The 49,386-nt window shown below is 72.5% G+C and carries 45 protein-coding genes and 2 pseudogenes; 24 read left to right on the top strand and 23 right to left on the bottom strand.

Annotated elements, in window-relative coordinates; genetic code table 11:
• Positions 1 to 156 precede the first annotated feature (156 nt).
• From uvrC to whiA, 4 genes are all read left to right on the top strand, one after another.
• Positions 157 to 2,268 (top strand): excinuclease ABC subunit UvrC, encoded by a 2,112-nt coding sequence (uvrC, locus tag Plo01_RS17705; RefSeq protein ID WP_203891720.1) that lies wholly within the window; start codon positions 157 to 159, stop codon positions 2,266 to 2,268.
• 64 nt (positions 2,269 to 2,332) lie between these two features.
• A complete protein-coding gene (gene rapZ / locus Plo01_RS17700; RefSeq protein WP_203891719.1) occupies positions 2,333 to 3,205 on the top strand; it encodes an RNase adapter RapZ in 873 nt (290 codons plus the stop codon).
• 101 nt (positions 3,206 to 3,306) lie between these two features.
• Complete coding sequence (locus Plo01_RS17695; RefSeq protein WP_203891718.1) at positions 3,307 to 4,332, top strand: gluconeogenesis factor YvcK family protein; 1,026 nt, start codon at positions 3,307 to 3,309, stop codon at positions 4,330 to 4,332.
• A 92-nt stretch (positions 4,333 to 4,424) separates the two neighbouring features.
• Positions 4,425 to 5,405: a DNA-binding protein WhiA gene (whiA, locus tag Plo01_RS17690; RefSeq protein WP_203891717.1), complete on the top strand. Its 981-nt coding sequence runs from the start codon at positions 4,425 to 4,427 to the stop codon at positions 5,403 to 5,405.
• Between the two features lie 210 nt (positions 5,406 to 5,615).
• Here whiA and Plo01_RS17685 read toward each other — a convergent pair whose 3' ends face one another.
• The gene (locus tag Plo01_RS17685) at positions 5,616 to 6,128 is read right to left on the bottom strand and encodes a hypothetical protein (protein ID WP_203891716.1); all 513 of its coding nucleotides are present in this window, start codon (positions 6,126 to 6,128) and stop codon (positions 5,616 to 5,618) included.
• 224 nt (positions 6,129 to 6,352) lie between these two features.
• Here Plo01_RS17685 and gap point away from each other — a divergent pair, with 224 nt between their 5' ends.
• From gap to Plo01_RS17665, 5 genes are all read left to right on the top strand, one after another.
• Positions 6,353 to 7,357: a type I glyceraldehyde-3-phosphate dehydrogenase gene (gap, locus tag Plo01_RS17680; RefSeq protein ID WP_203891715.1), complete on the top strand. Its 1,005-nt coding sequence runs from the start codon at positions 6,353 to 6,355 to the stop codon at positions 7,355 to 7,357.
• Entirely contained in the window at positions 7,357 to 8,544 is a 1,188-nt protein-coding gene (locus tag Plo01_RS40325; protein ID WP_239316551.1) for a phosphoglycerate kinase, read from the top strand. The genes gap and Plo01_RS40325 overlap by 1 nt, the downstream gene beginning before the upstream one ends.
• A 3-nt stretch (positions 8,545 to 8,547) precedes the next feature.
• Positions 8,548 to 9,333, top strand: a complete 786-nt coding sequence (gene tpiA / locus Plo01_RS40320; RefSeq protein WP_239316549.1) for a triose-phosphate isomerase — start codon at positions 8,548 to 8,550, stop codon at positions 9,331 to 9,333.
• A gap of 144 nt (positions 9,334 to 9,477) precedes the next feature.
• A complete protein-coding gene (secG, locus tag Plo01_RS17670) occupies positions 9,478 to 9,708 on the top strand; it encodes a preprotein translocase subunit SecG (RefSeq protein ID WP_068899030.1) in 231 nt (76 codons plus the stop codon).
• Positions 9,709 to 9,794: 86 nt separating this feature from the next.
• The gene (locus tag Plo01_RS17665; protein WP_084780255.1) at positions 9,795 to 10,142 is read left to right on the top strand and encodes an RNA polymerase-binding protein RbpA; all 348 of its coding nucleotides are present in this window, start codon (positions 9,795 to 9,797) and stop codon (positions 10,140 to 10,142) included.
• 256 nt (positions 10,143 to 10,398) lie between these two features.
• Here Plo01_RS17665 and Plo01_RS17660 read toward each other — a convergent pair whose 3' ends face one another.
• The 3 genes and pseudogenes from Plo01_RS17660 to Plo01_RS17650 all read right to left on the bottom strand — a co-directional run bounded on the left by Plo01_RS17660 (position 10,399) and on the right by Plo01_RS17650 (position 14,064).
• A complete protein-coding gene (locus Plo01_RS17660) occupies positions 10,399 to 11,433 on the bottom strand; it encodes a sugar kinase (protein ID WP_203891714.1) in 1,035 nt (344 codons plus the stop codon).
• Positions 11,434 to 11,599: 166 nt separating this feature from the next.
• A pseudogene (locus tag Plo01_RS17655) lies at positions 11,600 to 12,364 on the bottom strand (IclR family transcriptional regulator); the annotation flags it as partial.
• A 173-nt stretch (positions 12,365 to 12,537) separates the two neighbouring features.
• Positions 12,538 to 14,064 (bottom strand): N-acyl-D-amino-acid deacylase family protein, encoded by a 1,527-nt coding sequence (locus tag Plo01_RS17650; protein ID WP_203891712.1) that lies wholly within the window; start codon positions 14,062 to 14,064, stop codon positions 12,538 to 12,540.
• A gap of 160 nt (positions 14,065 to 14,224) precedes the next feature.
• On the opposite strand from Plo01_RS17650, the gene Plo01_RS17645 reads away from it, so the two are divergent.
• Positions 14,225 to 14,431, top strand: a complete 207-nt coding sequence (locus Plo01_RS17645; RefSeq protein ID WP_203891711.1) for an EF-hand domain-containing protein — start codon at positions 14,225 to 14,227, stop codon at positions 14,429 to 14,431.
• A gap of 160 nt (positions 14,432 to 14,591) precedes the next feature.
• On the opposite strand, the gene Plo01_RS17640 is transcribed toward Plo01_RS17645, so the two are convergent.
• Positions 14,592 to 14,843: a hypothetical protein gene (locus tag Plo01_RS17640; RefSeq protein WP_203891710.1), complete on the bottom strand. Its 252-nt coding sequence runs from the start codon at positions 14,841 to 14,843 to the stop codon at positions 14,592 to 14,594.
• Positions 14,844 to 15,089: 246 nt separating this feature from the next.
• Between Plo01_RS17640 and Plo01_RS17635 the strand changes: the two genes are divergently transcribed.
• The 5 genes from Plo01_RS17635 (at position 15,090) to Plo01_RS17615 (ending at position 19,427) form a co-directional block, all read left to right on the top strand.
• Positions 15,090 to 15,503, top strand: coding sequence for a TOBE domain-containing protein (locus Plo01_RS17635; protein WP_203891709.1), 414 nt, complete (start codon positions 15,090 to 15,092; stop codon positions 15,501 to 15,503).
• Between the two features lie 16 nt (positions 15,504 to 15,519).
• Positions 15,520 to 16,314, top strand: coding sequence for a molybdate ABC transporter substrate-binding protein (gene modA, locus Plo01_RS17630; RefSeq protein WP_203891708.1), 795 nt, complete (start codon positions 15,520 to 15,522; stop codon positions 16,312 to 16,314).
• 60 nt (positions 16,315 to 16,374) lie between these two features.
• Complete coding sequence (locus Plo01_RS17625; protein ID WP_239316553.1) at positions 16,375 to 17,157, top strand: ABC transporter permease; 783 nt, start codon at positions 16,375 to 16,377, stop codon at positions 17,155 to 17,157.
• Complete coding sequence (locus tag Plo01_RS17620; RefSeq protein WP_239316545.1) at positions 17,154 to 18,197, top strand: ABC transporter ATP-binding protein; 1,044 nt, start codon at positions 17,154 to 17,156, stop codon at positions 18,195 to 18,197. The genes Plo01_RS17625 and Plo01_RS17620 overlap by 4 nt, the downstream gene beginning before the upstream one ends.
• Positions 18,198 to 18,374: 177 nt before the next feature.
• A complete protein-coding gene (locus Plo01_RS17615) occupies positions 18,375 to 19,427 on the top strand; it encodes a zinc-binding dehydrogenase (RefSeq protein WP_203891706.1) in 1,053 nt (350 codons plus the stop codon).
• Between the two features lie 268 nt (positions 19,428 to 19,695).
• Here Plo01_RS17615 and Plo01_RS17610 read toward each other — a convergent pair whose 3' ends face one another.
• A complete protein-coding gene (locus Plo01_RS17610; RefSeq protein WP_203891705.1) occupies positions 19,696 to 20,394 on the bottom strand; it encodes a hypothetical protein in 699 nt (232 codons plus the stop codon).
• Between the two features lie 33 nt (positions 20,395 to 20,427).
• Positions 20,428 to 20,991: a hypothetical protein gene (locus Plo01_RS17605; RefSeq protein WP_203891704.1), complete on the bottom strand. Its 564-nt coding sequence runs from the start codon at positions 20,989 to 20,991 to the stop codon at positions 20,428 to 20,430.
• 208 nt (positions 20,992 to 21,199) lie between these two features.
• Between Plo01_RS17605 and Plo01_RS17600 the strand changes: the two genes are divergently transcribed.
• Positions 21,200 to 21,622 (top strand): helix-turn-helix domain-containing protein, encoded by a 423-nt coding sequence (locus Plo01_RS17600; protein WP_203891703.1) that lies wholly within the window; start codon positions 21,200 to 21,202, stop codon positions 21,620 to 21,622.
• Between the two features lie 172 nt (positions 21,623 to 21,794).
• Here Plo01_RS17600 and Plo01_RS17595 read toward each other — a convergent pair whose 3' ends face one another.
• Positions 21,795 to 22,583, bottom strand: a complete 789-nt coding sequence (locus Plo01_RS17595) for a transposase family protein (RefSeq protein WP_444980763.1) — start codon at positions 22,581 to 22,583, stop codon at positions 21,795 to 21,797.
• 323 nt (positions 22,584 to 22,906) lie between these two features.
• Here Plo01_RS17595 and Plo01_RS17590 point away from each other — a divergent pair, with 323 nt between their 5' ends.
• Positions 22,907 to 23,284 carry a hypothetical protein gene (locus tag Plo01_RS17590; RefSeq protein WP_239316543.1) on the top strand — a complete coding sequence of 126 codons (378 nt, stop codon included), beginning with the start codon at positions 22,907 to 22,909 and terminating at the stop codon, positions 23,282 to 23,284.
• Between the two features lie 186 nt (positions 23,285 to 23,470).
• Here Plo01_RS17590 and Plo01_RS17585 read toward each other — a convergent pair whose 3' ends face one another.
• Entirely contained in the window at positions 23,471 to 24,604 is a 1,134-nt protein-coding gene (locus Plo01_RS17585; RefSeq protein WP_203891702.1) for an ADP-ribosylglycohydrolase family protein, read from the bottom strand.
• Positions 24,605 to 24,792: 188 nt separating this feature from the next.
• Here Plo01_RS17585 and Plo01_RS17580 point away from each other — a divergent pair, with 188 nt between their 5' ends.
• Positions 24,793 to 25,581: a crotonase/enoyl-CoA hydratase family protein gene (locus Plo01_RS17580; RefSeq protein WP_203891701.1), complete on the top strand. Its 789-nt coding sequence runs from the start codon at positions 24,793 to 24,795 to the stop codon at positions 25,579 to 25,581.
• A gap of 114 nt (positions 25,582 to 25,695) precedes the next feature.
• Here Plo01_RS17580 and nadE read toward each other — a convergent pair whose 3' ends face one another.
• The 4 genes from nadE to Plo01_RS17560 form a co-directional block, all read right to left on the bottom strand.
• Positions 25,696 to 26,529 (bottom strand): NAD(+) synthase, encoded by an 834-nt coding sequence (gene nadE, locus Plo01_RS17575; RefSeq protein ID WP_373871694.1) that lies wholly within the window; start codon positions 26,527 to 26,529, stop codon positions 25,696 to 25,698.
• A gap of 202 nt (positions 26,530 to 26,731) precedes the next feature.
• On the bottom strand, positions 26,732 to 27,256 hold the full coding sequence (locus Plo01_RS17570) for a hypothetical protein (protein WP_203891700.1): 525 nt from the start codon (positions 27,254 to 27,256) through the stop codon (positions 26,732 to 26,734).
• Between the two features lie 201 nt (positions 27,257 to 27,457).
• Entirely contained in the window at positions 27,458 to 29,407 is a 1,950-nt protein-coding gene (locus tag Plo01_RS17565; protein WP_203891699.1) for an ATP-binding protein, read from the bottom strand.
• 101 nt (positions 29,408 to 29,508) lie between these two features.
• Entirely contained in the window at positions 29,509 to 29,874 is a 366-nt protein-coding gene (locus Plo01_RS17560) for a DsrE family protein (protein WP_203891698.1), read from the bottom strand.
• 221 nt (positions 29,875 to 30,095) lie between these two features.
• Here Plo01_RS17560 and Plo01_RS17555 point away from each other — a divergent pair, with 221 nt between their 5' ends.
• Positions 30,096 to 32,678, top strand: coding sequence for an ATP-binding protein (locus Plo01_RS17555; RefSeq protein WP_203891697.1), 2,583 nt, complete (start codon positions 30,096 to 30,098; stop codon positions 32,676 to 32,678).
• 161 nt (positions 32,679 to 32,839) lie between these two features.
• Here Plo01_RS17555 and Plo01_RS17550 read toward each other — a convergent pair whose 3' ends face one another.
• The 5 genes from Plo01_RS17550 to Plo01_RS17530 all read right to left on the bottom strand — a co-directional run bounded on the left by Plo01_RS17550 (position 32,840) and on the right by Plo01_RS17530 (position 35,589).
• Positions 32,840 to 33,451 carry a TIGR03086 family metal-binding protein gene (locus Plo01_RS17550; RefSeq protein ID WP_203891696.1) on the bottom strand — a complete coding sequence of 204 codons (612 nt, stop codon included), beginning with the start codon at positions 33,449 to 33,451 and terminating at the stop codon, positions 32,840 to 32,842.
• Positions 33,452 to 33,453: 2 nt separating this feature from the next.
• The gene (locus Plo01_RS17545; protein WP_203891695.1) at positions 33,454 to 33,924 is read right to left on the bottom strand and encodes an SRPBCC family protein; all 471 of its coding nucleotides are present in this window, start codon (positions 33,922 to 33,924) and stop codon (positions 33,454 to 33,456) included.
• Positions 33,921 to 34,271: an ArsR/SmtB family transcription factor gene (locus tag Plo01_RS17540; protein ID WP_203891694.1), complete on the bottom strand. Its 351-nt coding sequence runs from the start codon at positions 34,269 to 34,271 to the stop codon at positions 33,921 to 33,923. The genes Plo01_RS17545 and Plo01_RS17540 overlap by 4 nt, the downstream gene beginning before the upstream one ends.
• A 65-nt stretch (positions 34,272 to 34,336) precedes the next feature.
• Positions 34,337 to 35,065 carry a diiron oxygenase gene (locus tag Plo01_RS17535; RefSeq protein ID WP_203891693.1) on the bottom strand — a complete coding sequence of 243 codons (729 nt, stop codon included), beginning with the start codon at positions 35,063 to 35,065 and terminating at the stop codon, positions 34,337 to 34,339.
• Between the two features lie 89 nt (positions 35,066 to 35,154).
• On the bottom strand, positions 35,155 to 35,589 hold the full coding sequence (locus Plo01_RS17530) for a protein-tyrosine phosphatase family protein (RefSeq protein ID WP_203891692.1): 435 nt from the start codon (positions 35,587 to 35,589) through the stop codon (positions 35,155 to 35,157).
• 184 nt (positions 35,590 to 35,773) lie between these two features.
• Here Plo01_RS17530 and Plo01_RS17525 point away from each other — a divergent pair, with 184 nt between their 5' ends.
• Positions 35,774 to 36,877, top strand: a complete 1,104-nt coding sequence (locus tag Plo01_RS17525; protein WP_203891691.1) for a winged helix DNA-binding domain-containing protein — start codon at positions 35,774 to 35,776, stop codon at positions 36,875 to 36,877.
• Between the two features lie 82 nt (positions 36,878 to 36,959).
• Here the strand turns inward: Plo01_RS17525 and Plo01_RS17520 are convergent, their stop codons facing one another.
• The gene (locus Plo01_RS17520; protein ID WP_203891690.1) at positions 36,960 to 38,096 is read right to left on the bottom strand and encodes a hypothetical protein; all 1,137 of its coding nucleotides are present in this window, start codon (positions 38,094 to 38,096) and stop codon (positions 36,960 to 36,962) included.
• A gap of 334 nt (positions 38,097 to 38,430) precedes the next feature.
• Here Plo01_RS17520 and Plo01_RS17515 point away from each other — a divergent pair, with 334 nt between their 5' ends.
• The 3 genes from Plo01_RS17515 (at position 38,431) to Plo01_RS17505 (ending at position 42,057) form a co-directional block, all read left to right on the top strand.
• The gene (locus Plo01_RS17515) at positions 38,431 to 41,079 is read left to right on the top strand and encodes a molybdopterin oxidoreductase family protein (RefSeq protein WP_203891689.1); all 2,649 of its coding nucleotides are present in this window, start codon (positions 38,431 to 38,433) and stop codon (positions 41,077 to 41,079) included.
• A 2-nt stretch (positions 41,080 to 41,081) separates the two neighbouring features.
• Complete coding sequence (locus Plo01_RS17510; protein WP_203891688.1) at positions 41,082 to 41,540, top strand: hypothetical protein; 459 nt, start codon at positions 41,082 to 41,084, stop codon at positions 41,538 to 41,540.
• A 154-nt stretch (positions 41,541 to 41,694) separates the two neighbouring features.
• Positions 41,695 to 42,057 carry a spore germination protein GerW family protein gene (locus tag Plo01_RS17505; RefSeq protein ID WP_203891687.1) on the top strand — a complete coding sequence of 121 codons (363 nt, stop codon included), beginning with the start codon at positions 41,695 to 41,697 and terminating at the stop codon, positions 42,055 to 42,057.
• A gap of 107 nt (positions 42,058 to 42,164) precedes the next feature.
• Here Plo01_RS17505 and Plo01_RS17500 read toward each other — a convergent pair whose 3' ends face one another.
• From Plo01_RS17500 to Plo01_RS17490, 3 genes are all read right to left on the bottom strand, one after another.
• A complete protein-coding gene (locus Plo01_RS17500) occupies positions 42,165 to 44,126 on the bottom strand; it encodes a methyl-accepting chemotaxis protein (RefSeq protein ID WP_203891686.1) in 1,962 nt (653 codons plus the stop codon).
• 85 nt (positions 44,127 to 44,211) lie between these two features.
• A complete protein-coding gene (locus tag Plo01_RS17495) occupies positions 44,212 to 45,837 on the bottom strand; it encodes an amidohydrolase (protein WP_239316541.1) in 1,626 nt (541 codons plus the stop codon).
• 23 nt (positions 45,838 to 45,860) lie between these two features.
• On the bottom strand, positions 45,861 to 47,261 hold the full coding sequence (locus tag Plo01_RS17490) for an NAD(P)/FAD-dependent oxidoreductase (protein WP_203891685.1): 1,401 nt from the start codon (positions 47,259 to 47,261) through the stop codon (positions 45,861 to 45,863).
• Between the two features lie 194 nt (positions 47,262 to 47,455).
• On the opposite strand from Plo01_RS17490, the gene Plo01_RS17485 reads away from it, so the two are divergent.
• A complete protein-coding gene (locus Plo01_RS17485) occupies positions 47,456 to 48,463 on the top strand; it encodes a GNAT family N-acetyltransferase (RefSeq protein ID WP_239316539.1) in 1,008 nt (335 codons plus the stop codon).
• 335 nt (positions 48,464 to 48,798) lie between these two features.
• On the opposite strand, the pseudogene Plo01_RS17480 reads toward Plo01_RS17485, so the two are convergent.
• Positions 48,799 to 49,248, bottom strand: a pseudogene (locus Plo01_RS17480) (Clp protease N-terminal domain-containing protein); the annotation flags it as partial.
• Positions 49,249 to 49,386: the final 138 nt, after the last annotated feature.

The raw sequence follows: 49,386 nt of genomic DNA, 5'->3' as shown, positions 1-49,386 counted from the left end.
GGCCCGCCGGCGCGCGGGCGGAGACACGGGCCGGGGCGTATGCCGGGGACGCGGATCGGGGACGCAGGCGCGGCCCCGGGATGTGCGGCGCCGTCCGGGTCACGGGGCGCGGACGCGAGGCCGGGATCTGTCGGCGAGGGCCGATAGGCTTTCACCGTGGCGAGATCTGCAGGCGGTCCGGCGAGCTTCCGGCCGAGTCCGGGGTCGATCCCCGAATCTCCCGGCGTCTATCGGTTCAAAGACCCCGAGGGCCGGGTCATCTATGTCGGCAAGGCCAAGAGCCTGCGCCAGCGGCTCAACTCCTACTTCGCCGACTTCGCGGGGCTGCACCCGCGCACCCAGACCATGCTCACGACCGCCGCGGCCGTCGACTGGACGGTCGTCGGCACCGAGGTCGAGGCGCTCCAGCTCGAATACTCCTGGATCAAGGAGTACGACCCGCGGTTCAACGTCAAATACCGCGACGACAAGTCCTACCCCTACCTCGCGGTGACCATGGGGGAGGAGTTCCCCCGTGTGCAGGTGCTGCGCGGCGCCAAGCGCGAGGGCACCCGCTACTTCGGACCCTACTCGCACGCCTGGGCGATCAGGGAGACCGTCGACCTGCTGCTGCGGGTGTTCCCGATCAGGAGCTGCTCGTCCGGGGTGTTCCGGCGGGCCGCGCAGATCGGGCGGCCCTGCCTGCTGGGCTACATCGACAAGTGCTCGGCGCCGTGCGTCTCCCGTGTCACCGCGGCCGGGCATCGCGCGCTCGCCGAGGACTTCTGCGACTTCATGGCGGGCAACACCGGCCGGTTCATCAAGCGGCTGGAGGGCGAGATGCGCCAGGCCGCCGCCGAGCAGGAATACGAACGGGCGGCCCGGCTCCGCGACGACATCGAGGCGTTGCGGCGGGCGCTGGAGAAGCAGGCCGTGGTGCTGGGCGACAACACCGACTGCGACGTCATCGCGCTGGCGGAGGACCCCCTGGAGGCGGCCGTCCAGGTCTTCTACGTGCGCGGCGGGCGGATCCGGGGGCAGCAGGGCTGGGTGGTCGACAAGATCGAGGAGACCGGTCCCGCCGCGCTGGTCGAGCACTTCCTGCTGCAGATGTACGGCGAGGCCACCCCCGAGACGTTGCCCAGGGAGGTTCTGGTGCCGGTGCTCCCGCCCGACGCGGACGCCGTCGCCGAGCTCCTCGGCGAGCAGCGCGGATCCCGGGTGGAGATCCGCGTGCCGCAGCGGGGCGACAAGCGGTCGCTGATGGAGACCGTCGAGCGCAACGCCAAGGAGTCCCTGGCCCAGCACAAGCTCAAGCGGTCCAGCGACCTGACCGCGCGGAGCAAGGCGCTGCAGGAGCTCGCCGACGCGCTGGACCTGGACCAGGCGCCGCTCCGCATCGAGTGCTACGACGTCTCCCACCTGCAGGGCACCAACGTGGTGGCGTCGATGGTGGTGTTCGAGGACGGCCTGGCCCGCAAGAGCGAATACCGCAGGTTCTCCGTCCGCTCCGTCGAGGGCGACGTCGCGTCCATCCACGAGGTGATCTCCCGCCGGTTCAAGCGCTACCTGGAGGAGCGCGTGGCCACCGGGGAGCTCGCGGAGCTCGGGGAGGCCGCGGAGCTCGCGGAGGCGGGCGCCGGGCCCGCGGAGTCCTCCGGGCCCGAGGGGGGCGATGGAGAGGTCCTGGGTTCCGCGGGCTCCGTGGGCTCTGCCGGTCCCGGAGGCGGCGCGGGGCCCGTGGCGTTCGAGGAGGACGCCGGAGAGGGAGCCGGGGGCGACGTCGCCGCCGAGCCCTCGTCGCCGGGCATCGACCCGGAGACGGGCCGGCCGCGCAAGTTCGCCTACCCGCCCCACCTGGTCGTCGTGGACGGCGGCCCGGCCCAGGCGGCGGCCGCCCAGCGGGCCCTGGACGAGCTGGGCGTGGACGACGTCGCGGTCTGCGGACTGGCCAAGCGGCTGGAGGAGGTGTGGCTGCCCGGCGAGGACCTCCCGGTCATCCTTCCCCGCTCCAGCGAGGCCCTTTACCTCCTGCAGCGGGTCCGTGACGAAGCGCATCGCTTCGCGATCGCCTACCATCGTTCCAAACGCTCCAAGAGCGTGCGGGAGAGTGCCCTGGACGACGTGCCCGGGCTCGGTCCGGCTCGGAGGCAGGCTCTGATCAAGCATTTCGGATCGGTGAAGCGGCTGCGTGAGGCGACCGCGGCCGAGATCTGCCAGGTTCCCGGGATCGGCCCCGCGACGGCCGAGACGATCGTGTCGGCGTTGAAGGGGGAGAACCCAGCGTGAGCGAGCGGAGCGAGCGGGCCATGGGCACGGTAGCGTCGCGGACGCGGCCGACGGAGGAGGCGGCGTGAGCGGGAGAGAGCCGGCGTTCGTTGTCGTCACCGGCATGTCCGGTGCGGGGCGGAGCACGGCGGCCAAGGCTCTGGAGGATCTGGGCTGGTTCGTCATCGACAACCTGCCGCCGGGGCTGCTGTTCGCCATGGCGGAGGAGGCCGGGCGGGTCAAGCTCGCCGCGGACAAGGTCGCCGCGGTGGTCGACGTGCGCAGTCTGGCCTTCACCACCGATCTCAACGCCGCGATCGAGGAGCTGGACGGGCGGGGCGTCGCCGTACGGGTCGTGTTCCTGGAGGCCAGCGACGAGGAGCTGGTCCGCAGGTTCGAGAACGTCCGCCGTCCCCACCCGTTGCAGGGTGACGGCCGCCTGGTCGACGGCATCGCTCGCGAGCGCGGCATCCTGCGCGAGGTCCGGGCCAACGCCGACCTGGTCATCGACACCTCCAACCTGAACGTCCACGAGCTCCGCGGCAAGATCGTCGCCTTCTTCGGCGGGGAGAACCGCCCGGGTCTGCGGGTCAACGTGGTCTCCTTCGGCTTCAAGTACGGCCTGCCCGTCGACGCCGACCTGGTCGTCGACTGCCGGTTCCTGCCCAACCCGCACTGGGTCCCGGAGCTGCGCCCGATGAACGGCCTCGACGCCCCCGTGCGGGACTACGTCCTCAACCAGACGGGCGCCAAGGAGCTTCTCGACGCCTACGAGGAGGTGCTCGGCATCATCGCCGCCGGATACACCCGTGAGGGCAAGGGGTACGCCACGCTCGCCGTCGGATGCACGGGCGGCAAGCACCGCAGCGTGGCCATGACCGAGCAGATCGCCGCCCGCCTGCGTGACAGGGGCGGCATGGACGTGCAGGTCAGCCACCGTGATGTGGGCCGGGAGTGAGCGGGGCGAAGAGAGCGGGGTGAGCGGGGGTGAGCGGGGCGAAGCGCGGAGAGAGAGGCGCCGGCGGAGGTCCGGGGCAGCCGGGTGGGAGACCCGGGGGCATGGGCCCGGGGCGGGAGCCGGCGGCCGGCGGCCGGGCCGGCGTCGGCGCACAGACGGGTGACGGGTCCGGAGCCGTCCTGCCCGAGCAGCCGGGCGAGGGGCCCAGAGTCGTCGCGCTCGGCGGCGGGCACGGGCTGTACGCCTCGCTGACCGCGTTGCGGCGGGTCACCTGCGAGCTGACGGCGGTGGTCACCGTGGCCGACGACGGAGGGTCGAGCGGGCGGCTCCGCCGCGAGCTGGGCGTGGTGCCCCCCGGTGACCTGCGCATGGCGCTGGCCGCGCTGTGCGGTGACGACGAGTGGGGCCGGACCTGGAGCGAGGTCGTCCAGCACCGTTTCCGCAGCGAGGGCGAGCTGCACGGTCACGCGGTCGGCAACCTGCTCATCGTGGCGCTGTGGGAGAAGCTCGGCGGCACCGTCGCGGGGCTCGACTGGCTGGGGCGGCTGCTCGGCGCGCACGGCCGGGTGCTGCCGATGTCCTCGGTCCCGCTCGACATCGCCGCCGAGGTGGAGCTGGACGGCGAGGTGAGCACCGTGCGCGGTCAGGTGGCCTGCGCCCTCACCCCGGGCCGGGTCCAGGCCATCTCGCTCGTCCCGGAGAATCCCCCGGCCTGCCCCGAGGCGGTCCAGGCGGTCCTGGACGCCGAGTGGGTCGTCTTCGGCCCCGGGTCGTGGTTCACGAGCGTGCTGCCGCACCTGAAGGTGCCCGAGCTCGCCGAGGCCCTGCACACCACCCGCGCCCGGCGGCTGGTCACGCTGAACCTGGCGCCCCAGGCGGGGGAGACCGACGACTTCTCCCCCCAGCAGCACCTGGAGGTGCTCTGGCAGCACGCGCCCGATCTGGCGATCGACGTGGTGCTGGCCGACACCGGGGTGGTCGACGACCCCGACGGGCTGGAGAAGACCGCGGTCGGACTGGGCGGCCGGCTCGTCCTGGCCGACGTCGCGGTCCCGGACGGCTCTCCGAGGCACGACCCACGTCGTCTTGCCTCGGTCCTGAACGAGATTTTCCATGAGAAGCGGTGATCCTGGCCGGTGCGGCTCGCGAGTGCGAGAAACTTCTGTGAGCCTGGTGTATTCCGGGCCGCACGGGTTCACATGGGGGAGGACGAACGCGCATGGCGATGACAGGTGTGGTGAAGGACGAGCTGAGCAGGCTCCCGGTTCTGAAGCCTTGCTGCCGCAAGGCCGAGGTCTCGACGCTGCTGCGGTTCGCGAGCGGGCTGCACCTGGTGGGCGGGCGGATCGTCATCGAGGCGGAGCTGGACACCAACGTCACGGCGCGCCGGCTCATCAAGGACATCGGTGAGGTGTTCGGGCACAGGGCCGAGGTGCTCGTCCTCGCCCCGGCGGGGCTGCGCAAAGGCTCCCGCTACCTGGTGCGGGTCTACCGCGACGGGGAGGCCCTGGCGCGCCAGACCGGCCTGATCGACAACCACGGCCGCCCGGTCCGGGGCCTGCCGCGCCAGGTCGTCGCGGGCGCCACCTGCGACGCCGAGGCCGCCTGGCGGGGCGCGTTCCTCGCGCACGGGTCCCTGACCGAGCCCGGCCGGTCCATGTCGCTGGAGATCACCTGTCCGGGGCCGGAGGCGGCGCTCGCGCTCGTCGGGTCCGCCCGGCGCCTGAAGATCCACGCCAAGGCCCGCGAGGTGCGCGGCGTCGACCGGGTCGTGGTCCGCGACGGCGACGCGATCAGCGCGCTGCTGACCCGGCTGGGCGCCCACGACAGCGTGCTGGCCTGGGAGGAGCGCCGCATGCGCCGCGAGGTGCGCGCCACCGCCAACCGCCTGGCCAACTTCGACGACGCCAACCTCCGCCGCTCGGCCCGCGCCGCGGTCGCCGCCGGCGCCCGGGTCCAGCGCGCCCTGGAGATCCTCGGCGACGAGGCCCCCGATCACCTGGTGGTCGCCGGACGGCTCCGCGTGGAGCACAAGCAGGCCTCACTGGAGGAGCTCGGCCAGCTCGCCGACCCGCCGCTGACCAAGGACGCCATCGCCGGGCGGATCCGCCGCCTGCTGGCCATGGCCGACAAGCGGGCCCAGGACATCGGCATCCCCAACACCGAGGCGAACCTCACGGTGGACATGCTCGCCCCGTGAGGAACGGCCCGGCTTGGTCTCCGTGAGGGACGGCCCGGCCCCGTAGCGGCACGGCGAACGCGATGGCGGCACGGCGAACGCGACAAGAGCCGCGGGGTCCGGGACTTCAGAAGTCCCGCGCCCCGCGGCTCTCGTGTGTCATGGGCCGCGGCCCGCGCCCGGCCTCCCGCTCTGTGCGGTCCGGGCGGAGGCGGGCGGCTGCCGTACCGCCTATCCCTGGTTGTGGGGCTTGAAGTTGTCCACGGGCGTCACGCCCTTCTGCTGCGGGTAGGAGGGCGCGGCGAAGGCCTGGCGGGCGGCCTTGACTCGCTTGTTCACGAAGGCGAAGCCGGCCGCGCCGGCGAGGGCCCAGAACAGCAGGGTCTTGGGGTCTTCCTCGATGGCGGTGGGGAAGATGTCGGCGACCAGGCTCACGGCCTGGCCGTAGGACAGCGTGCCGCCGGTGGCCTTCACCACCGAGCCGACGCCGCCGAGGAAGGTGCCCAGGGCCGCGCCGGCGAGGGAGAAAACGGCGGCCAGTGCGGGCAGTACCGGGCTGGTCGGTTTGACGGCCATCATGGCCAGGCCGACGAGGATGCCGACGCCGATGGCGATGAGGCCCAGTTCGAGCTCGGTGACGGTGATGAAGGCGCCGTAGGCGGCGGCGCCCAGGACGGCGGCGAGGAGTCCGACGACGATGCCGGGCACCAGGCCGCTACGGGGTTGGGGGGTCATGTCTGTCATCGCGGGTTCCTGTGCGGTCGAGGTGCTTACTGTGACGAGTGCGGGACTTTACTCGAAAAGTCCGGCGATAACTCGGAATTTGTGTGAAATGCGGGGTCAGGCAAAGGGGGGACCGCCAATGGTCTAAACCAATCGGGTTCCGCTAGTGTTCGTGATGAGGTATCAGCCCGCCCAAGACGCCGGTCCATCCGGCCGGCGCACCGACGTACGAGGAGATCGGCACCGTGAGCATCCGCGTAGGCGTCAACGGATTCGGCCGCATCGGCCGCAACTTCTGGCGCGCGGTCGCTGCCAGCGGCAAGGACATCGAGATCGTTGCGGTCAACGACCTGACCGACAACGCCACGCTCGCCCACCTGCTCAAGTACGACAGCATCCTCGGCCGCCTGCCGTACGAGGTGAAGAGCACCGCCGACGAGATCATCGTGGACGGCAAGGCGATCAAGGCCTTCGCCGAGCGCGACCCCGCCAAGCTGCCCTGGGGCGACCTGGGCGTGGACGTCGTCGTGGAGTCCACCGGTTTCTTCACCGACGCCAACAAGGCCCGCGTCCACGCCGAGAACGGCGCCAAGAAGGTCATCATCTCGGCCCCGGCCAAGAACGAGGACGTCACGATCGTCATGGGCGTCAACCATGACCAGTACGACCCGGCCAACCACACGGTGATCTCCAACGCCTCCTGCACCACCAACTGCCTGGCCCCGATGGCCAAGGTCATCAACGACACCTTCGGCATCACCAAGGGTCTGATGACCACCATCCACGCCTACACGCAGGACCAGAACCTGCAGGACGCCCCGCACAACGACCTGCGCCGCGCCCGCGCCGCCGCGCTGAACATCGTCCCGACCTCCACCGGCGCCGCCAAGGCGATCGGCCTGGTCCTGCCGGAGCTCAAGGGCAAGCTGGACGGCTACGCGCTGCGCGTGCCGATCCCCACCGGCTCGGCCACCGACCTGACCGTCGAGGTCGGCCGCGAGACCACCGTCGAGGAGGTCAACGCCGCGCTCAAGGCCGCCGCCGAGGGCCCGCTCAAGGGCTTCCTCAGCTACAACGAGGACCCGATCGTCTCGGCCGACATCGTCACCGACCCGGCCTCCTGCATCTTCGACGCCCCCCTGACCAAGGTGATCGGCAACCAGGTCAAGGTCGTCGGCTGGTACGACAACGAGTGGGGCTACTCCAACCGCCTGGGCGACCTCATCGAGCTCGTGGGTGCCAACCTCTGATGAAGGACCTGTCCCAGCTCGACGTGAAGGGCCGGCGCGTGCTCGTGCGCGCCGACCTGAACGTCCCCCTGGAGGGGGACGTCATCACCGACGACGGCCGCATCCGCGCCTCGCTGCCCACCATCAGGGACCTGGCCGGGCGCGGCGCGAAAGTGATCGTCTGCGCTCACCTCGGCCGCCCGAAGGGCTCGGTGAACCCGAAGTACTCCCTGGCCCCGGTGGCGCGCCGCCTGAGCGAGCTCCTGGAGACCGACGTCGCCTTCGCCGGTGACGTGGTCGGCGACTCGGCCCAGTCCGTCGTGGCGGGCCTGGGAGACGGCCAGGTGGCCCTGCTGGAGAACCTGCGCTTCGAGGCCGGCGAGGAGTCCAAGGACGACGTCCTGCGCGGGGAGTTCGCGCGCAGGCTGGCCTCGCTCGCCGAGCTCTACGCCGGCGACGGCTTCGGCGCGGTGCACCGCAAGCACGCCAGCGTCTACGACGTGCCGCAGATCCTGCCGCACGCGGCCGGCGGGCTGATCGTCACCGAGGTCGAGGTGCTCAAGCGCCTGACCGAGGACCCCGCCCGGCCGTACGTCGTGGTGCTCGGCGGCGCGAAGGTCTCCGACAAGCTCGGCGTCATCGCCAACCTGCTCACCAAGGTCGACCGGCTGCTCATCGGCGGCGGCATGGCCTACACCTTCCTGGCGGCCCAGGGCTTCGAGGTGGGGCAGTCGCTGCTCCAGGAGGACCAGCTCGACCAGGTGCGCGGCTTCCTGCGCGAGGCCGACGAGCGTGGCGTGGAGCTCGTCCTCCCGGTCGACGTGCTGGCGGCCGTCGAGTTCGCCGAGGACGCCGAGTACGAGGTGGTCGACGCCACCGCGATCCCGGCCGACCGGCAGGGCCTGGACATCGGCCCGCGCAGCCGCGAGCTGTTCGCGGGCAAGCTGGCCGACGCCAAGACCGTGTTCTGGAACGGCCCGATGGGCGTCTTCGAGTTCGAGGCGTTCTCCGGGGGAACCCGCGCGGTCGCCGAGGCGTTGATCCGGGCTGAGGCGTTCACCGTCGTCGGCGGTGGCGACTCGGCCGCGGCCGTGCGCCGGCTCGGCCTCCCCGAGGACGGGTTCTCGCACATCTCCACCGGTGGCGGGGCCAGCCTCGAATACCTGGAGGGCAAGACGCTGCCCGGACTCGCCGCGCTGGAGGCATAGCAGATGACCGCAGGGCGCAAACCCCTCATCGCCGGCAACTGGAAGATGAACCTCAACCACCTCGAGGCCATCGCCACCGTCCAGAAGCTGGCGTTCGGGCTGAACGACAAGGACTTCGACAAGGTCGAGGTCGCCGTGCTGCCGCCGTACACCGACCTGCGCAGCGTGCAGACGCTGGTGGACGGCGACAAGCTGCGGATCGTGTACGGCGCGCAGGACCTGTCGCCCTTCGACGGCGGCGCGTACACCGGGGAGATCTCCGGCGCCATGCTCGCCAAGCTCGGGTGCGCCTTCGTCACGATCGGCCACTCCGAGCGGCGGCAGTACCACCGCGAGGACGACGCGCTGGTCAACGCGAAGGTGAAGGCCGCCTACCGGCACTCGCTCACGCCGATCCTGTGCGTGGGGGAGGGCCTGGAGGTCCGCCAGTCCGGCGGTCACGTGGCGCACAGCGTCGCGCAGCTCGACGGGGCGCTCCGCGACGTCCCGGCCGAGCAGGCCGCCTCGATCGTCCTGGCCTACGAGCCGGTCTGGGCGATCGGCACCGGCGAGGTGGCGACCCCGGCCGACGCCCAGGAGGTCTGCGGGGCGCTTCGGGCCCGGCTCGCCGAGCTGTACGACGGCGAGGTGGCCGCCAAGGTCCGTATCCTTTACGGTGGCTCGGTCAAGTCGGACAACATCGCCGGCATCATGGCCCAGGAAGACGTCGACGGGGCCCTGGTCGGTGGCGCGAGCCTCGACCCGGGAGAGTTCGTCAAGATCTGCCGGTTCGGCGAGATGACCGGCTGACCGAGCCGTTCGGAGGGTACGACTTGACAACAGGTCGTACCCTCTTAGAGCAAGTTTGAATCGTCACGTCATACGGCGTCGTAGAGTCGTACATAAGGGGTCGCGCCCGGACGCGGGTCGCGCAACAAGGAAACAGGTCCAACGGTGACAATCGGAATCTCCATCGCCCTCATTCTGTCGAGCATGCTGATGATCCTGCTCGTCCTGCTCCACAAGGGCAAAGGCGGCGGTCTGTCGGATCTGTTCGGTGGTGGTTTCTCGTCGTCGTTCGGTGGTTCCTCCGTGGTGGAGCGCAACCTTGACCGGCTCACCATCATCACCGGGGTGGTCTGGTTCGTGTGCATCATCGCCCTGGGCCTGCTCCTTAAGCCCTAGGCCCCGATCCGGGTCCGCCGGAAGCGTGACAGTGGTTAAGCCCCCCGTATCCCGAGCGGCGGGGCCATCGAGCGAGGAGTTCATCCGTGGGTAGTGGCAACGCGATCCGTGGCAGCCGCGTCGGCGCCGGCCCGATGGGAGAGGCTGAGCGTGGCGAGGCGGCTCCCCGTGTGAGGGTCCCGTTCTGGTGCGCGAACATGCATGAGACGCGCCCCAGCTTCGCCAGCGACGCGGCCGTCCCCGAGTTCTGGGACTGCCCGCGCTGCGGTCTCCCGGCCGGTCAGGACCAGGCCAACCCGCCCGCGCCTCCGCGCAACGAGCCCTACAAGACGCACCTGGCCTACGTGAAGGAGCGCCGCAGCGACAAGGACGGCGCGCAGATCCTGGCCGAGGCCCTGGAGCGGCTGCGCTCTTCTTCGCGCCCGATCTACTGAGGCCCGTACGGCCCCGCCGGGGCCGGTACGGCCGCAACGCGGAAAAGGACCCCCGTGATCGTCACGGGGGTCCTTTCCGTATCGGGGGCGCTGCCGCATCGGTGCTCCGGCGGTCGGGCCGGCGATGTCCGCGTGGTTCGGCCGCCGGGCACCGGAGGCGACACGGCCGGAGGCGGGTACGGGTAGCGGTGGGTGCGGTACGGCTAGAGGCAGGTGCGGTACGGCCGGCGGCGGGTACGGGTAGCGGCGGGTACGGCTAGCGGCGCACCGCGTCGCCCGTGCCGCCGAGGGCCAGGGACTCCAGGTCCGCCCGCAGGGGGAGGCTCTCCCAGTCCCCGCCGGCGGTCACCGCGAACGCCCCGGCGGCGCAGGCCGTGTCCAGCCGCCGTTCCGGGTCCGCCCCGGTCAGCCAGCCGGCCAGCCAGCCGGCGGCGAAGGCGTCCCCGGCGCCGACCGGGTCCAGCTCGGTGACCCGGTAGGGCGCGCCGTGCCGTACCTCGCCCGCCGAGAGTTCCACCGCGCCCCGCGCCCCCAGCTTGACGAGCACGTGGCGGGGGCCCAGAGCGGCCAGGGCCGAAGCCAGCCCCGCGGGGTCACCCGCCGCGGCCACGTCGGCGAGGCTGCCGCCCGCGGCCGGGACGCCGGGGCCGTCGCCCGCGGCCGGCGCGGCGGGGGCGACGCCCTCGACGAGCATGCGCCCCTCCGCCTCGGTGACGAACAGCACGTCACAGCTTCTGACGATCTCATTCAGCACGGCGGCCGCCCGGTCGGGCGGCCACAGGGCGCGACGGTAGTTGACGTCCATCGAGACGGGGACCCCGGCGGCCCGCGCCTCGGCCACCGCCGCGCGGACCGCCTCCAGCGCGGTGGCCGAGAGCGCGGGGGTGATCCCGGTGACGTGCAGGACCCGGGCCGAGCGGATCAGCTCGGGGTCCAGGTCCGCGGGGCGGAGCCGGGAGCCGGCGCTCGCCGACCGGTAGTAGCGCACGTCCACCAGGTCGGCGGTGCGCCGGCCCTTGACCATCAGGCCGGTGGGCGCGTCCGGGTCGACGACGGCCCGGGAGACGTCCACGTGCTCCCCGGCCAGGGTGGAGCGGACCAGCTCGCCGAACTCGTCGGCCCCCACCCTGCCGATCCAGGCGGCCCGCAGACCCAGGCGGGTGACGCCGATCGCCACGTTCGACTCCGCGCCGCCCACGCCGAGGTCGAAGTCGCGGGCGTGCCGGAGCGCGCCGACGCGCCGCGCGGTGAACAGGGCCATGGTCTCGCCGAGCGTCACCAGGTCGGTCATCGGGCGGGCTCCGGTTCTGTCGGGAGGGACGGGAAAGACGCCGGGGGCGGAGAAGACGGGAAAAGGCCGGGAGGCAAGGGGGCGCCGGGAGGTGAGGGTGAGGAGAGGCGAGGGGGTCGAAGGGGACGCTGGGAGGCGAGGGGATGCTGGGAGGCCGGGAGAGCCGTCATCGTGACGACCCCAGCTTCCTGGATATGCGCAGGGCGGCCCGCGCCACCAGCGGTCCCAGGTCGCGCACCCGGGCGGCGGTGATCCTCGAGGTCAGGCCCGAGACGGAGACGGCGGCCGTCGCGGCGTCGTCGTGGTTGAAGATGGGCGCGGCCACGCAGCGGACCTCGGGCTCGTTCTCGCGGTCGTCCACCGCGTAGCCGCGCTGCCGGATCCGGGCCAGCTCGGTGCGGAGCCGTACCGGATCGGTGATCGTGTGGCGGGTGAGGGCCGGCATCCCGGCGGCCACGGCCTCCTCCACGACCGCTTCCGGCTGCCAGGCGAGGATCGCCTTGCCGACGGCGGTGCAGTACAGGCGCCCCCGGCTGCCGATGCGGGAGGCCATGCGCACTTTGCCCTCGTTCTCGACCTTGTCGATGTAGACGACGTACGGCGGCTCGTAGACGACCAGGTGCACGGTCTCGTCGACCTCGCGCATCAGCTCGCGGGTCTCCTCCGCGGCCACGGAACGCAGGTCGAGCGTGGACAGGTAGGCCTGGCCGAGGCGGAGCGCGCCGTGCCCGAGCCGGTAGGCGCCGGTCCTGCGGTCGCGGTCCAGCAGCCCGGTCTCGACGAGCGGGGCGGCCAGCCGCAGCACGGTGCTCTTGGACAGGCCGAGCGCCCCGGCGAGCCGGGACAGCGACAGTCCCTGCCCGGTGCTCGTGTGGTCGCGCACGTACTCCAGCACGGACAGCGCCCGGCGGAGCGAGGCCGACTGGTTGCGCCCGGAGCCGGAGCCGGAGCCGGAACCGGGACCGGGACCGGGACCAGAGCCGGAACCGGGACCGGGACCAGAGCCGGAACCGGGACCAGGACCAGAGCCGGAACCGGGACCGGGACCGGGACCGGAGGCGGGAACGGGGCTGGAGCCGGAATCGGAGCCGGAGCCTGGGGCGCTCATCGCGGCCTCAGGGGACGCCCGGGCCGCGCGCCGGTCAGGGCGCCGCCCGCCAGCACCGGGACGCCGCCGACCAGCACGTCGTCGATCCCCTCGGCCAGGACGCGCGGCCGGGAGTAGTCGGCGGTGTCGGTCACCCGGTCCGGGTCGATCACGACCAGGTCGGCGGCCATGCCGGGCCGGATCCCGCCCCGGTCGGCCAGGCCGAAGCGGCGGGCGGGGCCGGAGGCCAGGTGCGCGACCGCCTCCTGCCAGGTCCAGTCGCCCAGTTCGCGGACGTGGCGGCCGAGGAAGCGGGCGAACGCCCCGAAGGCCCGGGGATGCGGGTGGCCGCCGATGTGGATGCCGTCGGATCCGCCCAGCTGGGCCGGGTGACGCAGCAGCAGGCGCATGGAGGCGTCGTCGTTGCCCGGCGGCTGGGCGAACACGCAGCTCGCGGCCAGGCCGGTCGCGATCAGCAGGTCCGCGCAGAACGCGGCGGGCTCCCGCCCGGCCTCGGCCGCGGCCTCGGCGATGCTCCGGCCCTCGGCCCAGGCCAGCCCGGCGCCGGGGACGTGCGCCAGCACGGCGCGGTGCCAGAGGGTGGGGTCGGCCTCGCGGGCCAGGCGGCGCCGCACCTCCGGATCGTGCAGGCGTTCCACGATGCGGTCGAGATCGGGGTCGTCCAGGTCACGGGGGAGGGCCACCATCGCCAGGATGCTGAACCCGCTGAGGTACGGGTAGCTGTCGAAGGTGACGTCCAGGCCCGCCGTGAGGGCGTCGTCGATCATCCCCGCCAGCTCCGCCCCGGGACCGTGGTAGTGCGAGACGTGCAGCGCCACCCCGGACCTCTCGGCGATCAGCCGGGCCTCGGCCAGGCCGGCGGCCGCCGCCTCCTCGTAGCCGCGCATGTGGGTGACGTACGGCAGGCCGGCCGCGGCGACGGGCGCGCACAGCGCGGCCAGCTCGGCGGCGTCGCCGTACCGGCCGGGGATGTACTCCAGGCCGCTGGACAGTCCGGCCGCGCCCTCGGCGAGGCCCCGCTCCACCATGCGCAGCATCGCGCCCGGGTCGGCCGCGGCGGCGTGCCGGACCGTGCCGTGCGGGACCAGGTAGACGGTGTTGAGGGCGGTGGTCCGGTCGTAGGAGGCCAGCAGCTCCGCCACGCTCACCGGGCCGCCGTCCAGCGCCGGGTGGGCGCCGTTGATCGCGGCGAAGTAGCGGGTGACGAAGCGCAGGGTCCGAGGGGAGGACGGCGCGAAGGAGAGGCCGTCCTGCCCGAGCACGAACGTGGTGACGCCCTGCCGCAGGGCCGCCAGCTGGACCTCCGGGTCCAGCACGGTGGCGTCGCCGTGCACGTGGGTGTCGATGAAGCCGGGGACCACCAGCCTGCCGGCGGCGTCGACGCGGACCGCGCCGGGGGCGCCGGCGGAGGACAGGTCGCCGACCGCCTCGACGCGGCCGTCACGGACACCGACGTCGGCGGGGTACGGCGCGGCGCCGGTGCCGTCGATCACCCGGCCGCCGTGGATGAGCACGTCGAACACGCCGGTCAACGTAGGGGGAACCGGGGCCCGTTGTCATGTTCGCGAAGCATCGTTGTGCACCGCACAATCGTTCGTGGCCGTCGCGGGAGCGGCCGGAGTCGTCGCCTCTCCGGGAATCCCGTAGGTTGTCTGCTGACTCGGACTACGGAAGGCAGGGCACATGTCGGAGGAGCGGCTGGCCGAGCTGCGGACGGCGTTCACCGCCATCGACGGCGACGGCGACGGCTTCATCACGGAGAAGGAACTCGTCCGGCACTTCCCGGACCTCCCGGCCGAGGCGATCGGCTCGCTGCGCCAGGACGCCGACGCCGACGGCGACGGGCGGTTCTCCTTCGAGGAGTTCGTCAGGATGATGGCGCAGGACTGACCGCCGCGCCCCGGACCCCCTCCAGACCCGGGCCGCACCCCGGTCCGGGCCCCGATCTCCGCCCCGGACCCGCTGAGGTCCCGGCCCCGCTCAGATCCAGGGCCTGACCGCGGATCCGGGCCCGCCGCCGTCCGGCGCGCCCGGATCCCGGTGACTCCGGTCAGGCGCCCAGATCCCGGACGATGTTGTCGAGCCGGTCGGCCAGCATGTCGAGCTGCTGCTCGGTGATCGTGCCGCCCTCCGGAAGAACCCTGGTCAGGTCCTTGCGGCTCATGACGACCAGCCCTCGGTGGGCGTCGTCGATCTCCCGCTCCGGCATGACCAGGCAGTCTCCCCGGACGAACACCAGGGTGGCGTCGGGGTCCGATGAATCCAGCAGCTTCCGGACGCATTCTCGGTCGATGAGAGGCATGGACCGCCCCCTTATCTGTTGTGTCCGTGTCCGTACCGTATGTACGGACACGGTCTGGTCCCTCGCTTCCTGCCCGGATATCGACGGCGGAACCGTCAACCCTCCATAGCCTGGCCGCGGAGGGAGGCAGGTTCCACGGGCCGGACCCGATCTCGCGGATGCGAGGGCATTGCTACGGATCGCATCGCTACTGCGTCGGTATCCGGATGCTACACATCGAATGTGCGGAGGGTATGGTGAGGACTTGTGACGACATTCCGGATCAGCGAGGCCGCCGCGCTGCTCGGGGTCAGCGCCGACACCGTGCGCCGGTGGGTGGACGCGGGCCGGCTGACGGCCGAGCGCGATGAGCACGGCCACCGGCGCGTCGACGGCGCCGACCTGGCCGCCTTCGCCCGCTCCCAGACCGGGACGCCGGAGAACGGCGCCGGGCGCTCCTCCGCGCGCAACCGTTTTCGCGGGATCGTGACCGAGGTGATCCGGGACGCGGTGATGGCGCAGGTGGAGATCGCCGCCGGGCCGTTCCGGGTGGTGTCGCTGATGAGCCGCCAGGCGGCCGACGAACTCGGTCTGGAGCCCGGCGTGGTGGCCGTCGCGGTGGTCAAGTCCACCAACGTCGTCGTGGAGACCCCCGGCCTCGAACACGCGGCCGGAAACTGACAAGGAGTCCCCTTCGATGTCCAGGCGTCTGCTCCGCTGGGCCCTCGCCCTGCCCGTCCTGCTCGCCCTCGTGCCCGGGTGCGGCGCCGGCGAACCGGGCGCCGCCTCCACCGCGTCCGCCCCGGCGGCCGGCGGGAACGCGCAGAAGCTGACGGTGTTCGCCGCGGCCTCGCTGACCGGGGCCTTCACCGAGCTCGGCAAGACGTTCAAGGACGCCCATCCCGGCGTCACGGTGGAGTTCAACTTCGGCTCCAGCGCCACCCTGGCCCAGCAGATCGTCCAGGGCGCCCCGGCGGACGTGTTCGCCGCGGCCAGCCCGGCCACCATGAAGACCGTCACCGACGCCGCCCTGGCGGGCGCGCCGGCCACCTTCGCGCGCAACAAGCTGCAGATCGCCGTGCCGGCCGGCAACCCCGCCGAAGTCGGCGAGCTCGAGGACCTGGCGGACGCGAAGGTGAAGGTGGCGCTGTGCGCCGCGCAGGTGCCGTGCGGCGCCGCGGCCGTCAAGGCGCTGGAGGCGGCCGGGCTGAAGGTCACCCCTGTCACCTTGGAGCAGGACGTCAAGGCCACCCTGACCAAGGTCGAGCTCGGCGAGGTCGACGCCGCGCTCGTCTACGCCACCGACGTGATCGCCTCCGGCGGCAAGGTGACCGGCATCGACTTCCCCGAGGCCGACCAGGCGATCAACGACTACCCGATCGCCGCGCTGACCGGGGCCCCGGCCGGGTCCACGGCCCGGCAGTTCGTCGACCTGGTGCTCTCGGCCCGGGGCAAGGACGTGCTGACCAGAGCCGGCTTCCAGGTCCCCTGACCGGTGAGGACCTCCAACGCCCCGGTTCCCGGTCGCACCCGCGGCCGGGAACCGGGCGGCGTGTCCGGCCGGCTGCCCCGGCCGCTGGTGGTCCCGGCCGTGCTCGGGCTGGTGTTCCTGGTGCTGCCGCTGGCCGGGCTGCTGATCCGCGCCCCCTGGTCCACCCTGCCGGCGCGGCTGGCCGAACCCCAGGTGCTCCAGGCGCTGCGGCTCTCGCTGGTCACCGCCACCGTCGCCACCGCCATCTGCCTGCTGCTGGGGGTGCCGCTGGCCTGGCTGCTGGCCCGCACCGCCTTCCCCGGCCGGCGCCTGCTGCGGGCCCTGGTCACCGTCCCCCTGGTGCTGCCGCCGGTGGTCGGCGGCGTGGCGCTGCTGCTGGTGCTGGGCCGGCGCGGGCTGGTCGGCTCCTGGCTGGATCAGACTTTCGGCGTCACCCTGCCCTTCACCACCGCCGGGGTCGTCATCGCCGAGGCGTTCGTGGCGATGCCGTTCCTGGTGATCAGCGTCGAGGGCGCGCTGCGCGGCGCCGACCGGCGTTTCGAGGAGGCCGCGGCCACGCTGGGCGCCTCCCGCTGGACGGTGTTCCGGCGGGTGACCCTGCCGCTGATCACCCCGGGCGTGCTGGCGGGGGCGGTGCTGTGCTGGGCGCGGGCCCTGGGGGAGTTCGGCGCCACCATCACCTTCGCCGGCAACTTCCCCGGCACCACCCAGACCATGCCGCTGGCGGTCTACCTGGCGCTGGAGACCGAACCGGAGGCCGCCGTCGTGCTCAGCCTGGTGCTGCTGGCCGTCTCGGTGATCATCCTGGCCAGCCTGCGGGAGAGGTGGGTGGGCGGCGCGTGAACCCGCCGGTGATCCTGAGCGCCCGTCTCGTCGTGGACCGTCCCGCCTTCCGCCTCGACATCGATCTTCAGGCGGGCGCCGGGGAGGTGGTCGCGCTGCTGGGGCCCAACGGCGCGGGCAAGACCACCGCGCTGCGCGCCCTGGCCGGGCTGATCGCCCTGTCCGACGGGCAGATCACCCTCGACGGCCGCCTCCTGCACACCCTGCCGCCCGAGAACCGGCCGATCGGCGTGGTCTTCCAGGACTACCTGCTGTTCCCGCACCTGTCCGCGCTGGACAACGTCGCCTTCGGCCCCCGCTGCCAGGGCGCCTCCAAGGCGGAGGCCCGCCGCGCCGCCGCCGAACTGCTGGCGCGCGTCGGCCTGGCCGAACGCGCCTCCGCCAAACCCCGGCAGCTGTCCGGCGGGCAGGCCCAGCGCGTCGCGCTGGCCCGGGCGCTGGCCGTACGGCCGCGCCTGCTCCTGCTGGACGAGCCGCTGGCCGCCCTGGACGCCCACACCCGCCTGGAGACCCGTTCCCGGCTCCGCCGCCATCTGGCCGACTTCGACGGCGCCACGATCCTGGTCACCCACGACCCGCTGGAGGCCATGGTCCTGGCCGACCGCCTGGTCGTCATCGAGAACGGGGCCGTCGTGCAGCAGGGCAGCCCGGCCGAGATCGCCCGCCGCCCGCGCACCGACTACGTCGCCCGCCTGGTCGGGCTCAACCTGTACCGGGGTGCGGCCGAGGGGACCCGGGTCAAGGTCGGCGAGCTGCTGATGCACACCGCCGAGCCGATCGACGGCCCGGCGTTCGTCGCCTTCTCGCCCGCGGCGGTCGCGCTGTACCGCAGCCGTCCCGACGGCAGCCCCCGCAACCTGTGGCAGGGCGCGATCGAGGGCGTCGAGCGTCACGGCGACAACGTCCGAGTCCACCTGCGGGGCCCCCTCCCGGTCGTCGCCGACGTCACCCCCGCCGCCGTGGCCGAGCTCGACCTCAGCCCGGGCCGGCAGGTGTGGGCGTCGGTCAAGGCCGCCGAGACCCACGCCTACCCTGCGTGAGCACTGCCGTCCCGGCGCTGGAGACCCACGCCCGCCCGGCATGAGCGCCGCCGTCCCGGCGCTGAAGACTGATGCCGCCGCGCCCGGCGGGTCCACCGGGTGAGGGAGGCGTGGGCGGCGTATCTTCACCGGAGATCGCGTGGCCGTGCGACACCACTTACCCGTAGGGAAGACCTCATGACCGCAACCATGCTGGCCGGACGGCTCGACGTCCGGAACAAGACCTTCGCCGTCGAGGAAGTGCCCGTCCCCGAGCCCGGACCGGGGCAGGTCAGGATCAAGGTGAAGGCGGCCGGCGTGTGCCTGTCGGACGTCCACCTGATCGACGGCAGCCTGAACCCCCTCTTCCTCTCCTCGGACAAGGTCACCCTCGGCCACGAGGTCTCCGGCGTCATCGACGCCTTCGGCCCGGACGTCCCGGCCGGCTGGACGGCCGGGCAGCGCGTGCTCCTGCAGGCGGGGGAGCGGTGCGGGCGGTGCGCCGACTGCGTGCGCCTCGTCGGAGCGTGCCGGCAGGTCCGCACCCGCGGGGTCGACTACGACGGAGGCTGGGCGGAGTACGCCCTGGCCACCCACCACACCCTCGTGGCCGTCCCCGACGGCCTGCCGTTCGAGCAGGCGGCGATCATCCCCGACGCCGTCTCCACCCCGTGGGCCGCGATCGTCGCCACCGGCGGGGCGGCGCCCGCGCGGCCGGTCGGGGTCTGGGGCGTGGGCGGGCTGGGGGCGCACGCCGTCCAGCTGCTCCGCCTGGTCGGAGCAGCCCCGATCATCGCGGTCGATCCGATCGGGGCCGCCCGCGAGCGCGCCCTCGCCCTCGGCGCCGACCTCGCCCTGGACGCCGCCGCGCCCGACCTGAGGGACCGCGTCCTGTCCGCCACCGGCGGCCGGGGCCTGGACCTGGCCTTCGACATGGCCGGGGTGGCCGCCGTGCGGGAACAGGCCGTCTCCTGCCTGGCCGCGGGCGGGCGGCTCGTGCTGGTCGGCCTGACCCCCGCCCCGCTGACGATCGCCCAGAGCATCCCGTTCTCCTACTTCGGCCAGCAGATCCTCGGCCACTACGGTTCCGCTCCCGAGCACGTCATCCAGCTCGTCGAGCTCGCCCGCCACCACCGCCTGGACCTCGGCGGCTCCATCAGCGGCACTCTGCCCCTGGCCGAGGCCGCCGTCGCCGTGGAACGCCTGGAGCGCAAGGAGGGCAACCCCGTCCGCCTGGTCCTCACCCCCTGATCCGTCAGTTCGTGCTCTACCTGAATTCGCAGGATCTGATGGGCGAGGCCGATGCATTCTCGGATGGTGAGATGGCTGCAGTCCTGGACGCGGGGCACCCTCGTTCCTCCGCGGCGTCCACTGCGGCTCTCGGTATGGAATGCGCGCTGTTGAAGTCCACGAAACGGGTGGGGCACATAACTTCATCCGCCTGCGACCCGGTTTCGCCGAATGAGGGACGGCCCTTAGCCGATTACGTCGCAGGGGCTCGCTGTTGCGGACCTCGGGGTCAGTCTTCCGTTACGGTTTTGCGGACTCGTTCGGCGACGGCGTCGATGCTGTCGAGCCGCTGCCACCGGGCGTCGAGGTCCTCCTGTCCCCCGAGCAGTTGGTTACCGGTCTCGAAGATGATGCCCTGCGGATCGGGAACCGTCAGGCGGCCGCCGTCGGGCAGACCGTTCCGTTCTCCGTCGATGCGGAACGCTGTACGCCGGTCTTCGAACAAGAACAGCATCACCTTTGTGCCTGCCGGGATGGCCTTACGGAAGTCCTCAAGGGACGTGCGAGGAGTCCCATCGTGGTAGACCCCTCCTTGGTCCAAATCAACATAGACGCGGTCATCCTTGACGAGGCCGTGATTCTTTATCGATTCCTCCACCTTCACGTGCATCACGATGCGCTTCTCGGGATAAGGATCGTTTTCCATGGCGTATATATCGCGGCCCTGTTCGAAGCCTTCCACCCTTCCGACTGCGATCACGGCGTGGTCACGCGCCTTGACCAGCTCCTCGGGTGATCCCTTGTGGTCGGAGTCGAAATGTGTTGCCCGGAGAACGGATACATCGATTTTTTGGCCCGGTGTGCGGATGGCCTGGGCCGATGTTGGTTTGTTGTCCGTGTGGGTGACGGACGTCGATGCACCGCAACCAGCGATTGCAAGGGCGGCAACGGTCAGGCATAGCGTGATACGTGGCTTCGATATGGGCACCCGACACTCCTCGGTCTGAAGGGTTATCTGAGCCTAGAACCAGGCGTTGATATGGTCGATGTGGTGGCTGTTGTACGTCCGCGTCCATGCGGAACCGTCGGCCCATAGGCCGCTGCGCATGCAGTCGTGACCTTCTGCGGGAGCAGGCAGCATGGGGTCGTAGTGAGCCAGGCCAACCGTGTGGCCGAGTTCGTGACAGGCGGTCTTGGTGTACTGGTTCTCGCGGTTGGACGTCGCCGAGTCGATGAAGTTCTTGTCGACAACCGCGCGGAATCTGTCGCAGCGGTCGGCATAGGGGTCATCCCACCAGACGTCACATCTGGTGCCGCCGTACTGGCCGCTGCCCAGTACATAATTCATCCAGACCATGTCCGTCTGACCGGAGCCGCTGAGGTTGCATGAGGAGTGCAGCTGAGTCACGGTATTGGTTGCGGAGTACAGGTAATTAATTGCTGACTGCATATTGTCCTGGAGAGTGGATGGAACGGTTCCCGCATAGCAATAGATGTGGTTTCCGCCATCTGGCTGCAAACCGTTGAAGGGCCACGTGTCGGCACTGGAAGAGGCGGTTGAGGATGCCAGTGCGACGATGGCCACGGAGGTGATCGTGACGGCTTTCGAAATGACTCTAGGTAACCTCATGGGATGTTCTCGTCAGGTGACTCCGGTTGAACTCGTAGAGTCCGCAGGGTCGTGACGCCTGGCGCTTCCGGCTGTACTGCCGAGACATGCGATACGCGCAACGGGGCGGGTGCACCCCCGTCGAGCAAGAACGACGCGAGCAGGTGCGACTGCAGGCCGCTGAGTGCTTCGCGCGCGGCGAGAACACCATGCTCATCGCGCAAGAGTTACGGGTCACCGCGCGTTCGGTACGGCGCCGGCGCGCCTGCTACAACAGGGCGGTGAGCAGGCGCTGCGCTCGGCCGGCCCGGTCTCCCGAGAATGGCTGTCGGCGCAATCCTGGGCCAAGCGGGAGGCTGAACTCAAGCGCGGGACGCTGGCTCATGGCGTTGCCGATGACCAGCACTGGACGCTGAGCCGCATCAAGACGGTGATCGGCCGGATGTTCCACCTCGGCTACACCGTCCAGGGCGTAGCCAAGCTGCTCAGGCGGCACGGCTGGTCGGCTCAGATACCGCTGCGGCGAGCCGTCGAACGCGATGAGGAGGTCATCGGGGTATGGCAGGAGAAGGAGCGGCCGCGGGCAAAGCCATCGCGGCGGACCTGAGCGCCTAGATCTGCTTCGCCGAAGAAACAGGCCAGGGGCTGAGGTCGCCGAAAGCACGTACCGGCGCCCCGCGTGGGGCGCGGCCGGTGGTGGTCGTGCGCGGCCGGAGCACCGGGCGAGTGATCGTGGCCGGGGCGGTCTGCTTTCGTCCTGGTGGGCGCGCGCACCTGTTTTATGCGCTGCACACTGCCGGGGTCGCACGGGCGAGGCGAAGAGTTTCCGTTGGTGGCAGTACCGGGGTCTGATCATCTCGACGCATTGGCAGCTCGGCGGTGCGCCGCTGGTGTGGTGCTGGGACATCCTCAATGAGTGTTTTCATCCTGGCTGGCGGCCGTCTTGGACAGTCTGAAGGACGAGGATCGCCTGGACGATCCTGGTCGCGCGGTGGGGACAGCACCGTAGACGGGCCAGGACCTCCCACGTCTGGAGCGTGGCGACGGCTCGTTCGCCGATGGCGCGGATGCGGGCATGGGCCCGGTTGACCGACTTCTGGTTGCGTGACAGGCGTGGACGGTGCCGATGCCGCTTGAAGGGGTGCGAATGGTGCCCCGGCCCCCTGGTAACCCTTGTCGGCGAAGGTCTTGATGCTGATCTCGGTCAGCGCGTCGACGAGAGCGACGGTGCGGGCTGCGGTCAGGTCGTGGGTGGCCCCGGACAGCGCCGGCGAGGCCCACACCAGCCGACCTGCCGGGTCAGCCAGGACCTGCACGTTGACGCCGTGCCGGTGATGCTTGCCGGAGTGGTACGGCTTCCCGTCTGCCGGCCGGTCGGTGGGGATGAGGGTCCCGTCCAGAACGGCGTAGGCCAGCCTGGCGGCGCGGTTGACGGCGGACTGCAGGTTGTCGGCGAGCGAGGCGAGGAGGTCGACGGCTTCGCGGACGTAGCGCCAGGCAGTGGTGGTGCCGATGCCGAATCCACTGGCCGAGCAGGCGAAGGTGTCGCCGTTGCGCAGGTGGGTCATGATGAGAAGTGCCTGGCGACCCGATGTCAGGCGGCGCCATCTGCAGCCTCGTAGAGCGCGATGCCCGCGTAAGTGGCCGGCCGGCCAGTAAGGCACCGTGTTCCGTCGCTGTTCCGTGAGGGCGCCGAAAACAGTGAGAAGCGACGCGAGGCGACCACAGAGGTAACCCCTGCTCGGCGGCATGATCGAGCGGTTTTTGCAGGTGACCGGGGCAGGGGCCGGAGATCACCCAGATCTACGAGGGGCGAGGGCCGCTGGTCCTTCAGGTCGCTGGAGCCGTGCTAGGACAGCGTGAGAATGATGGAGCGGTGAGTCTTCCAAGCTTGGAGCATCAGCGCCTGATGGCGGTCGCTGCGGCCCTGTTCGTCCATGGGACAGATACCCCCGAGCTCCTGCACCTATGGCTCCGCCTGGAGACGGTGACCGTCGTGGTCCGTGTCGCCGCTGACTGGACGTTTCACATCGCGCCGGACGAGCCTGGGGAGAGCTACACGATGCCGGAACTCGGTAGCCGCGTCGACATCGTTCCCGCTTCCGTGGAGGTTTCCTCCGCGCGGCATGTCGGGGAGCGGCTTGTACGCGTGGTCGAGGAGTTCGATGCCGAGGACCCCGACCAGGGCGTGGGGGCGGAGTTCGTCTTCGAGACGGGAAGCGTAGTCGCGTGGAGTTTCGAAGGTGACCTTCACTTGGCCGGCCGATGAGCTGAAGACCGCTGGAGTAGGCGCTCACCGCTGAAGCTGATCTCGCTCGGAAGGAAGATCGCAGGGCACATCCAGGGCACATGCGGGCGACAAACCCTGGAAACCAGCAGAAGGCGTCGAGAGGCGAAAACGCGTCCTGACCAGGCTTGCCGTACGGAGATCCTGGTCAGGGCGCTGACGGTCGCGCTACGACGGGTAGCGGACGACGAGGTCGCCGGCCGGGGCGGAGGCGCCGGTGAAGGCCGTGACGAAGTCGTCGGCGACCTGGAGGATGGCGTCGCGGCCCTCGACCGCGTGCGCCCAGCCGGCGGGCAGGGCGTGCTCGCCGTACGCCGCGCCGAGGATGTTCCCGCAGATCGCGCCGGTGGAGTCGGCGTCGCCGGAGTGGTTGACCGCCAGCAGCAGGGCCCGGCGGGGGTCGGGCTCGGCCAGGGCGCAGTAGACGGCGATGGCCAGGGCCTCCTCGGCGACCCAGGCGCCGCCCAGGCTCTCGACCTTCTCCGGGGTGGGATCGCCCTTCGCGGCGAGTCGCCGGGCGGTGCGCAGCGCCAGGCCGGTCTCCCGGTGCTCGGCGTCCTGGCCGTCGAAGGCGGACAACCATCCCTCGGTCATCGTGACGGCCCGGGTCAGGGAGTCGCCCCGGACGAGCCGGCCGATGAGGCACGCCAGCGCGCCGGAGGAGACGGCGGCGGTGGGGTGGCCGTGGGTGATGCGGGCGGCGGCGGCGGCCAGGGTGGCGGGGTCGCCGGCCGATCCGGGCTCCGGGGCCGTCCCGTCGCCGTTCCCCGTGCCCGGGTCCCGCATGTCCGGGAGGAGGCCGAACGGGGCCGAGCGCATCACCGTGCCGCAGCCCTTGGACCGGGGGTTGACGGGCCCGTGGTCCAGGGGGAACCCGGGCGGGGCGGGCACGATTCCGGAGCGCAGGCCGGACAGGCAGGCGTTTCCGGGCGCGCGGCGGGCGTACAGCCACCGCTGGGTGCGCAACTCCCCGGTGCGGAAACCGCCGCCCTCGGGGAGCGGCGCCCGGTGCTCCTGGGTGTCGAGCCAGCGCAGGTAGGCGTCGCGCACGGCGGTCAGGGCGTCGCCGCCGTGCAGCCGGGCGCGGATCAGGCCCTCGGCGGTGAACAGCGTCATCTGGGTGTCGTCGGTGATCTCGGTCTCGACCATCTCCGTGAGCCCCGACGGCCCGAACCGCGAGCGGATCGCGCCCAGCGACATGAACTCGACCGGATTGCCGAGGGCGTCGCCGACGGCGCCGCCGAGCAGGCAGCCCCGGACGCGGGAGCCGTACGGCACGGCCGGGGAGGGGGACTCCGTCATGATCGTCCTTTCCGAGTGATCGATCAGCAGGTCGGTTCTACCAGGCGGCCGTGACACCCGGGGGCGGTCCGCCGTTCCGTCTCATGATCGCTGTTCGCGTGCGGGGGTGATCGCCGTCGTCCGCCGCCGATAGGCTCCTGCCGAGCCGGCGCTCCGGGCGGCGGCCGTACCGGACGGGAGGGACGCCGATGACCGGACGGGCGACGGTCGTGGTGCGCCGGGAGGGGCCGGTCACTCTGATCGGGATCAACCGGCCGGAGCGCCGCAACGCCGTGGACGGCCCGACCGCGCGGGCGCTCGCCGAGGCCTTCCGCGCCTTCGACGCCGATCCGGACGCCTCCGTCGCGGTCCTGTACGGCGAGGGCGGGACGTTCTGCGCGGGCGCCGACCTGCGGGCGCTGGGCACTGAAGATGGCAACCGCGCCGAACCGGACGGCGACGGCCCGATGGGCCCGACCCGGATGCGGCTGTCCAAGCCGGTGATCGCCGCGATCAGCGGGCACGCCGTGGCGGGCGGCCTCGAACTCGCCGTCTGGGCGGACCTGAGGGTCGCCGACGAGACCGCCGTCTTCGGGGTGTTCTGCCGCCGGTGGGGCGTCCCGCTGATCGACGGAGGCACCGTACGGCTCCCGCGCCTCATCGGCCAGAGCCACGCGATGGACATGATCCTCACCGGCCGCCCGGTGGACGCGGCCGAGGCGCTGCGGATGGGGCTGGCGAACCGGGTCGTCCCGGCCGGGCGGGCGGTGGAGGCGGCCCGCGACCTGGCCGCGGGGCTGGCCGCGTTCCCGCAGACCTGCATGCGCCGCGACCGGGCCTCGGTCCTGGACCAGCACGGCCTGGACGAGCCGGAGGCGCTGGCCGCGGAGTTCCGGCACGGCCGGGTCTCACTGGCGGCCGACGCGATCGCCGGTGCGGCCCGTTTCACCGCCGGAGCCGGCCGGCACGGCTCGTTCGGCGGCCCGGCGGACGCCTAGCGGACCCCTCCCGTCCCGGGCGGCGGTCGTCTCCGCCTCCCCCGACCGGCCGGCGGGACCGGCTTGCGGGGAGGCGGTCGTCTCCGCCTCCCCCGACCGGCTGACGGGATCGGCTCAGGGGGCGATCGGCGGCTGCCGCTTGTGCTCGGTGAGCCGGTAGCGGCCGACGATTGCCGCGAAGGCGGCCTCGCCGACCGGCTCGCCTTCCAGGAAGTCGTCGATGTCGTCGTAGGTGACGCCGAGGGCCTCCTCGTCGGGCCTGCCCGGGTTGAGCGTCTCCAGGTCCGCGGTCGGGGTCTTGTGAACCAGCGCGGACGGCGCGCCCAGAGCCTCCGCCACGGCCCGCACGCGCCGCTTGGTGAGGCCGGTGAGCGGGACCACGTCGGCCGCGCCGTCGCCGAACTTGGTGAAGAAGCCGGAGACCGCCTCGGCGGCGTGGTCGGTGCCCACGACCAAACCCTCGTTCGCGCCCGCCACCGCGAACTGGGCGATCATGCGCTGCCGGGCCTTGACGTTGCCGTGCGTGAAGTCCTGGTGGTGCGCGTCGCGGAAGACCAGGCCGCCGGCCAGCAGCGCCTCCAGCGCGGCGTCACTGGCGGGCTGCACATCGACGGTCAGGACCCGGTCGGGCCGGATGAACTCCAGCGCCAGCTGCGCGTCCCCCTCGTCGGCCTGCACGCCGTACGGCAGCCGCATCGCGAAGAACGTCGCCTCCCGCCCGGCGGCGCGGACCCGCTCGACCGCGAGCTGGCACAGCCGTCCCGCGGTCATGGAGTCCACGCCGCCGCTGATGCCCAGCACCAGCGAGCGCAGGCCCGTGGACGTCAGCTGCCCGGCGAGGAAGGCCACCCGCCGCTCGATCTCCTGCCGCGCGTCGAAGGACGCGCTCACCTGGAGATCCCGGGCGATCTCCCGCTGCAGGGGGGTGGGCAGGGACGTGGACGCCAGGTCGGTCACGGTCGCTCCTCGCTCGGGCCCGCGCGCGGGGGATCGGCACGCGCCGCCGGGCCCGGCGCCACAGTCGCGTGCAGGGGACGGAAGCACTCTAGAGGAAGGCCGTGACCTCCCGTTCGGCCGGGCCGCCGCCCCGCCCTCCGGCGGGCGCGGGCGGCGGGGGACCGGTCGGCCGTCAGGTCACGGGGACCGGCCGTCAGGCCTCGGGGATGGAGTGCCACTCACCCTTGTTGAACACGTGGTGGCCATGCTTGCCGATCTGGCTCACCCGGACCTTCACGGCGCTCACATCGGTCTTCCAGAAGGCGAACTCCTTGGGGTGCTTGCCGTAGTGGCACCACTTGTAGGAACGGGCGTCATACCACTTGCCATGGGGAGCGCCGATGCGCTGGACCTTGAACTCGACATAGGCGCACTTGCGGGGGTGGTGGTCCAGGTCCCAGAGCTCTCCCTTCACCCTGATCTTGTATGAGCCGTTCTTGGCCTCTTCGAGCTGGACAGTGCCCCGCGCCTTGGCCCGGTCGTGCTTGGCGGAGTACGGCCCCCACGGGTAGTGCGCGGGGTCGTGGGTGACGGTGACGTCGGGCGCGGGCTCGGCGGTGACCGTGCCCACGGAGGCGTTGGCGGCGGGGAGTGCGAGGGCGGCGGCGGCGACGCCGGCGGGGACCGCGGCGCCGACGGCGACGGCCGCGGCGAGCAGGGTGCGGATCGGACGGTGCATCGAGCTCCTCCTGGAACGGAAGGTCGGCCCGGAGGGCGGAAGCCGCCGGGCGGGAACGGGAACGAGGGCCCGGGGGTCACCGGGTCCGCCTCGGTCCGGGCGCCGTCTTCGATGACGGCGCCTCGACCGGAAGGCGTGACATCCCGTTCCATCCCGGGCGGACGCGTGGAACTCCCCGGGTGCGCGGGCCGTACGGGGAGGTCAGCGGGGGTGGTAGGAGCAGCGCAGGCCGGTGTGGACGGTGGCGCGCAGCTCCTCGCCGATCACGGGACTGGACGCGGTGACGCGGGCCAGGGCGCGCCGGACGGCCTTGCCCACGGCGATCCTGGCGCGCTCCTCGCTGTCGCTGAACCGGCGCGCGCGCCCGCCCAGGCCGGTGGCGGCGGCCAGCTCGGCGAGCAGCCAGTCACGCTCGGCGCGGGAGGCGGCGGCGCGCTGGGCGTCGTCGAGTGACTCGAACTCCTCGATCTCCGCCTCCAGCTGGGACAGCCGTTCCTGGTAGGCGCGCCTGGCCTGGTCGTCCAGGAGCGGCTGGGCCGAGACGGCCTCGTCGCCGGAGACCCCCTCGTCGGGGAGGGACGGGCCCGTCACCAGGTCGACGGCGCGGATCTCCCGGCCCGGATTGGCGATCAGAACCGCCAGGTGCCGCATGCCCACGCTGTCGTCGACCAGGGCGCTCCGGCCGGCCAGCTCCAGCCGCCACTGGCGGCCGTGGCGGCGGCACGCCACGGCCACCGGCCCGCCGCTGCGCCGTGCCGTGTGCGGCGCCGTCCACGCGGGCAGCGCCATGCCCAGCCTGGCGGCCTCCTGCTCGGCCAGGGCCAGCTCCGCCCGCGCCGCCTCGCCGTGCGCCCCGCCGCGCAGCGTCAGCGCGTGGCCCAGCCGCAGGCGGGACAGGACCACGGCCGGCCAGTGACCGAGCGCGAGGTTGCCGTCGACGGCCTGCCCGAGGTGCTCCACAGCCGTGTCGATCCGGCCGGCGGTGAGTGCGGCCGTGCCCAGGGTCAGGTGGGTGGAGCCGAAGCACGCCACCCCCAGGCTGGCGATCATCGGGAGATGGGCGAACGGCACGAGCAGGTCGTACGCCTGAGCGGCGGTGCCGGCGTCGTCGAGCAGATGGGACGCCTCCACCACGCCGTGCATCGCCGCCAGCCAGCTCCTGCCGCGGGGCAGCTCCGCCAGCCCGGCTCCGCGCAGCCGGGCCAGCATCCCGCGGGCCAGGTGCTGGTCTCCGGCGGTGGCGGCGGCCACCGCCAGGACCGCGAAGTACGCGTAGTCGGCCGAGCCCAGCGCGGGCGTCCGCACCAGCTTCTCCAGGGCCGGGACGAGTTCGCCGATGCGGCCCTGGTACCAGCGGATCACGGCGATCTGGGCGCCGTACCATCCGACGGCGTCGTCATCGCCGGCGGCGTGACCCCGCTCGGCGCAGGAGGCCGCCAGCGCCTCGGCGTGGGCGAACCGCCCCGCGCGGACGGCGAGCATGACCTCGATCGCGCTCACCACGAACCCGACCGCCAGATGGTCCTCCACCGCCAGCAGGTCGCGCAGTTCGTGCAGGGACCGTTCGGCGTGCGCGTCGGCGGCCAGGAACAGATCGACGCTGCGCCACAGCAGCCCCATGAGCACGTCGCTCCGGCGGCCGGTCCAGGAGGCCTGGCCGATCAGCTCCTGGGCCAGCTCCAGCCGGAGCTCCCGGTACCGCGGATCCATCAGGCAGTGGTGGGCCAGGCTGAGCGCCTCGGCCGTCGCCACCGCGTCACCGCTCTCCCTCGCCTCGGCCAGCGCCCGCAGGACGGTGCCGTGCGTGCCGCGGCGGTAGTCCTCCTCGGCGCAGAGCCTGGCGCGCAGCCGTACGGCCAGAGGGCCGGCCGGGTCGACGGCCGCCAGGGCGCGGCGCTGGCGCGCCCGCACCATGGCGGCCTCCGCGGCGGTGCGGTGCTCCTGCACCCACACCCCGCCCAGCCCCAGGGCGGCCCGGGCCATCGCCGGACCGTCGTCCAGCCGCTCGGCCGCGCTGTAGGCCAGATCGAACCACCATCGGGCGGTCTGCAGGTCGCCCTCGGCGTGCAGGGCGCGCTCGGCCGCCGTGAGGGATGACTCGACATCCCCGTGGGCGTCCGGGCGTTCTTCCAGGTGGTACGCGACATTCACGAGATCCCCCCAGCCGCGCCGGGTCCTGGTCCCCCGCCCGGCCGCGGTGTCCAACGATGCGACGCCCCGGTATGCGCTGACTTGACGGTCGCTTAACGGCGTCAGTAACTGAAGGTCGTGGCGCCCTCGTCGCCGATCCACTGCCACATCGGGACGGTGCCGGCCAGCTCCGCGCCCTCGATCAGCCCGCTCTTGTCGAGCTTGCGGGAGTCGAAGCAGATGGGGCAGACCATGTAGCTCCCGCCCGCCTTGGCGTACCGCGCCAGCAGGTCCGCCAGCGGCGGGCAGCCGTCGCACGCGACGCCGGTCGCGACCCCCTCCAGGGCCAGGCGGGTGGCCTCCTTGGTGAGGAACATCAACGTCGGTCGGCCCTGCTCGGCCGCGCCGACCGCGACCAGGAACGCCACCGTGACCCGCTCGGGGTCCTCCAGTCCGGTGGTCAAACTGATGACAGCCTTGCCTGCCATGTCTCTCTCCTTGCTCCCGTTTCGATGGATCCGTGGAACGTGCCAAGCGCTCGCGCGTCACCGGTCTCCTCTGGGCAGGGGATGCCGGCGCGTGAAGGGCTGGGCGATGAATGCCGTTATTTCATCGCGTACATCGCAGACCTCACATCCGTGCTCAGTACGGAAAACCCACTCAGTGTTGGACAGTGAACATCCGCCCGGATGGAGACATACTCGGGTTCATGGGTGCGGACGTCTTCCCCGATCTCCGGGAGTCCGGCGTGACGCCGCGCGAGGTGGAGATCCTGTGGCTCGTGGGTGACCGCCTGCAGAACCAGGAGATCGCCGCCAGGCTGCGGCTGTCGGAACGGACCGTGGAGAGCCACGTCTCGTCCCTGCTGCGCAAGCTCGGCGGGAGCAACCGGCTGGCCCTGATCGACGCGGCGACCCGCTTCCGCGCCGGCCGCGAGCCCCGCGGCGTCCTGCCCAGGCCGCTGTCGTCGTTCGTGGGCCGGGCCGGGGAGATCGGCGACCTGCGCCGGCTGCTCGACGCGCACCGGATGGTGACGCTGACCGGCCCCGCCGGCACCGGCAAGACCCGCCTGGCCCTGCACCTGGCCCACGCGGTGACCACGCTGCCCCCGGCCGTCCTGATCGATCTCGCCCCGCTGACCCCCGGAGACCCCGTGGAGCGCGCGTTCGCCGACTCCCTGGGCATAGCCGGGGAGGAACACCGGCTGCGCGCCCTGATCCGCGAGACCCTCGCCGACGGCCGCCACTGGCTCGTGGTGGACAACTGCGAGCACGTGACGGCCCCGGTCGCGGCGCTCCTGGCCGATCTGCTGGCCACCACCGACCACCTGCACGTGCTGGCCACCAGCCACGGGGCGCTGCACCTGGCGGGGGAGGTCGTCTACGAGATCCCGCCGCTGCCGCTGCCCGCCGAAATCGACGACCCGGCCGCGGTGCTGGGCTCCGGCGCCGGCCGGCTGTTCGCCGACCGCGCCGCCGCGGCCTCGCCGGGGTTCGAGATCACCGCCGCCAACGCCCGGCAGGTCGCGATGATCTGCGACCGGCTGGACGGCCTGCCGCTGGCGATCGAACTCGCCGCCGCCCGGATCCGGTTCTTCACCCCGGACGAGCTGCTGACCCGGCTGGACGACCGCTTCGCCCTGCTGACCGACGGGGCGCGGGGCTCACCGAACCGGCACCGTACCCTGGAGGAGGCTCTCACCTGGAGTTACGAGCTGCTGGCCGAGGACGAGAAACTGCTGCTGGAACGCTGCTCGGTGTTCCCCGGCGGGTTCGACTACGACACCGCGGCACAGGTGCTCTCCCATCCGCCGCTGGACTCGGCCGACCTGCTCCGGATCTTCTCGCGCCTGCTGGACCGGTCGCTGATCTCCTCCCGCCGCCGGGACGGGACCACCGAATACCGCCTGCTGGACAGCGTCCGGCAGTTCGCGCACCGGAGGCTGCTCGCGCGCGGCGCCGCGGAGACGGCGCGCGAGCAGCATGCCCGCCACCACCTGCGCCGCGCCGTGGCCGGCGTGCCGGACCTGCGCGGCCGGGACCAGGTCGCCGCGCTCCGCTGGATCGAGCACCATTCGGCGGACCTGAGAGTCGCGTTGCGCTGGGCGCTCGGCCTGGACGACACCACGGCCGCCTGGGAGTTCATCGCCGGCTTCGGCACGGCGTGGGAGGTCGTCGGCTGCAACGGCGAGCTGTTCGACTGGCTGGACATCCTGCTCAAGCGGCCCCTGCCGGACGGCGACCTGGGCTTCCGGGCCGCGATCACCTGCGCCGTCGTGCTGTGCTACCAGGACGCGGAACGGGCGCGGGAGTTCGCCGAGCACGCGCATCGGATGGCGGCCGGCGGCACCGACCACGACCGGGCGCTCGCCCTGCTCACCCTCGGCTGGACGAAGCAGTACGGCAAGCAGCGCGCGGACTCGTCCGAGCACCTGGTCCGGGCGGTCGAGCTCTTCGCGCGGCTGGGCGACGACTGGCACCACGCCCTGGCGCTGTCCAACTACGGGACCGTCACGGACGCCCGGACCGGCCTGGCCCCGCTGGCGCACGCCGCCGAACTGTTCGGCCGCCTCGGCGACCACGTCAAACGCGCCAACTGCCTCAACCAGATGGCGATCCGGGCGATCGAGGGCCGGACCCGCCTGGAGGAGGTGCCCGGCTGGCTGGCCGAGTCCACGCGGCTGGCCCGCGGCAGCGGCAACAACCACGAACGGCTGCACGCCGAGCTCTACCAGGCCACCCTCGACCAGCAGGGCGGAGAGCACACGACCGCCACCATCGGCCGGCACGGTGCGGAGCACGCGACCGCCGCCGTCGGCCGGCACAGCGGAGAGCACGCGACCGTGCAGACCCGCTTCGGCGGGCTGCTCGCCGAGTTCCGGCGGATCGGCGACCTGCGCTGCGCGGTCCGCTGCCTGCTCGGCATGGGCCGCGCCGCGCTCTCCGACGGCGAGCACGCGAGCGCGCGGCGGCACTTCGCCGAGGGCACCCGGATCGCCATCGGCCTCGGGGACGTGCGCATCATCGCGCTCGGCCTGCGCCTGCTCGCCGGGGCCGACCACGCGACCGGCCACTTCGAGCGCGCCGCCGCCCTGCTCGGCGCCGCCGAACGGCTCGATCCCGCGACCGGGGACGACCTCGTCCCCGACCCCGGACTGCCCGCGGCACTGCGCGACCGGCTCGGCCCGGCGGTCTTCGACTCCGCCTTCGCGGCCGGGTACCGCACACCCCCGGCCGGACAGGTGGAGGGCCCCGGCTTCCCCCTCGGGGTGGGGGTCGTCAAGCACTATTGACCCGGCCGGCGCCGCCGGCCTCCGCGCCGAGGGCGGGGAACGCATCGCGGTGGGGGATGTGAACCGTCCGGGTGGCCCGCGGACGGTCCATCGGGGTGACGATGCGATCCACCGCCCTCATATCTGAGGCGTGACATTCCGTTCCATCGCGCCCCGGCCGGTCAGGACGCGCCCGTCCAGCGGGGGTCGCGGCCGGTGAGACCGAGCAGCCGCTCCAGCAGGGGCGCGTCGCCGGGAACGGGCACCGGCGGCCCGAACAGGCCGGGGCTGCCGTCCGGGTTCTGGGCGGCGACGGCGCCGACCCATCGGTACGCGGTGGTCAGGGCCTCGGTCAGCGTCTCGGTCAGGGCCGGGTCGGCGCCCGGGTAGGGCTGCCCGGTCGCGACGGCCAGATCCCAGCCGTGCACGATGACCTCGTCGAGCGCGGCCGCACCGGCGACGTCGGCGGGGAGCTCGTTGCCGCCGACCTCGGTGGTGCCGGTCCACGCCGACTCCGCCCGCCACGCCCGGGCGAGCTCGTCGAGGCGGGCCGGGATGCGGCGGCGCCAGTCATCGCCCAGCCGGGACGCGTCCGGCACCGGGGCGCGGCCGCCTCCCTCCAGGGGAGTCTTGACGGCGGCCGCGGTGAACGCGGCGCAGAGGCTGTCGATGTGGTCGAGCAGCTCGCCGACGGTGATGCCGCCGCAGGGCGTGGGCACGGCGAGCTGGTCGTCGCGGACCCGCCCGATGAGAGCGCTGAGCACGGCGGTGGCGGGACGCGGGTCGGTCGTCACGGTCAGATCACCTCCGTGAGCCGGCCGAGGACGCCGTCCCAGCCGGCGCCGACCTGCTCGGCGACGTGGGGCAGCGCGACGGCCAGGGCGTCGAGCCGTTCGTGCACGAGGAGCAGGCGAGTCCCGCCCGCGGGGGTCTCGTCGAGGGTGACGGTCAGCAGGGAGTCGAACACCGGACCGGCGTCCCGGTCGGGACCGATGAACCCCCAGCGCCAGACGATGCGTCGGTCCGGCACGAGTTCGAGCAGCTCCGCGTCGAAACCGCCCACGGGCTGGTCGGAGTCGGTCTGCCGGATGCGGTACCGGCCGCCTGCGCGCTCGTCCACCTCCGCGTGCGCGCGCTCCGGAGAGCCGGGCGCCAGCCACCGCCGCAGGATCGCGGGATCCAGCCAGGCCCGGTAGACCGCGTGCACGGGCGCGGGAAGGATCCGCTCGCGCCGTACGGCGGGGAAAACGGCGAGCTCGGACGTCATGGTGTCTCCTCACTGGCGGACGGGTGCGGTGGGCCGAGGACGTGTTCCAGGGCGTCGAGCCGGGCGTCCCAGAACCCCTCGTAGAAGCGGAGCCAGGCCATCGCGTCGGACAGCGGGCGGGGCCGCAGCCGGCACACGTGCCGCCGCCCGGTGACGGTGCGCTGCACCAGCCCGGCCTGTTCGAGGACCCTCACGTGCTTGGACGCCGCGGCCAGGGACATGTGCAGCGGTGCGGCCAGTTCGCCGACCGAGAGCTCGCCGCCGGCGAGGCGACGCAACATGCTGCGCCGCGCGTCATGGGACAGGGCGTGGAACACGTCGTCCAGCGCCCCTCTATCCTCAACCATATGGTTGAGGATAGAGGGTGGCCCTCCTATGTACAACCAAAAGGTTGAATATTATTCGCCGCCTGTCACCGGTCTCCCCGTGCGAGTTCGTCCGGGAGCGGGCCGACCTTGACCCACGCCGCCCGCGCCCGGCCGTCCGCCATTCCCACCTCGTGGAAGAAGCGGACGCACTTGGCGAGCGCCCACCGCTCGACCTGCCGGCGGTGCGGGCTGCGCAGGGCGGTCCGCCGGGCGAACTCCGGATCCAGGCCCACGGCCCGGTAGCGGTCCGGGCGGATCATGGTGTCCAGCAGGGTCCGTGTCAGGCGGGCCATCATGGCTCCGCCGACGCGCCGGCGCACCGCCGACCGGTGGACCACCTGGCGCTTCAGCTCCTCGCGGGCGTACTTGATGCGCCGGGCCTCCTCGATCACGTGGATGCGGGAGATCTGCCGTGTGATCGGGTGGATCGTCTCGTCCGTCATCGCCACGCGCTGGAAGGCGTCGGTGAGCTCCACCACCACCAGCGCCGCGGCGAACAGCCTCAGCGGGTCGTCGAGCATCGCGGCGATCCGGACGCCCAGCCGCTGCCACCAGAGCGGCGGCCGCGGCCGGAGCCCGTAAGTGCCGATCATCCGGGCGAACATCCGCGAATGCCTGCACTCGTCCTCGAGTTCGACGAGCGCGTACGCCCAGTGCGCCTGCTGGTACGGCGTCGCCGCGGCGTGGCCGACGAGTCCCGCCGTGAGGGCCAGCTCGGCCGCGCGGACGACTCTTATTGGACTGAAAGTACATTTAGCCGACGGTCGCCTCAAGACGCGGCCCGGCATACCCGTCCGACCCGTGGGACGACCGGTCCACTACAGCTATTGATCTCCCTGGGAGTCCTGCGGGGAGGGGCGGGTCAGTCGGGCGGGAAGCGGCGTACGTACCGGCTCTGCCACGGGGTCTCCACCGCCCGGCGGTCGTAGCGCTCCCGGACGTAGCGCACGGCCTCGCCGGCGGGGACGCCGTCGAGGATCGCCAGGCACGCCAGCGCCGTGCCGGTGCGGCCCTTCCCTCCCGCGCAGGCGACCTCGACCCGTTCGCTCCCGGCCCGCCGCCACGCCTCGCGCAGCGCGGCGGTCGCGTCGGCCCGGTCCGCCGGGAGGCGGAAGTCCGGCCACCGGACCCAGCGGGCCGTCCAGGTGACGGCCTGCGGCGGATGGCCGAGCAGGTAGAGGGCGAACTCGGGCTCGGGGCCGTCCGGCAGGGGCCGCGCCAGGCCGCGCCCCCGGATGAGGCGGCCCGACGGCAGGCGCAGCACGCCCTGCGCCTGGGGATCCCAGGTGTTGCTCATACCGGGCAATCTACGCCTCCTGGATGGTCCTCGGCGGGGTGACGCGCCCGGACGGCCTTGGTCCGGGGAACGGATGCGGCCCGGGGCGCCGGGCGGAGAACGGCCTGTCCGTGCGGGTGGTGGGCCGGCGGTGCCGCGGCCGTACCTGCCATCGGTTGTCAGGTACGGTCGCCATGATGAGTCCATGGAGACCTTGACGGCACGGCGGCTCAACCGCGCGACGCTGGCCCGGCAGATGCTGCTCGCGCGGGAGAAGAGCGACGTCACGACGGCGGTGGAACGGCTCGGCGGCATGCAGGCGCAGGAGGCCAGACACCCCTTCGCCGGGTTGTGGACGCGGGTCGACGGCTTCCGCAGGGAGGACCTGCACCGGGCGCTCCACGGGCGGGACGTCGTCCGGGCCACGATGATGCGGGCCACCCTGCACCTGGTGAGCGCGGCCGACTACGCGAGGTTCCGCCCCGCGCTGGACCCGGTGCTCGCCGCGGCGCTGAACGGGCGGAGCCGGCTGACCGCCGGGCTGGACCTGGAGGCGCTCCTGCCGGTCGCCCGCGAGATCCTCACGGAGGGGCCGCGCGACTTCACCACGCTGCGCGCCCTGCTCCAGGAGAAGTTCCCGCAGGCCGACGACCGCGCGCTGGGCTACGCCGTACGGACCCGGCTGCCGCTGGTCATGGTCCCGACCGAGGACCGCTGGTCCTTCCCGCAGGCGGCGGACTTCACCCTGGCGGAGAGCCGGCTGGAGGGGCGGACCCGCCAGGCGGCTCCGGGCGATCCGGTGGAGGAACTGGTGCTGCGCTATCTGGCGGCGTACGGCCCGGCCACCGCCGCCGACGCGCAGACCTGGTCGGGCCTGAAAGGGCTGCGCGCCGTGCTGGACGGCCTGCGCCCGAAGCTGGCCGTCTTCCGCGACGAGAAGGGCCGGGAGCTGTTCGACCTGCCCGACGCCCCGCGCCCGGACGAGGACGTCCCCGCCCCCGCGCGGTTCCTGCCCGACTTCGACAACCTCGTCCTCGCGCACGCCGACCGCGCCCGCCTGCTGGACGAGGAGCACCGCGGGCAGGTCACCACCAAGAACCTGCGGGTGCGCGCCACGTTCCTCTGGGACGGCCGCGTGCGCGGCACCTGGCAGACGGAGCTCAAGCGCAAGACCGCCGTCCTGCGCATGGCCGCCTTCGAGACGCTCCCGCGGGAGGCGGTCTCCGCGCTGCGCGAGGAGGGCGAGGAGCTTCTGCGTTTCCTGGAACCGGACGCCGCCGCCGTCGACGTCCGCGTCGAGGACGCCTGACCCGGGCTCTCGGAGCCGGTGCCATCGCCGGGGCGATAGAGAACCCGGCGAGGGCGGCATGTACGGCGGCCACCGGCGGGGGTCAGCCCGCTCGCAGCGAGCGCAGTGCGCGATCGCAGACCGCGTGCCAGGTGTCGCCTCCTCCGTCCCGGGTCAGGACGCTGGCCACGACCTCTTCCTCGCAGGTCGCCCCGTGCCAGGAACACCTTCCCCGGGAGGCGAGCGGGCTGTTGTGGAGGCGGGCGTCGAAGGGCTGTTCCCGGATGATCCGGGTTCTCATCCTCCGGTCGCGCGCGGTCGCGCCGGGGTGGATGCGCGGGTCGGTGAGGATGGCGTAGACGTAGGACGGTCCCATGACGTCCCGGCTGATCTCGCCGGGCCCCTTCAGCGGCATCATGCTCCACGCGCGGGCGAAGTGGGCGCGGGGGATGGAGACCGTGGTGCGGTCGGGCGACACCCTGTCGCGCTCCACAGAGAACCGGAACACACCGCCGCGTACCTGCCGGAACTCCTCACCGGCGTGCTCGGTGATCCGCCGCCAGACCCGGTCGAACTCCTCGGGGGACGGGAGGGCGGCGGGCGCCTCCGCCCGCCGGACCGGCCGGGACCGCATGTCCGGCGGCTGCGGGGAAGGGGAGGCGGGTACGGCCTCGGAGGAGGCTCGCCGGTCACTGCTGGCCGAGGCGACCCTCCAGAGCACGGGGAGGCGGGGGTGGCGGCCGATCACCACGAGGAACGCCAGCACGACGTGGACGAGGGGAGGCGCTACCACCGCGGTGAGAGCCCAGGTCCACATCACGATGTCGTCCGGCGGGATGTCGGCCCGGGGGTAGCGGAGGGACGCGTAGATCCCCGCGGGGAGGATGGTGACGCAGAGATACAGGACGGCGACGATGTCGAGCAGAATCGACTGCGCCGCGTGGAAGCGCACCTGAGGGTGCGCGCTTCTGCGAAGGATCAGGCCTCCGGGGAGGCCGAGCAGGTAGGCCAGAGCGGAACGCCAGGCCACGGCGAACGCGTCGTGGTCACGCGGCGGTTCGCGGAGGGACGGAGAACTCACCGTGGCGGCACGGCCATCGCGCGATGCCGGGGCGGGGGCCTGACCACCGGCGGAGCCGTCCGGAGCCGCGGTGCGGCGTTTGCGGTCCGCTCTTTCGGTGACGGCCACCACCGCCTGGACGATGCCCGCGACCGCGCCGAGCACTCCGAGCAGTGCCACGGCGAATTCCATCTGGCCTCTCTCCGGGGGAGCTCGCAACCGAGCTGAGATGAGCAGATATCGGCGTGTTTCCTGCTTCACAGGGATGCAGTCATTATTGCAGAGAGTGGTTACCGATGTGCTGAGAGAAATGATGTGATGCCGCACGGGGCTCAGCCTCGTGCGGCACACCGTGCGATCTCCCGTCAGCCGTTCCCGGCGGCCCGCACGCCCGCCTCGCTGCCACCTATCCGCCGGAGGTGTGTGAAGGAATCGCGGCAGGGTAGGCCGCCGGGCGGCGCCGTACGCCCGGCGGGGAGCACGCGGGCACGTCCGCCGGGAAGGAGCAGCCGACATGTCCGACCGGATCGCCGACCCGTGGGGGAGCCGCACGCCGTACGGCCCGCCCGCGACCGTGGAACGGCTCGCCGCGGCCCTGCCCGGCCGCCTCAAGGACTTCCTGCCCGGCGACTTCGGCCGGCGCAGCCCCTGGCCGGTCCGGGTGGACGCCTTCCTGGCCGAGGGGGTCACCGAGGACGACGTCGACGCGTGGGTGCCGTCCGCCTCGATCCTGCACTCCAACGGCGACGCGATGGACATCGCGGTCTCCGGCGGCCGCATCGTGGGCGTGCGCGGCCGGGCCGACGACCGCGTCAACCACGGGCGGCTCGGCCCCAAGGACCTGTACGGCTGGCAGGCCAACGCCAGCCCCGACCGGCTGACCCGCCCCCTGATCCGCGGCTGCGGCGGCGAGCTGGCCGAGACCGACTGGGACACCGCGATGGACCTGATCGTGTCGCGCTCGAAGGCGCTGCTCGACGGCCCGGGAGGGTGGGGGAACCTCGCGTTCTACACCAGCGGCCAGCTGTTCCTGGAGGAGTGCTACACGCTCGGCGTGATCGGCAAGGCGGGCATCGGCACGCCCCACATGGACGGCAACACGCGCCTGTGCACGGCGACGTCCGCCGCCGCGCTCAAACTGAGCTTCGGCACCGACGGGCAGCCCGGCTCCTACGCCGACGTCGACCACTGCGACGCGATCGCGCTGTGGGGGCACAACGTGGCCGAGACGCAGACGGTGCTGTGGGCGCGGATGCTCGACCGCCGCCACGGGCCGCGGCCCCCGGCGATGATCGTCGTCGATCCGCGGGAGACGCCGGTCGCGCGGGAGGCCGACGTGCACCTGGCCGTACGGCCCGGCACGAACCTGGCGCTGATGAACGCCCTGATCCACGTGCTGATCGACGAGGGCTGGTACGACGAGAGGTACGTCCGGGCCCGCACGATCGGGTTCGAGGAGCTCCGGAAGGTCGTGGCGGACCGCACGCCCCGGTGGGCCGCGGAGATCTGCGACGTGCCCGCGAGCGCGATCGAGCGGGCCGCGGAGATCATCGGGTCCTCGGAGCGCCTGCTCTCGACCGTGCTCCAGGGGTTCTACCAGTCGCACCAGGCGACCGCCGCGGCCTGCCAGGTCAACAACATCCACCTGCTGCGCGGCATGCTCGGCCGCCCGGGCGCGGGCGTGCTGCAGATGAACGGCCAGCCCACCGCGCAGAACACCCGCGAGGCCGGGGCCGACGGCGACCTGCCGGGCATGCGCAACTGGAACAACCCCGAACACATCCGCGAGCTGGCCGGGCTGTGGAACGTCGAGCCCTCGGTCATCCCGCACTGGGCGCCGCCGACCCACGCCATGCAGATCTTCCGCTACGCCGAGCAGGGCTCGGTCAAGCTGCTGTGGATCTCGGCGACCAACCCGGCGGTCTCCCTGCCCGACCTGGCCCGGATCCGCCGCATCCTGGCCGGGGAGGACCTGTTCGTGGTCGTCCAGGACATCTTCCTGACCGAGACGGCCCGGCTGGCCGACGTGGTCCTGCCCGCCGCCACCTGGGGGGAGAAGGAGGGGACGTTCACCAACGCCGACCGCACGGTCCACCTCTCCGGGAAGGCGGTCGATCCGCCCGGGGAGGCCCGCTCCGACCTGGACATCTTCCTCGACTACGCGCGCCGGATGGACTTCCGCGACAAGGACGGGGCGCCGCTGATCAAGTGGCACGACCCGGAGTCGGCGTTCGAGGCGTGGAAGGCCTGCTCGGCGGGGCGCCCGTGCGACTACACCGGCATCACGTACGGCATGCTGCGCGGCGGAGGCGTCCAGTGGCCCTGCGCGCCGGGGGCGCGGCACGGGACCGAGCGCCTGTACGCCGGGGGACGGTTCAACACCGACCCGGACTACTGCGAGACCTACGGCCAGGACCTGCTCACCGGCGCCGAGCACACCGAGGAGCGGTACCGCGCCAAGGAGCCCCGGGGGCGGGCCTTCCTGCACGCGGCGCCGTACGAGCCGCCGCCCGAGACCGCGGGCGGGGACCACCCGATGCTGCTGACCACCGGCCGCACCGTCTACCACTTCCACACCCGCACCAAGACCGGCCGGGCCGCCCAGTTGAACGCCGCCGCGCCGGACCCGTGGGTGGAGCTCAGCCCGGGCGACGCCTCCGCGCTGGGCGTGGCCGAGGGCGACGTGGTGCGCGTCGAGTCGCCCCGGGGGACGCTGGAGGCCCGGGCGCGGGTGTGCGGGACCCGGCCGGGGGTGGTGTTCGTCCCGTTCCACTACGGCTACTGGGACCGCGGGGACTCCGGCCCCGGCGACGGGGTTCCGCGCGCCGCCAACGAGCTGACCGCCACCGGCTGGGACCCGGTGTCCAAGCAGCCGTACTACAAGGTCGCGGCGGTCCGGGTGAGCAAGGCGGCCGACGCCCTGGGCGTGCTCTCCGCCGCGCCCACCACCGGCGCCGCCTCCCCGCACGACCCGCGGGTGCCCGTCACGGCCGGCGGGCCGGAGGCCGAGGCGCGGGAGTGGACCGAGGCGGACGAGCACACGGAGTGGGCCGGGTCCGGGGCCGGGGAGTATTCGGGAACGGCCGGGACCGGGGACCGGCCCCGGGACCGGTCCGGTTCGCCGGAGAAGTTCGAGACGTCACGGTGGTTCGAGGAGGACTGACCATGCACCTGGCCCACTACCTGGGGCTGCTGCACCGCTCGCAGAACGAGCTGGCCGGCGCTTTCTGCGAGGTGGGACGGGCTCATGACGACGAGCCCGACATCCACCACATCTGCGAGCGGCTGGCCGTGCAGTGCACCGAGCACGCCCGGCTTCTGGAGCCGTTCGTCCAGCGCTACTCGGAGGAGGCCGTGGACGAGCCCGAGCGGCTGCACTCGACCCTCTTCTCCGGAACCCGCTCCGGCCCCGTCGGCCTCCTGCGCGACCTGCACGACCTGTACCTCATGGCCGCCGAGTGCGACATGGCCTGGACGCTGATCGGGCAGGCCGCGCAGGGAGCCAGGGACACCGGGCTCCTCGAGGTCGTCCGCCGCTGCGAGGGCGAGACCGCCGCGCAGATGGAGTGGCTGGGCGCCCGGATGAAGCAGGCCGCCCCGCAGGCGCTGGTCGTGGCCTCCTGACCCGCCGTCCCGGCCCGCCTGCCCGCCTGCCCGATCCGGCGGACCGGCCCGCCTGTCCGATCCGGCGCGCCGGACGCGTCTGTCCGGCGGGTGAACCGTTGGCTAGCGTGGAGCCGTCGGGGGATGCCATGCCGGAGACACCGAGGGAGTCACGATGGACATCATGGATGTGATCGATCAGGCGAAGGACAACGCCACCGTCAGCCGCGTCTTCGGCGAGCCGATCACCCGTGAGGGAGTGACGGTCGTACCGGTCGCCAAGATCGCCAGCGGCGGGGGCGGCGGCAGGGGCAAGCAGGAGGGCGAGAAGGCCGGGGAGGGGGCCGGCGGAGGGTACGGCCTCAGCGCGACCCCGGCCGGGGTGTTCGTCATCAAGGACGGCGACGTCCGCTGGCAGCCCGCGGTCGACGTCAACCGGATCGTCCTGGGCGGCCAGATCGTGGGCGTCATCCTGCTGCTCACCGCCCGCGCGATCGTGCGGATGACCGTCAAGAGGCGCAGGAGGCGGCGCGGCTGAGCCGGGCGGGCCGGGTCCGTCCCCGCGGATCCGCGCTCCCGGCCGGGAGATTTCCAGATGAGTCCCCCTCCCCGGGGATGAAGCGGACCGGGGAGGGGGACTCAGGGTCAGAACCGGAAGCGTCCCACCAGCGACTTGAGCTCGCCCGCCAGGACGGACAGCTCCCGGGCGGCCTGCTCGGTCGCGCCGCTGCCGGCGGTGGTGGCCTGCACCGCCCCGGTGACCTCGCCGATCGTGTACGCGATGTCGGCGGAGCCGGCGGCCGCCTCCGCGACGTTGCGGCTCATCTCCCTGGTGGTGGCGCTCTGCTCCTCCACGGCGCCGGCGATGGTCGTCTGCAGGCCGTTGACCCGGTCCACCACCTGCACGATCTCGTGGATCGCCGCGATGGCGGCATCGGTGTCGTCCTGAATGGCCCTGACCCGGCTGGTGATGTCCTCGGTGGCCTTGGCCGTCTCCTGGGCCAGGTCCTTGACCTCGGAGGCGACCACGGCGAAGCCCTTGCCGGCGTCGCCGGCCCGGGCCGCCTCGATGGTGGCGTTCAGGGCCAGCAGGTTGGTCTGCTCGGCGATGCTGTTGATCGTCTTGACCACCGCGCCGATCTCGGTGGAGGAGTCCCCCAGCTTCGCGATGGTCTCGGTGGTGGACTGCGCGACCTCCGCGGCCCGCGTGCCGACCTGCGCCGCCTCGGTGGTGCTGTAGGCGATCTCGCGGATCGAGGCGTCCATCTCCTCGGCGCCGGCGGCGACCGTCTCGATGTTCGCCGACACCTTGGTCGCGGCCCCGGACACGGCCTCGGTACGGCCGGCGGTGCGCTCGGCGCCGTCGCGCAGCTCGTTGCTGATCATGGACAGGGAGCGCGCGGACGCCGTCACCCCCTCGGCCTTGTCGTCGATCTGCCGCACCATATCAGCGATCTTGGCGGTGAAGCGGTTGAACGCGGCCCCCAGGGCGCCGATCTCGTCCCGTCGCGCCTCGTCCACCCGCTGGGTGAGATCGCTGTCGCCGTCGGCGATCTCCGCCAGCCGGTCGCGCAGCCGTACGATGGGCCGGGTCAGACCGGTGCCCAGGAACCAGACCACCGCACCGGCGGCCAGGCAGGCGGCGAGGGCGGCCAGCAGCACCGTGCGCCGCACCCCGTCGGACTCCGCGGCGATCGTGCCCTCCGGCACGCTGACGGCCAGCGCCCAGGTGTCGCCGGTCGCCAGCGTGACCGGGGTGACCACCGCGGTGGCCTCCTCCCCGAACTGCTCGTCGTGCCTGGTGGTGCGGAGCGTGTCCTTGCCCTCCAGCACCTTCTTCATGTCCGCGGCCAGCGCCCCGGGCAGCGGCTTGCCGAGCAGGTCCTGCTTCGGGTGCGCCAGCACCGAACCGGCCGCGGTGACCAGGGCCAGGTATCCGGTGCCGTACGGCTTCTCGGCCAGCAGGGCGGTGCGCAGGTCGGCCAGGGCCAGGTCGACGGTGACCACGCCGTGGAACGCGCCGTCCACCATGATCGGGGCGGTGGCGGTGGTCATCAGCACGTCCTCGCCGTTGACCGGGTAGACGTAGGGCTCCACGACCAGGTCCTTGCCGGTTTCCCGGGGCACCAGGTACCAGTCGCCGGCGCCGGGCGTCTCGTAGTCGGTGAGCGCGGCGACCTTCAGCTCCCCGCCGTCGCGATACCAGTAGGGGATGAACCGGCCGGTGGCGTCGCTCTGCGCGCTCCCGCGGAAGGCGGCGTCGCGGCCGTCGAAGGCTCCGGGCTCCCAGCCGGTGGACATGCCGACGAACTCCGGGTGCCTGGCCAGGGTGTCGCGCACCAGGTTGCTCACCGCCGCGCGGTCGGTGCGGCCGGCCGACTTCAACGACGCCATCACTCCGGCCAGCGCGTGCGCGGCGTGCGCGGCGCCGTCGATCAGGCGTGCCACCTCACCGGCCTCCCGGCGCGCCAGTTCCTCGGCGTATTTCTCGGCCTGCCGCCGTGACAGGTCGCCGCTCTCCACCGTCACGATGGCGAACAGCACGGCGATGGCGAGCACGACGACCGTTAGAACGCTCGCCACCAGCCGCGTGCGAATGTTGTGCATGAGGACCTCTCTTCCGTCGGCCTAAGATTTCGGCGGAAGAAGAGATCATCTGAGGGTTCGCCGTCACGTTCGGTGGACGGCTCCGTCACATCCGGTAGACCTGCTCCCCGCCGACGAAGGTCATGGTCACCTTCGTCCGCCAGATGTCGGCCTGCGGCTCGGTGAACGGGTCGCGGTCGAGGACGACGAGGTCGGCGCGGTTGCCGACGGCGATGGCGCCCGCCTCGTCGTCGTGGTTGATCCAGGCCGAGCCGGCGGTGTAGGCCGTCAGCGCCGTGTCCAGGTCCAGGCGCTGCCCCGGCAGGAACGGCGTCTGGGCCGTCGGATAGTCCGCGTGCACCGAACCGCCCGGCTCGGTGCGGTTGACCGCGACGTGCATGCCCTGGATCGGGTCGGCGTTCGACACCGGCCAGTCGCTGCCCGCGCAGAACCGGGCGCCCGCCCGCAGCAGGTCCGCGAACGGGTACTGCCAGGCCGAGCGCTCCTCGCCCAGGAACGGGATGGTCAGCTCGTCCATCTGGGCGTGGTGGGTGGCCCACAGCGGCTGCAGGTTGGCGGTCACCCCGAGCCGGGCGAAGCGCGGCACGTCGGACGGCTCGACGATCTGCAGGTGCGCGACGTGGTGCCGGTTGGCGGGGTCGGAGCCCTCCAGGCTGTCGAGCACCTCTCGGACGGCCCGCTCGCCGATGGCGTGGAAGTGCACCTGGAAGCCGTGCCGGTCGAGCTCGGCGACGTACTCCTTCAGAAGCTGCGGGTCCACGTAGGACAGTCCGGTCCCGCCGCAGCGGCAGTAGGGCTCGATCACCGCGGCGGTGAAGTTCTCGGTGATGCCGTCCTGCATGATCTTCACCGAGGTGGCGCGGAAGGTCTCCAGCCCGTCGGCCGACTTGCGGCGCTCGATCAGCTCGGGGATCTGCTCGGCGCCGCGCGCCCGGTCCCACCAGAGCGCGCCGACGACCCGGGCCTTGAGCCTGCCCGAGGCCGCCGCCGCGACGTAGGTGGGCAGCTGGTCGTCCGAGCCCGCGTAGGAGCCGACGATGGCGTCCTGCCAGCCGGTGATGCCGAGGGAGAACAGGTGCCGCTGGGCGTCCATCAGCGCGTCCATCAGGTCCCGCTCGGTCGGGCGCGGGGTGAGCAGGCCCACCAGGTCCATCGCGCCCTCGTGCAGCACCCCGCTCGGGGAGCCGTCGGCGTCGCGCTCGATCCGGCCGTCGGCGGGGTCCGGGGTGTCCCGGGTGATCCCGGCGATCTCCAGGGCCCGGCTGTTGACCCAGGCGGCGTGGTGGTCGCGCTGGATCAGGTAGACCGGCCGGTCGAGCGAGTCGAGCTGCGAGCGGTGCGGGAGGCCGCCGGGGAAGGCCGACATGTCCCAGCCGCCGCCGTCGATCCACTCGTGGTCGGGATGGGCGGCCGCGTACTCGTGGATCTCCGCCAGGTAGGCGTCCAGGCCGTAGACCTCCGACAGGTCGCACTTGGCCCGCTCCAGCCCGGCCTGGACCGGATGCATGTGGGCGTCGGTGATGCCCGGGATCAGCAGGCCGCCCTCCAGGTCCACGGTCTCGCACCCGCGGGCCGCCAGCCGCGCCACGTCGGCCTCGGCGCCGGCGGCGGCGATCCGGCCGTCGCGGACCAGCACCGCCTCGGCGAAGGCGCCGGCGGCCAGGAACGCCCGCCCGCCGCGGAACAGCAGGTCCGTCATGCCCATGGTCATAATCTCCATTGTCCGATATCTGATCAGCGGCCGGTGATGGAGTCGGCCAGCCGGGCCAGCACCGAGGTGCGGCCGAGCCCGTCCTTCTCCCGGGCGTCGGCCCGGCGGTACAGGTCGTACATGGCGTGCACGCCGATCCAGCGCAGCGGCTCGACCTCCCAGTTGCGCACTCTCCGGCCGACCCAGGGCAGCGAGGTCAGCTCGGTCTCCTCGCCCAGGATCAGGTCGCGCAGGGTGCGGCCGGCGAGGTTGGCGGTGGTCACCCCGTGGCCGGTGTAGCCGCCCGCCCAGCCGATCCCGGTGGCGGGGTCCAGGTGTACGGTCGCGCACCAGTCACGCGGCACGCCCAGCACCCCGGACCACGCGTGCGCGACCCGGGACTCCCTGACCGCCGGGAACATCCCGGTCAGCAGGTCCCACAGCGCCTCGATCGTCCACTCGTGCGTGCGGCCCCGGTCGTCCACGCGGGAGCCGTACAGGTAGGGCTTGCCGCGCCCGCCGAAGGCGATGCGGCCGTCGGCGGTCCGCTGGGCGTACATGTAGTAGTGGGCCATGTCGCCCAGCAGCTCGCAGCCCTCCCAGCCGATGGCGTCCCACAGCCCGCCCAGCGGCTCGGTGACGATCATGGAGCTGTTCATCGGGAGCCAGGCGCGGTGGTACTGCCGCAGCCCGGCGGTGAAGCCCTCGGTGGCGCGGATGACGTGCTTGGCGCCGACCGTTCCGTACGGCGTGCGCGCCGTGCGCGGGGCGATCTCGGTGACCGGGGTCCGCTCGTAGATCTCCACGCCCAGCTCCCGCACGGCCTCCGCCAGCCCGCGCACCAGCTTGGCCGGCTGGACCCGGGCGCAGTGCGGGCTCCAGATCGCGTTCACCGCCCCGCTGACCCGCAGGCGCTCCTCCCGCTCGGCCGGCTCCAGCAGCCGCACGTCGTCCTCGGTCCAGCCCCAGTGGCGGGCGTGGGACAGCACCCCGCGCAGCCGCCGGTCCTGGGCGGCGTTGGTGGCGACCGTGGTGACGCCGCCCTTGACGAGGTCGGCGTCGATCCCCTCCTCCGCCGCGACGGCGACGACCTCGTCGATCGCCTCGAACATCACCCGCTGGAAGCGCTTGGCCGGCTCCACGCCGTGGCTCTTCGCGTAGCGCTCGGGGGTCCCGGCCAGCTCGCCGACCAGCCAGCCGCCGTTGCGCCCGGACGCGCCGTATCCGGCGAACTCCTTCTCCAGCACCACGACGCGCAGGGCGGGGGAGGCCTTCTTCAGGTAGTACGCGGTCCACAGGCCGGTGTACCCGGCGCCGACGATCACCACGTCGGCCTCGAGATCGCCGTCGAGGGGGGCGCCCGCCGGGGGGAGGCCGGACGACCGGAACCAGAAGGAGACGTCTCCGTTAACGAATCCGTCAGACAGGGGAACGCGCGTGCTCATGGCCCCATATCCTGCTATATCCGTCAATTCGGCCATAGCGTCCTACGAAAACCGTTGTACAACCGCGTCATGAGTGATCTTCGCGGACGTAACGGCGACCTCACCCTCACGTAGCGGCGCCGTAACAGCCCCCCGGCAGGCTTGTCCGTGACGGAGGGAGCGTTCTGATGGGGTTTCTCAGGATTCGTACGACGGTGGACGAGCGACCGGGACGGCTGGCCTCGCTGGCCGCCGCGCTCGCGGACAAGGGCGGCAACATCCTCGGCCTGAGCGTCCAGCCGGACACCGACGGCACCGTGGACGAGTTCGTCGCGGAGATCCCGGCCGGGCCGGAGGCCGTACGCGAGGCGCTGGAGGCGGCGGGCGGGCGCCGGGTGCGGGTCGTCCCCGCCACCGCGCACGAGCTGACCGACGAGCCCACCCGGGTCCTGCTGCTCGCCTCCCGGCTGCGGACCGCGCCCTGGCGGCTGCCCGAACTCCTGAAGGAGCTGCTGCGCACCGACGACGCCCGCTGGGTCTACGGTTCCGACATGAGCGACCTGCCCGACCCGACCCTGCTGACCGTGCCCGTCGCCCCCCGCCGGGCGATCCGGCTGCGCCGCGCCGAGCTGCCCTTCACCCTGACCGAGGCCGCCCGGGCCGCCTCGTTCGTCCGGCTGGCGCAGCCCCCGGCCGACCCGGCCGGCTCCGCCGAGCGCGTGGTCAAGCTGGCGGACGGCACCGAGACCCAGGTCAGACCGCTCACCCGGCTCTACCGTGAGGCCCTGCGCGACCTGCACGACCGCTGCTCGCCCGAGACCCGCCGCTTCCGCTACTTCACCTCGATGCCCGCGCTGCCGGACCGCGTCTTCGACCGGCTCTGCGACCGCACCCGCGGCCACTCCCTGGTCGCCGGGTCCGACGGCCAGGTGATCGCGCTGGCCAACCTGATGTTCACCCCCGACCCCGGGATCGCCGAGATGGCCTTCCTGGTCGAGGACCGCTGGCAGGGCAGGGGACTGGGCACGGCGCTGGCCAGGATGATCCTCACCGAGGCCCGCGACCTGGGCTTCGCCGAGGTGAGGGCGACCCTGCTCTCGGACAACGCGCGCATGCGCAGGCTGCTGCTCTCGCTCGGCGCGACGCTGGGCTACACCGAGGACCCCGGCGTGGTGGAAGCCAGGCTGGCGATAGGCGTGATGGCGGCGGCGTCCCCGAGCTGACCCATCACCGGCTCCGCCGATCCGGGAGAGCTCAGGGGTTCCCGGATCGGCGGAGCGCTTTCCCCGGCGGGGGCTCCGGGCGGGCCCTTCCCGGAGTCCCCGCCCGGAGCCCTCGCCGGGGGACTCCGCTTCTTCCTCAGGGATCTCCGCGCATGTCAGTCCTTCTCCGGAGGCTCCTCCTCGCGCGGCGCGCCCGGATCCGGCGGGGCGCCCATGGCGTCCAGGCGCCGCTCGATCCGGTCCAGGCTCTCCTGGATCTGATCCAGCCGCGCGGCGAGCGACGCCCCCCTGGCGAACGACATCCCCGGGGGCAGGAACGGTTCCTGCCCGCTCCCGGGCCGCTCCCGGCGCCAGCTCCGGAGCAGGTCGATCACCTGGGCCCGTACGGCCTCCAGCTCCACCCCCTGCCTGGTGAGCACCTGGGCCGCGACGCCCTCCTCCTCGCGGACCAGCCCGAGCAGGATGTGCTCGGTGCCGATGTAGTCGTGGTGCAGGTGGAGGGCCTCCCGCAGCGACAGCTCCAGCACCTTCTTGGCGCGCGGGGTGAACGGGATGTGGTCGGACGGCGTGGTCGACCCCTGACCGATGATCTCCTCGACGTCGCGGCGCACGTCCTCCAGGCTGATCTCGAAGCTCTGCAGCGCCCGGGCGGCGATGCCGTCCTCCTCGCCGATCAGGCCGAGCAGGAGGTGCTCGGTGCCGATGTAGTCGTGTTTGAGCCTGCGGGCCTCCTCCTGGGCCAGGACCACGACGCGACGGGCACGGTCGGTGAAACGCTCGAACACGGGGCCTCCGTGTGGGGATCGATTGCCCTTTCACCCACTATGCGCCCACATGCCCGGTCAATGGGAAGACCTGCCGCCGGATAATCCCGCCCGCCTCTCCGGAAGGGCGCAGCGGCCGTCGTCGGCGGCTACCGGCTC

Source organism: Planobispora longispora, assembly GCF_016863135.1.
Lineage (GTDB): Bacteria > Actinomycetota > Actinomycetes > Streptosporangiales > Streptosporangiaceae > Planobispora > Planobispora longispora.
Note: the sequence above shows the minus strand (reverse complement) of the source record. Positions and strands in the feature narration are given on the sequence as shown.

What these genes read in the sequence shown, in the direction of transcription:
- Plo01_RS17695 (WP_203891718.1), top strand. Translation starts at nt 3,307, where the DNA reads ATGGGCCCGGGGCGGGAGCCGGCGGCCGGCGGCCGGGCCGGCGTCGGC.
- whiA (WP_203891717.1), top strand. Translation starts at nt 4,425, where the DNA reads ATGGCGATGACAGGTGTGGTGAAGGACGAGCTGAGCAGGCTCCCGGTT.
- Plo01_RS17685 (WP_203891716.1), bottom strand. Translation starts at nt 6,128, where the DNA reads ATGACAGACATGACCCCCCAACCCCGTAGCGGCCTGGTGCCCGGCATC.
- Plo01_RS40325 (WP_239316551.1), top strand. Translation starts at nt 7,357, where the DNA reads ATGAAGGACCTGTCCCAGCTCGACGTGAAGGGCCGGCGCGTGCTCGTG.
- tpiA (WP_239316549.1), top strand. Translation starts at nt 8,548, where the DNA reads ATGACCGCAGGGCGCAAACCCCTCATCGCCGGCAACTGGAAGATGAAC.
- Plo01_RS17660 (WP_203891714.1), bottom strand. Translation starts at nt 11,433, where the DNA reads ATGACCGACCTGGTGACGCTCGGCGAGACCATGGCCCTGTTCACCGCG.
- Plo01_RS17645 (WP_203891711.1), top strand. Translation starts at nt 14,225, where the DNA reads ATGTCGGAGGAGCGGCTGGCCGAGCTGCGGACGGCGTTCACCGCCATC.
- Plo01_RS17640 (WP_203891710.1), bottom strand. Translation starts at nt 14,843, where the DNA reads ATGCCTCTCATCGACCGAGAATGCGTCCGGAAGCTGCTGGATTCATCG.
- modA (WP_203891708.1), top strand. Translation starts at nt 15,520, where the DNA reads ATGTCCAGGCGTCTGCTCCGCTGGGCCCTCGCCCTGCCCGTCCTGCTC.
- Plo01_RS17615 (WP_203891706.1), top strand. Translation starts at nt 18,375, where the DNA reads ATGACCGCAACCATGCTGGCCGGACGGCTCGACGTCCGGAACAAGACC.
- Plo01_RS17595 (WP_444980763.1), bottom strand. Translation starts at nt 22,583, where the DNA reads ATGACCCACCTGCGCAACGGCGACACCTTCGCCTGCTCGGCCAGTGGA.
- Plo01_RS17585 (WP_203891702.1), bottom strand. Translation starts at nt 24,604, where the DNA reads ATGACGGAGTCCCCCTCCCCGGCCGTGCCGTACGGCTCCCGCGTCCGG.
- Plo01_RS17580 (WP_203891701.1), top strand. Translation starts at nt 24,793, where the DNA reads ATGACCGGACGGGCGACGGTCGTGGTGCGCCGGGAGGGGCCGGTCACT.
- Plo01_RS17570 (WP_203891700.1), bottom strand. Translation starts at nt 27,256, where the DNA reads ATGCACCGTCCGATCCGCACCCTGCTCGCCGCGGCCGTCGCCGTCGGC.
- Plo01_RS17560 (WP_203891698.1), bottom strand. Translation starts at nt 29,874, where the DNA reads ATGGCAGGCAAGGCTGTCATCAGTTTGACCACCGGACTGGAGGACCCC.
- Plo01_RS17555 (WP_203891697.1), top strand. Translation starts at nt 30,096, where the DNA reads ATGGGTGCGGACGTCTTCCCCGATCTCCGGGAGTCCGGCGTGACGCCG.
- Plo01_RS17545 (WP_203891695.1), bottom strand. Translation starts at nt 33,924, where the DNA reads ATGACGTCCGAGCTCGCCGTTTTCCCCGCCGTACGGCGCGAGCGGATC.
- Plo01_RS17540 (WP_203891694.1), bottom strand. Translation starts at nt 34,271, where the DNA reads ATGGTTGAGGATAGAGGGGCGCTGGACGACGTGTTCCACGCCCTGTCC.
- Plo01_RS17530 (WP_203891692.1), bottom strand. Translation starts at nt 35,589, where the DNA reads ATGAGCAACACCTGGGATCCCCAGGCGCAGGGCGTGCTGCGCCTGCCG.
- Plo01_RS17525 (WP_203891691.1), top strand. Translation starts at nt 35,774, where the DNA reads ATGGAGACCTTGACGGCACGGCGGCTCAACCGCGCGACGCTGGCCCGG.
- Plo01_RS17515 (WP_203891689.1), top strand. Translation starts at nt 38,431, where the DNA reads ATGTCCGACCGGATCGCCGACCCGTGGGGGAGCCGCACGCCGTACGGC.
- Plo01_RS17510 (WP_203891688.1), top strand. Translation starts at nt 41,082, where the DNA reads ATGCACCTGGCCCACTACCTGGGGCTGCTGCACCGCTCGCAGAACGAG.
- Plo01_RS17505 (WP_203891687.1), top strand. Translation starts at nt 41,695, where the DNA reads ATGGACATCATGGATGTGATCGATCAGGCGAAGGACAACGCCACCGTC.
- Plo01_RS17500 (WP_203891686.1), bottom strand. Translation starts at nt 44,126, where the DNA reads ATGCACAACATTCGCACGCGGCTGGTGGCGAGCGTTCTAACGGTCGTC.
- Plo01_RS17495 (WP_239316541.1), bottom strand. Translation starts at nt 45,837, where the DNA reads ATGACCATGGGCATGACGGACCTGCTGTTCCGCGGCGGGCGGGCGTTC.
- Plo01_RS17490 (WP_203891685.1), bottom strand. Translation starts at nt 47,261, where the DNA reads ATGAGCACGCGCGTTCCCCTGTCTGACGGATTCGTTAACGGAGACGTC.